The organism is Mesorhizobium metallidurans STM 2683 (assembly GCF_000350085.1).
GTDB classification, from domain to species: domain Bacteria; phylum Pseudomonadota; class Alphaproteobacteria; order Rhizobiales; family Rhizobiaceae; genus Mesorhizobium; species Mesorhizobium metallidurans.
This window is the reverse complement of record NZ_CAUM01000062.1, coordinates 1-42,989: the sequence shown is the minus strand read 5'-3', so window position 1 is coordinate 42,989 and position 42,989 is coordinate 1. Positions and strand designations below refer to the sequence as shown.

The 42,989-nt window shown below is 63.8% G+C and carries 45 protein-coding genes and 2 pseudogenes; 27 read left to right on the top strand and 20 right to left on the bottom strand.

The annotated features are described in order from the left end of the window. Nucleotides 1-79: 79 nt before the first annotated feature. The 3 genes from MESS2_RS11125 (at nucleotide 80) to MESS2_RS11115 (ending at nucleotide 3,145) form a co-directional block, all read left to right on the top strand. Entirely contained in the window at nucleotides 80-1,057 is a 978-nt protein-coding gene (locus MESS2_RS11125) for a tripartite tricarboxylate transporter substrate-binding protein (RefSeq protein WP_008874315.1), read from the top strand. Between the two features lie 108 nt (nucleotides 1,058-1,165). After that, on the top strand, nucleotides 1,166-1,627 hold the full coding sequence (locus tag MESS2_RS11120; protein WP_008874314.1) for a tripartite tricarboxylate transporter TctB family protein: 462 nt from the start codon (nucleotides 1,166-1,168) through the stop codon (nucleotides 1,625-1,627). Nucleotides 1,628-1,636: 9 nt separating this feature from the next. Beyond that, complete coding sequence (locus MESS2_RS11115; RefSeq protein ID WP_008874313.1) at nucleotides 1,637-3,145, top strand: tripartite tricarboxylate transporter permease; 1,509 nt, start codon at nucleotides 1,637-1,639, stop codon at nucleotides 3,143-3,145. Here MESS2_RS11115 and nth read toward each other — a convergent pair. Further along, nucleotides 3,142-3,969 (bottom strand): endonuclease III, encoded by an 828-nt coding sequence (nth, locus tag MESS2_RS11110; RefSeq protein WP_040592692.1) that lies wholly within the window; start codon nucleotides 3,967-3,969, stop codon nucleotides 3,142-3,144. The two genes, MESS2_RS11115 and nth, sit on opposite strands and share 4 nt — an antisense overlap. A 22-nt stretch (nucleotides 3,970-3,991) precedes the next feature. On the opposite strand from nth, the gene MESS2_RS11105 reads away from it, so the two are divergent. Next, nucleotides 3,992-4,486 (top strand): DUF2244 domain-containing protein, encoded by a 495-nt coding sequence (locus MESS2_RS11105; protein ID WP_008874311.1) that lies wholly within the window; start codon nucleotides 3,992-3,994, stop codon nucleotides 4,484-4,486. Between the two features lie 64 nt (nucleotides 4,487-4,550). On the opposite strand, the gene MESS2_RS33250 is transcribed toward MESS2_RS11105, so the two are convergent. Both MESS2_RS33250 and MESS2_RS33245 read right to left on the bottom strand, forming a co-directional pair. Then, nucleotides 4,551-4,913, bottom strand: coding sequence for a Tetracenomycin polyketide synthesis O-methyltransferase tcmP (fragment) (locus MESS2_RS33250; RefSeq protein WP_008874310.1), 363 nt, complete (start codon nucleotides 4,911-4,913; stop codon nucleotides 4,551-4,553). After that, nucleotides 4,892-5,113, bottom strand: coding sequence for a class I SAM-dependent methyltransferase (locus tag MESS2_RS33245; RefSeq protein WP_008874309.1), 222 nt, complete (start codon nucleotides 5,111-5,113; stop codon nucleotides 4,892-4,894). The genes MESS2_RS33250 and MESS2_RS33245 overlap by 22 nt, the downstream gene beginning before the upstream one ends. A gap of 364 nt (nucleotides 5,114-5,477) precedes the next feature. Here MESS2_RS33245 and MESS2_RS11095 point away from each other — a divergent pair, with 364 nt between their 5' ends. The 4 genes from MESS2_RS11095 (at nucleotide 5,478) to MESS2_RS11080 (ending at nucleotide 9,573) form a co-directional block, all read left to right on the top strand. Beyond that, nucleotides 5,478-6,371 carry a methylated-DNA--[protein]-cysteine S-methyltransferase gene (locus MESS2_RS11095; RefSeq protein WP_008874307.1) on the top strand — a complete coding sequence of 298 codons (894 nt, stop codon included), beginning with the start codon at nucleotides 5,478-5,480 and terminating at the stop codon, nucleotides 6,369-6,371. 114 nt (nucleotides 6,372-6,485) lie between these two features. Next, complete coding sequence (locus MESS2_RS11090) at nucleotides 6,486-7,391, top strand: ribokinase (RefSeq protein WP_008874306.1); 906 nt, start codon at nucleotides 6,486-6,488, stop codon at nucleotides 7,389-7,391. Next, nucleotides 7,388-8,848, top strand: a complete 1,461-nt coding sequence (locus tag MESS2_RS11085; protein ID WP_008874305.1) for an amidase — start codon at nucleotides 7,388-7,390, stop codon at nucleotides 8,846-8,848. Before MESS2_RS11090 ends, MESS2_RS11085 begins: the two co-directional genes overlap by 4 nt. A 110-nt stretch (nucleotides 8,849-8,958) precedes the next feature. Beyond that, nucleotides 8,959-9,573: a LysE family translocator gene (locus tag MESS2_RS11080; protein WP_008874304.1), complete on the top strand. Its 615-nt coding sequence runs from the start codon at nucleotides 8,959-8,961 to the stop codon at nucleotides 9,571-9,573. Between the two features lie 160 nt (nucleotides 9,574-9,733). Here MESS2_RS11080 and MESS2_RS11075 read toward each other — a convergent pair whose 3' ends face one another. Then, entirely contained in the window at nucleotides 9,734-10,675 is a 942-nt protein-coding gene (locus tag MESS2_RS11075) for a nucleoside hydrolase (RefSeq protein WP_008874303.1), read from the bottom strand. A 142-nt stretch (nucleotides 10,676-10,817) separates the two neighbouring features. Here MESS2_RS11075 and MESS2_RS11070 point away from each other — a divergent pair, with 142 nt between their 5' ends. Beyond that, the gene (locus tag MESS2_RS11070; protein WP_008874302.1) at nucleotides 10,818-11,243 is read left to right on the top strand and encodes an Hsp20 family protein; all 426 of its coding nucleotides are present in this window, start codon (nucleotides 10,818-10,820) and stop codon (nucleotides 11,241-11,243) included. 120 nt (nucleotides 11,244-11,363) lie between these two features. Further along, nucleotides 11,364-11,621, top strand: a complete 258-nt coding sequence (locus tag MESS2_RS11065; RefSeq protein WP_008874301.1) for a BQ00720 family protein — start codon at nucleotides 11,364-11,366, stop codon at nucleotides 11,619-11,621. Between the two features lie 72 nt (nucleotides 11,622-11,693). On the opposite strand, the gene ptsN is transcribed toward MESS2_RS11065, so the two are convergent. From ptsN to lptC, 6 genes and pseudogenes are all read right to left on the bottom strand, one after another. Continuing rightward, a complete protein-coding gene (ptsN, locus tag MESS2_RS11060; protein WP_006339194.1) occupies nucleotides 11,694-12,158 on the bottom strand; it encodes a PTS IIA-like nitrogen regulatory protein PtsN in 465 nt (154 codons plus the stop codon). 82 nt (nucleotides 12,159-12,240) lie between these two features. Beyond that, the gene (gene hpf, locus MESS2_RS11055; protein ID WP_040592689.1) at nucleotides 12,241-12,825 is read right to left on the bottom strand and encodes a ribosome hibernation-promoting factor, HPF/YfiA family; all 585 of its coding nucleotides are present in this window, start codon (nucleotides 12,823-12,825) and stop codon (nucleotides 12,241-12,243) included. Between the two features lie 269 nt (nucleotides 12,826-13,094). After that, nucleotides 13,095-14,619 (bottom strand): annotated as a pseudogene (gene rpoN, locus MESS2_RS11050) (RNA polymerase factor sigma-54). A 227-nt stretch (nucleotides 14,620-14,846) separates the two neighbouring features. Continuing rightward, nucleotides 14,847-15,665 carry an LPS export ABC transporter ATP-binding protein gene (gene lptB, locus MESS2_RS11045; RefSeq protein ID WP_008874297.1) on the bottom strand — a complete coding sequence of 273 codons (819 nt, stop codon included), beginning with the start codon at nucleotides 15,663-15,665 and terminating at the stop codon, nucleotides 14,847-14,849. After that, entirely contained in the window at nucleotides 15,665-16,264 is a 600-nt protein-coding gene (locus MESS2_RS11040) for an LptA/OstA family protein (protein WP_008874296.1), read from the bottom strand. Before MESS2_RS11040 ends, lptB begins: the two co-directional genes overlap by 1 nt. Further along, on the bottom strand, nucleotides 16,251-16,964 hold the full coding sequence (lptC, locus tag MESS2_RS11035; protein ID WP_008874295.1) for an LPS export ABC transporter periplasmic protein LptC: 714 nt from the start codon (nucleotides 16,962-16,964) through the stop codon (nucleotides 16,251-16,253). The genes MESS2_RS11040 and lptC overlap by 14 nt, the downstream gene beginning before the upstream one ends. Before the next feature lie 329 nt (nucleotides 16,965-17,293). Between lptC and sppA the strand changes: the two genes are divergently transcribed. The 10 genes from sppA (at nucleotide 17,294) to olsB (ending at nucleotide 27,202) form a co-directional block, all read left to right on the top strand. Further along, complete coding sequence (gene sppA, locus MESS2_RS11030) at nucleotides 17,294-18,247, top strand: signal peptide peptidase SppA (RefSeq protein ID WP_008874294.1); 954 nt, start codon at nucleotides 17,294-17,296, stop codon at nucleotides 18,245-18,247. Nucleotides 18,248-18,325: 78 nt separating this feature from the next. Further along, complete coding sequence (locus tag MESS2_RS11025; RefSeq protein WP_008874293.1) at nucleotides 18,326-18,610, top strand: integration host factor subunit beta; 285 nt, start codon at nucleotides 18,326-18,328, stop codon at nucleotides 18,608-18,610. A 54-nt stretch (nucleotides 18,611-18,664) separates the two neighbouring features. Continuing rightward, nucleotides 18,665-19,009, top strand: a complete 345-nt coding sequence (locus tag MESS2_RS11020; protein WP_008874292.1) for a DUF1049 domain-containing protein — start codon at nucleotides 18,665-18,667, stop codon at nucleotides 19,007-19,009. A gap of 37 nt (nucleotides 19,010-19,046) precedes the next feature. After that, on the top strand, nucleotides 19,047-20,021 hold the full coding sequence (lhpI, locus tag MESS2_RS11015; RefSeq protein ID WP_008874291.1) for a bifunctional Delta(1)-pyrroline-2-carboxylate/Delta(1)-piperideine-2-carboxylate reductase: 975 nt from the start codon (nucleotides 19,047-19,049) through the stop codon (nucleotides 20,019-20,021). Nucleotides 20,022-20,142: 121 nt separating this feature from the next. Next, nucleotides 20,143-21,189 carry an RsmD family RNA methyltransferase gene (locus tag MESS2_RS11010; protein WP_008874290.1) on the top strand — a complete coding sequence of 349 codons (1,047 nt, stop codon included), beginning with the start codon at nucleotides 20,143-20,145 and terminating at the stop codon, nucleotides 21,187-21,189. After that, entirely contained in the window at nucleotides 21,190-22,035 is an 846-nt protein-coding gene (locus MESS2_RS11005) for a TrmH family RNA methyltransferase (protein ID WP_008874289.1), read from the top strand. 65 nt (nucleotides 22,036-22,100) lie between these two features. Further along, nucleotides 22,101-22,619 carry a signal peptidase II gene (lspA, locus tag MESS2_RS11000; protein WP_008874288.1) on the top strand — a complete coding sequence of 173 codons (519 nt, stop codon included), beginning with the start codon at nucleotides 22,101-22,103 and terminating at the stop codon, nucleotides 22,617-22,619. Between the two features lie 53 nt (nucleotides 22,620-22,672). After that, the gene (acuI, locus tag MESS2_RS10995) at nucleotides 22,673-23,662 is read left to right on the top strand and encodes an acrylyl-CoA reductase (NADPH) (protein ID WP_008874287.1); all 990 of its coding nucleotides are present in this window, start codon (nucleotides 22,673-22,675) and stop codon (nucleotides 23,660-23,662) included. Between the two features lie 110 nt (nucleotides 23,663-23,772). Next, the gene (locus tag MESS2_RS10990; RefSeq protein ID WP_008874286.1) at nucleotides 23,773-26,061 is read left to right on the top strand and encodes a PAS domain-containing hybrid sensor histidine kinase/response regulator; all 2,289 of its coding nucleotides are present in this window, start codon (nucleotides 23,773-23,775) and stop codon (nucleotides 26,059-26,061) included. A 265-nt stretch (nucleotides 26,062-26,326) separates the two neighbouring features. After that, nucleotides 26,327-27,202, top strand: coding sequence for a l-ornithine N(alpha)-acyltransferase (gene olsB, locus MESS2_RS10985; protein ID WP_040592686.1), 876 nt, complete (start codon nucleotides 26,327-26,329; stop codon nucleotides 27,200-27,202). A 93-nt stretch (nucleotides 27,203-27,295) separates the two neighbouring features. Here the strand turns inward: olsB and MESS2_RS10980 are convergent. Then, nucleotides 27,296-27,929, bottom strand: a pseudogene (locus tag MESS2_RS10980) (trimeric intracellular cation channel family protein). Between the two features lie 111 nt (nucleotides 27,930-28,040). Here MESS2_RS10980 and MESS2_RS30200 point away from each other — a divergent pair. Both MESS2_RS30200 and MESS2_RS10970 read left to right on the top strand, forming a co-directional pair. Continuing rightward, nucleotides 28,041-28,682, top strand: a complete 642-nt coding sequence (locus MESS2_RS30200) for a TetR/AcrR family transcriptional regulator (RefSeq protein ID WP_083918463.1) — start codon at nucleotides 28,041-28,043, stop codon at nucleotides 28,680-28,682. Between the two features lie 24 nt (nucleotides 28,683-28,706). Then, a complete protein-coding gene (locus MESS2_RS10970; protein ID WP_008874282.1) occupies nucleotides 28,707-29,213 on the top strand; it encodes a quercetin 2,3-dioxygenase in 507 nt (168 codons plus the stop codon). Between the two features lie 117 nt (nucleotides 29,214-29,330). On the opposite strand, the gene grpE is transcribed toward MESS2_RS10970, so the two are convergent. Next, nucleotides 29,331-29,966, bottom strand: a complete 636-nt coding sequence (gene grpE, locus MESS2_RS10965) for a nucleotide exchange factor GrpE (RefSeq protein ID WP_008874281.1) — start codon at nucleotides 29,964-29,966, stop codon at nucleotides 29,331-29,333. A 237-nt stretch (nucleotides 29,967-30,203) separates the two neighbouring features. On the opposite strand from grpE, the gene MESS2_RS10960 reads away from it, so the two are divergent. After that, nucleotides 30,204-30,422, top strand: a complete 219-nt coding sequence (locus MESS2_RS10960; RefSeq protein ID WP_008874280.1) for a hypothetical protein — start codon at nucleotides 30,204-30,206, stop codon at nucleotides 30,420-30,422. Between the two features lie 125 nt (nucleotides 30,423-30,547). After that, the gene (locus tag MESS2_RS10955; protein ID WP_008874279.1) at nucleotides 30,548-31,570 is read left to right on the top strand and encodes a fatty acid desaturase; all 1,023 of its coding nucleotides are present in this window, start codon (nucleotides 30,548-30,550) and stop codon (nucleotides 31,568-31,570) included. 49 nt (nucleotides 31,571-31,619) lie between these two features. On the opposite strand, the gene MESS2_RS10950 is transcribed toward MESS2_RS10955, so the two are convergent. From MESS2_RS10950 to cysG, 6 genes are all read right to left on the bottom strand, one after another. After that, on the bottom strand, nucleotides 31,620-32,240 hold the full coding sequence (locus MESS2_RS10950; RefSeq protein ID WP_008874278.1) for a DJ-1/PfpI family protein: 621 nt from the start codon (nucleotides 32,238-32,240) through the stop codon (nucleotides 31,620-31,622). 140 nt (nucleotides 32,241-32,380) lie between these two features. Beyond that, a complete protein-coding gene (locus MESS2_RS10945) occupies nucleotides 32,381-32,911 on the bottom strand; it encodes a DUF934 domain-containing protein (protein ID WP_008874277.1) in 531 nt (176 codons plus the stop codon). A 235-nt stretch (nucleotides 32,912-33,146) separates the two neighbouring features. Further along, nucleotides 33,147-33,911 carry a phosphoadenylyl-sulfate reductase gene (locus tag MESS2_RS10940; protein ID WP_008874276.1) on the bottom strand — a complete coding sequence of 255 codons (765 nt, stop codon included), beginning with the start codon at nucleotides 33,909-33,911 and terminating at the stop codon, nucleotides 33,147-33,149. Further along, entirely contained in the window at nucleotides 33,886-35,556 is a 1,671-nt protein-coding gene (locus tag MESS2_RS10935) for a nitrite/sulfite reductase (protein ID WP_008874275.1), read from the bottom strand. Before MESS2_RS10935 ends, MESS2_RS10940 begins: the two co-directional genes overlap by 26 nt. A gap of 50 nt (nucleotides 35,557-35,606) precedes the next feature. Beyond that, nucleotides 35,607-35,900, bottom strand: a complete 294-nt coding sequence (locus MESS2_RS10930; RefSeq protein WP_008874274.1) for a DUF2849 domain-containing protein — start codon at nucleotides 35,898-35,900, stop codon at nucleotides 35,607-35,609. Next, complete coding sequence (gene cysG, locus MESS2_RS10925; RefSeq protein WP_008874273.1) at nucleotides 35,897-37,348, bottom strand: siroheme synthase CysG; 1,452 nt, start codon at nucleotides 37,346-37,348, stop codon at nucleotides 35,897-35,899. Before cysG ends, MESS2_RS10930 begins: the two co-directional genes overlap by 4 nt. Before the next feature lie 385 nt (nucleotides 37,349-37,733). Between cysG and MESS2_RS10920 the strand changes: the two genes are divergently transcribed. Both MESS2_RS10920 and MESS2_RS10915 read left to right on the top strand, forming a co-directional pair. Then, the gene (locus MESS2_RS10920; protein ID WP_008874272.1) at nucleotides 37,734-38,183 is read left to right on the top strand and encodes a baeRF12 domain-containing protein; all 450 of its coding nucleotides are present in this window, start codon (nucleotides 37,734-37,736) and stop codon (nucleotides 38,181-38,183) included. Nucleotides 38,184-38,421: 238 nt separating this feature from the next. Beyond that, a complete protein-coding gene (locus MESS2_RS10915) occupies nucleotides 38,422-40,194 on the top strand; it encodes a cation:proton antiporter domain-containing protein (RefSeq protein ID WP_008874271.1) in 1,773 nt (590 codons plus the stop codon). A 19-nt stretch (nucleotides 40,195-40,213) separates the two neighbouring features. Here the strand turns inward: MESS2_RS10915 and MESS2_RS10910 are convergent, their stop codons facing one another. Next, entirely contained in the window at nucleotides 40,214-41,023 is an 810-nt protein-coding gene (locus MESS2_RS10910) for an AraC family transcriptional regulator (RefSeq protein WP_008874270.1), read from the bottom strand. Nucleotides 41,024-41,242: 219 nt separating this feature from the next. On the opposite strand from MESS2_RS10910, the gene MESS2_RS10905 reads away from it, so the two are divergent. Beyond that, a complete protein-coding gene (locus MESS2_RS10905; RefSeq protein ID WP_008874269.1) occupies nucleotides 41,243-42,163 on the top strand; it encodes a zinc-binding dehydrogenase in 921 nt (306 codons plus the stop codon). A 20-nt stretch (nucleotides 42,164-42,183) separates the two neighbouring features. On the opposite strand, the gene MESS2_RS10900 is transcribed toward MESS2_RS10905, so the two are convergent. Then, entirely contained in the window at nucleotides 42,184-42,936 is a 753-nt protein-coding gene (locus MESS2_RS10900) for an SDR family NAD(P)-dependent oxidoreductase (RefSeq protein ID WP_008874268.1), read from the bottom strand. Between the last annotated feature and the right edge of the window lie 53 nt (nucleotides 42,937-42,989).

Sequence of the window (42,989 nt, the reverse complement as noted above, 5' to 3'; positions counted from 1 at the left end):
GTTGTTGTTTCATCCGCGGCCGGTGTTGAGAGGAACGCCGCGCAGCGGCTGGAAATTCATATCTTGGGAGGAAAACACGATGAGAAGATTTGTCGCCGCTCTGGCTGCCGCCGCGGCCGTCACGCTTTACCCCTTGGCCGCGGGCGCGCAAACCTATCCTGAACGCACCATCACCGTTGTGGTGCCGTTTTCGGCCGGCGGCCCGACCGACACGGTCACGCGCCTCGTCGCGGAAGCCATGTCGAAGGATCTCGGCCAGCAGGTCATCGTCGAGAATGTCGGCGGCGCCGGCGGCACGCTGGGCGCGGGCCGCGTGGCGAATGCCGAGCCGGACGGCTACACGCTGCTCCTCCATCACATCGGCATGGCGACAAGCGCCACGCTCTACAGAAAGCTCGCCTACGACACGCTGAACGCCTTCGAATATGTCGGCCTCGTCACCGAGGTGCCGATGACCATCGTCGGCCGCAAGGATCTCGAGCCGACCGATCTGAAGGGGCTGGTCGACTACGCCAAGGCCAACAAGGACAGCATCACCGTCGCCAATGCCGGGATCGGTGCGGCCTCGCATCTGTGCGGCATGCTGTTCATGAGCGCCATCGGCACGCCGCTGGTCACCGTGCCCTACAAGGGCACCGGCCCGGCCATGACCGATCTTCTTGGCGGCCAGGTCGACATCATGTGCGACCAGACGACCAACACCACCAAGCAGATCCAGGGCGGCACGATCAAGGGTTATGCCGTCACCTCGCCGGAGCGCCTCGACGTGCTGCCGGACGTGCCGACGACGACGGAGGGCGGCCTTCCCGACGTGCAGGTCGGCATCTGGCACGGCCTCTATGCGCCGAAGGGCACCCCGGCCGAGATCACCGAGCGCCTGTCGAAATCGCTTCAGGTCGCACTGAAGGACCAGAATGTCGTCGCCCGCTTCGCCGAACTCGGCACCAAGCCGTCATCAGAGGCCGACGCGACGCCGACCGCGCTGAAGGCCAAGCTGGAAGGCGAGATCACGCGCTGGAAGCCGATCATCGAAGCCGCCGGCCAGTACGCCGACTGAGGTCTTGAAACGGGGCGCCACCAGCGCCCCGTTTCGCTTCGGCCCCCGTTCCCGCACTGCCCGGTTTTCGCACGGGCGCGCTCGTGGCTGGGGCCTGGGAGGAACGCCATGAAACCTTTCGCCATCGACAGGACCAACGGCCTGTGCGCCGTACTATTCATCTTTTTTGGCGCATTTTTCGCAGCTCAGTCGCTCGGCCTCGAAATCGGCACCACCTTCCGCATGGGACCGGGGTATTTCCCACTGGTCCTGGCGATCGTACTGATCCTGCTTGGCGCCGTCATCCTCGTCCAGGCGGTGCGCTTCGAGAGCGAGCCGATCGGCCACATCGCCTGGCGCGGCATGCTGTTCATCCTGCCCGCTCCGATCTTTTTCGGCCTGACGGTGCGCGGCCTCGGCTTCATCCCGTCGATCTTCCTGACGGCGCTGATCGCATCCTTTGCCAGCGGCCGCATGAAGCCGCTGACCGCGCTCGTGCTGTCGGCCGGCCTGACGCTGTTCGCGTTCCTCGTCTTCAGCTACGCGCTCGGGCTGCCGTTCCGGCGCTTTGGCCCGTGGCTGCCAATTTGAGGCGCTGAGATGGAGCTCCTCGACAATCTCGCGCTCGGCTTTTCCACGGCCACATCGCTGGCAAATCTCGGTTTCTGCCTGATCGGCGTCCTTCTCGGCACGCTGATCGGCGTCCTGCCCGGCATCGGCGCCACCGCAACCATTGCCATGCTCTTGCCGATCACCTTTCAGATCGGCGACCCGGTCTCCTCCCTCATCATGCTCGCCGGCATCTACTACGGCGCGCAATATGGCGGCTCGACCACCGCCATTCTCATCAACATGCCCGGCGAATCCTCGTCGGCCGTGACCGCGATCGACGGCTACCAGATGGCCAGGAACGGTCGTGCCGGGGCAGCCCTCGCGATCGCGGCGATAGGTTCGTTCTTTGCCGGCACGGTGTCGACCTTCCTCGTCGCCATCTTTGCCCCGCCGCTGACGGCGATAGGGCTGAAATTCGGTGCGGCCGAGTATTTCTCGCTGATGATCGTCGGCCTCGTCTCGTCCGTGGCGCTTGCCCACGGCTCGATCGTCAAGGCGTTGGCGATGGTCGTTCTCGGCCTGCTGCTCGGCATTGTCGGCACCGATATCTATACCGGCACGCCGCGCTTCACCCTCGGTATCCGCGAATATGCCGACGGGCTGAATTTCGTCGCGGTGGCGGTCGGCGTCTTCGGCGTCGCCGAGATATTGCGCAATCTCGAAAACGAGCACGAGCGCTCGGTGCTGATCCGCAAGGTCTCCGGCCTCATGCCGACCCGTGACGACTTTAGGCGCATGGCGGCGCCCATCCTGCGCGGAACGATCATCGGTTCGGCACTTGGCATCCTGCCCGGAGGCGGTGCGATCCTGGCGGCCTTTGCCTCCTACACGGTCGAAAAACGCGTATCGAAAAACCCGGAGGAATTCGGCAAGGGCGCCATCGCAGGCGTCGCCGGACCCGAATCGGCCAACAATGCCGGCGCGCAGACATCCTTCATTCCGATGCTGACGCTTGGCATTCCGGCCAACCCGGTCATGGCGCTGATGATCGGCGCGATGATCATCCAGGGCATTGTCCCCGGCCCCAATGTCGCGACCGAACAGCCGGCGCTATTCTGGGGCATTATCGCCTCGATGTGGGTCGGCAATCTGATGCTGATCGTCCTGAACCTGCCGCTGATCGGGCTTTGGGTGAAGCTGCTGACGATACCCTATTACGTGCTCTTCCCGATCATCATGGCGTTTTGCTCGATCGGCGTTTACAGCGTCAACACCAACGTCTACGACCTTTACGCCGTCGCCTTCTTCGGTTTCCTCGGCTATCTCCTGACCAAGCTGCGCTGCGAACCAGCACCCATGCTGCTCGGTTTCGTGCTCGGCCCGCTGCTCGAGGAAAACCTGCGCCGCGCCATGATCCTCTCGCGCGGCGACCCCAGCACCTTCGCGACCAGACCGATCAGCGCCGGCCTGCTCCTCATCGCGCTCGCCGTGCTCGTCATTGTCTTCCTGCCCGCGGTCAAGAAGAAGCGCGAAGAGGTATTTGTCGAGGAGACTTAGGCTATCGAGGCCTCGTCCGCCGGCCCGAGCGGCGCGATCTCGACCAGCGGCGCCGGCACGTCGGTGGTCTTCTCCTCGGCCTTGCAGATATCGGCGATGACGCAGGCCGGACAGTCCGGCTTGCGCGCCTTGCAGATATAGCGCCCATGCAGGATCAGCCAGTGATGCGCGTGGCGCATATATTCGTCCGGAATGATCCGCAACAGCCCTTGCTCGACCTGTTCCGGCGTCTTGCCGGGCGCCAGACCAAGCCGGTTGCCGATGCGGAAGATGTGCGTGTCGACCGCCATCGTATGCCGGCCGAAGGCCATGTTGAGCACGACATTGGCGGTCTTGCGCCCGACGCCCGGCAGCTCGACCAGTTGGTCGCGATCGTCAGGCACCTCGCCGCCATGGTCGGCGATCAGCGCCTGTGACAGGGCAATGACGTTCTTGGCCTTGTTGCGCCAGAGCCCTATCGTCCTGATGTAGTCGGCGACCTTGGCCTCGCCAAGCGCCAGCATCTTTTGCGGCGTGTCGGCCGCCTTGAACAGCGCCCGCGTCGCCTTGTTGACGCCGGCATCGGTCGCTTGCGCCGAAAGCACCACCGCCACCAGAAGCGTGAAGGCGTTGATATGTTCGAGCTCGCCTTTCGGCTCGGGCCTCTGCACGGAAAACCGCCGGAAAATCTCGTGCACTTCAACCGAACTGTAGAGCGAATGGGGCCGTACCGGCCGGGGGCGCGGCTTGGCGTTCGAGCCGTCGCGCCGGCCGGGTGGCAACTCATTTTTGGCCATCGGCAGATTTTTGGGCATCGAGGATTTTTTGGACTTGGGACTCGCCATTCCCTTCCTATAATATCGCGGCATGAGCGACACAAACGCCTCTTTCCAGGCCGACGAGCCCTTCTTCCACGCCTTGCTGACACCGCACCGCTCGCTCGGCCGCACCGGCTTTGCCGTACTGATGGGCGCGCTGCTGTTCTGCTGGGTGGTCACCGGCGCGTTTTTCCTGTCGCGCGGCGCCTGGCCGGTGTTCGGCTTCTTCGGGCTGGACGTGATCGCCGTCTACATCGCCTTCCGCGCCAACTACCGCGCCGCCCGCGCCCGCGAGGAGGTCTCGGTCTCGCGCACCAGCCTCGACATCCGCAAGACCGCACCGTCCGGCAAATCGGAAGCGCATCGCTTCAACCCGTTCTGGGCGCGTTTTTCGATTGCCCGCCATGCCGAGATCGGCATCACCGGGATGGCGGTGGAAGCGCAAGGGCAGAATGTGCCGCTAGGCGGCTTCCTCAACCCCGACGATCGCGAGAGCTTTGCCACTGCTTTTTCAAGGGCGCTGGCAACCGCGAAGGCACGCTGAGCATGATCCCGAAAAGTGGACACCGGTTTTCGGAAAAGATCATGCTCATACAAAAGAAGGCGCTTCAGAAGCGATAGCGCAAAAGCCTGCCGACCTTGCGCAGCGCGGGAATATGTTTCCAAAGCCGAATAAACAATCTCGCGACCCAGCCCATGCGGCGGGCGTTTTCAGGCTTGTAGGCCGGGATGTCCTCGACGAACCGCAGCTTCGGAACGGCTCGCTCCAGTTCGCGCGGATCCTCGATCGCCCATTGAACCTCGGCGCCCGTCGCCTTGACGGCCGGATTGAGGCGAAGCAGCTTCAGACCAAAACGACTGTAGGCGTCAAACATCAGCTCGCCACTGGCAAGGTGCGCGACGAGCCGTGAAAGCATACGTGGTCCCTCTTCGGCGGCGAGATAGGGCGTCAGCCCTTCCGCCACCACCATGGCCGGCGATTGCCAGGCACTTCAGCCGGCCAATCCGGTTCGGTCACCGACGAGGCGACCCGATGGTAGTGGTCACGGGATGGATAAAGTTTGCGCCTGAGCTCGATCACTTCGGGGTAGTCGACGTCGAACCACTCCACCCCTTGTGGCGGATCGACGCGGAATATGCGGGTATCGAGCCCGCAACCAAGATGCAGCACGATGGCGTCGGGATTTCTGACGAGAAAGTCCTGAATGTGGACCCAGCGTCTTTGCCCTGATCGCCAGGCCGACGCCGAGATTGCCGTCGACCTTGAGCCTGGAGAAATCGTAGTCGATCCTGCGCACCGCCTCGTCGGCGAAGTGATCCCTGAGCAGCGAATGGGGCAGCCGGCTCTCCAGCGCCTTACCGTAGAGCGTTATCAGCAAGGTCGCCTTTTCCCAGTAAGATGCACTTTTTCGCCAACCATCAGCTCCTCCTGGGCTCGAAATCCGCGTCTCCCCGGGTATGTGCGGCAGGAAGGCAAGTTTCGGGTGGTGATCGGTGCCCTGAACGACGATATTCAGGGCCAAGGAGATAGTCCCATGAACGCCCAGATGCCTCTCAAGACAACAGCAATCCTTCAGAAAGACATCACCCCCGAAGGCGGTGACTACGAAGTCGTTCGCCGCGCCATCGAGAAGATCAGCCTCGATTACCGTGACCAGCCGTCGCTCGAAATATTGGCAGAGGAAGTCGGCGAGACGCCGACCGGCCTGCAAAAGCTCTTCACCCGCTGGGCCGGCCTGTCGCCCAAGGCCTTTCTGCAGGCGGTCACGCTCGACCATGCGCGCAAGCTGCTCGATTCCGGCATGCCGCTGCTCGAGACGTCGTTCGAAGTCGGCATGTCCGGCCCCGGCCGGTTGCACGATCTCTTCGTCACCCATGAAGCGATGTCGCCGGGCGACTACAAGACGCGTGGCGTGGGCCTCACCATCCGCTACGGCTACCACATCTCGCCATTTGGCGTGGCCCTGATCATGGTCACCGACCGCGGCCTTGCCGGCCTCGCCTTCAACGATGCCGGCGGCGAGCGCGCCGCCTTCGCCGACATGTCCAGCCGCTGGCCGAACGCGACCTATGTCGAGGACATGGCCGCCACCGCGCCCTATGCCGCGCGTATCTTCGATCCGGCGCTGTGGCGCGCCGACCAGCCGTTGCGCGTCGTCATGATCGGCACCGATTTCCAGGTCCGCGTCTGGGAAGCTCTGCTGCGCATCCCGATGGGCAAGGCCTGCACCTATTCCTCGATCGCCGCCCGCATCGGCGCACCGAGCGCGAGCCGGGCGGTGGGTGCGGCGGTGGGCGCCAACCCGATGTCCTTCGTGGTGCCGTGCCACCGGGCGCTCGGCAAGTCCGGCGCGCTCACCGGCTACCATTGGGGCCTGACCCGCAAACGCGCCATCCTCGGCTGGGAAGCGGGACAGGTCGGCTCCTGATGAAACGCCCAAGGAACCAGGGCCTGACATCAGACCGCGTGGGATCATGCAGCGCGGTCTGGCAAGCGGCGAACTTACAGGATAGCTTCCCGCGCATTCAGCAGGAGGCATTTCTTGATCATCGTTGTCGGCTCGATCAATCTCGACCTTATCGCCAATGTCGACCGCTTGCCCACACCCGGCGAGACGGTGCGCGGCTCCGGTTTCGCCACCGCACCCGGTGGCAAGGGCGCCAACCAGGCGCTGGCCGCAGCGCGCGCCGGCGCCAAGGTGCGCATGGTCGGCGCCGTCGGCAAGGATAGTTTCGCCAGTGAAGCGCTGGCGCTGCTCAGGGATGGCAAGATCGACCTGTCCGGCGTCGGCGAGACCTTTGCCTCGACCGGCATAGCCGTGATCATGGTCGGCGACGACGGCGAGAACGTCATCGCCATCGTGCCGGGCGCCAATGATTCGGTTCTGCCGGGCGACCTGTCCAAGGCTTTCCTTGGGAAAGGCGATGTCGTGCTCCTGCAGCAGGAAGTCCCGCTGCAGACCGTCGATGCAGCACTCGACGCGGCACGGGCGGTGGGCGCGGTCACCGTGCTCAACACGGCGCCGTTCCGCGGCGAGGCCGTCCCTTTCCTCGGCAAGGCCGACTACGTCGTCGCCAACGAAACCGAATTCGATCTCTACGGCGAAGCGCTGTCGTTGAATGGCCGCGACCGTCCGGCGCGGATGCGCGACTATGCCGGAAAAACCGGCCGCGCCATTGTCGTCACGCTCGGCGGCGACGGTGTGCTGGCCGCGACATCAGAAGATTTCCTGACCGTGCCGGCGATGAAAATCACCCCTGTCGACACGGTCGGCGCCGGCGACACGTTCTGCGGCTATTTCGCCGCCGGCCTGTCGTCAGGCCTGCCGCTCGAACAGGCCCTCGCCCGCGCCGCCATTGCCGGCTCGCTCGCCTGCCTGAAGCCCGGCGCCCAGCCTGCCATCCCGCTGGCCAGGGATGTCGATGCCGTTTCGCAGCAATCAGCATGACAGGCAACCGCCCTGCCACGAAACACGCCGTGCCGGTTGCCGGCGATATCTGCCGTCTGTCGGCGACAGAGCTTGCCGAAGCGATCAGGCAGCGCCGCCTGTCGGTGCGCGAGGTGGTGACGGCATTCCTCGACCGGATCGAGGCGGTCAACTCGCTGGTCAACGCCATCGTCTCGCTGCGCGACCGTGCCGATATCCTGAATGAGGCCGACAGGGCGGACGCCCATCTGGCGCAAGCAGGAAATGCCGGATCGCTGTTTGGCCTGCCGATCGCGATCAAGGACCTCGCCTTGACCAAGGGGCTGAGGACCACCTTCGGCTCGCCGATCTTCGCCGATTTCGTGCCCGGGGAAGACGACTTCTTCGTCGAGCGCGTCCGCAAGGCCGGCGCCATCATCATCGGCAAAACCAACGTTCCCGAATTCGGTCTGGGCTCCAACACCTACAACAGCGTGTTCGGGCCGACGCTCAATGCCTTCGATCCGGCCTTGACCGCCGGCGGTTCGAGCGGTGGCGCGGCGGTCGCGCTGGCGCTCGACATGCTTCCCGTCGCCGACGGCAGCGACTTTGGCGGCTCGCTGCGCAATCCGGCCGCCTACAACAACGTCTACGGCTTCCGCCCGTCGCAGGGACTTGTCCCGGCCGGGCCGGACCTCGATGTCTTCCACGCCCAGATGGGCGTCGAGGGGCCGATGGGCCGCAACGTGCGCGACATGGCGCTGCTGCTCGACGAGCAGGCCGGCTACCATCCGCGCGCGCCGCTCTCACATCACAAACAGGGCGCTTTCCTGCAGGGACTGCAAGCACCGGCGGCTGGCGGCCGCATCGCCTGGCTCGGCGATCTCGGCGGCCATTTGCCGGTTGAGGCAGGCATCCTGCCGCTTTGCGAGGCCGCTTTCGGCCGCTTCGCGGAAATGTCCTTTCAGACCGAAGCGCTATTGCCGGATGTCGACTTCGAGGCACTTTGGCAGGCCTTTGTGACGCTGCGCCAAGCAAGCAGCGGCTGCGCGCTCAAGGCGCATTACGACGATCCCGTCAAACGCCGGCTGCTGAAGCCGGAAGTCGTGTGGGAAGTGGAGAACGCAATGCGCCTCACGGCGCCGCAGGTCCACGCCGCGACGGTAAGGCGCTCGTCCTGGCATAAAACGCTGCTGCCGCTGTTCGAACGCTTCGACCTTATTGCCCTGCCGACCGCACAGGTCTTTCCCTTCGAGGTGGTTACCCACTGGCCGAGCCAGGTGGCGGAACGCGCCATGGACAGCTACCACCGCTGGATGCAGGTTTCCGCCTTCGCCACGCTTGGCGGTTGCCCGGCGGTCAACGTGCCCGTTGGCTTCGACGGCAGGGGCAGGCCGATGGGCATGCAACTGATCGGCCGGCCGCGCGGCGACATGGCGGTGCTGAGAGCGGCGGCGGCCTATGAGTCCACGCTGACCTGGGCGGCCGGAGCCTGCTGAACTCAATTCCGCTTCGTCGGCAATCTGTCGTGCCGGCTTGCACCGCCGTCGTCGCCATGCATTGATCCTGGTCAGCCGCGTTTCAAGCGGCACTCTACCGAGGAAAACCCATGTCGCTGGAACTCTACGCCACCTATCTCGTCGCTTGCCTCGTCATCATCCTGGTGCCTGGACCGACGGTGACGCTGATCATCGGCAACAGCATTCGCCATGGCTCGCGGGCCGGCCTCGCCAATGTCGCCGGCACGCAGGCCGGTCTCGCCATCATGATCGCCATTGTCGGCATCGGCCTGACGTCGCTGATCGCGGGCATGGGCCACTGGTTCGAATGGGTCAGGCTGATCGGCGCCGTCTATCTGATCTGGATGGGCGTGCAGATGTTCCGCTCCAAGGGCAGACTGAATGCCGACGGATCGGCGAAAAAGCCGCGTGGCGGCTTCTTCCTGCAGGGCCTGCTGGTGGCAGTGAGCAACCCCAAGACGCTGGTGTTCTTCGGCGCTTTCTTTCCGCAGTTCATTTCTCCCGAGGGCAACTACGCGCTGCAGATCATGGTCATGGGCCTCACCGCCATGATCTTCGCCGCCGTCTCCGATTCGACTTACGCGCTCGCCGCCGGCCGCGCCGGCCGCCTGCTGTCGGCCAGCCGCATCAAGCTCGTGTCCAGGATCAGCGGCAGCTTCCTGGTCGGCGGCGGCCTGTGGCTGGCGTTTTCCAAGGCGAAGTAAGGCGCCTTTCCTTCTCCCATTGTGGGAGAAGGTGGCCGAGCGAAGCTCGGTCGGATGGGGTGCTGGACCGATTGCGGCGCTGGAGTTTCTTCCAACACCCCTTCCGTCTTGGCACTAACGCGCCAATCCACCTTCCCCCGCAAGGAGGAAGGAAGAGGCCCTAAAGCCGCCCCAGCCGCTCCACCAGCAGCGCGAAGAAGGCATCATGGTCGATGTCGCGCATCACCATGGCGTTCTTCGGCCGCTTGGTCACGCCCCACCAGTCGATGACGGTCATGCCCATGGTGAGCTCCGAGGCGGTTTCCACGGTGACGTTGCAGGTGCGGCCCTTGAACAGTTCCGGCTTCAACAGATACGCGATGACGCAAGGGTCGTGCAGCGGTCCGCCGTCGGTGCCGTATTTTTCCTCGTCGAAGCGCTCGAAGAATTCCAGCATCTCGGCCGTGGCCGTTCCAACCCTGGTGCCGAGCTTGCGGAAGGCCTGGGTGCGCGTGGCGGTGGTCAGCGCCTTATGGGTGACGTCGAGCGGCATCATGACGATCGGAATACCGGCTTTGAACACGACATCGGCGGCTTGCGGGTCGACATAGATGTTGAACTCGGCTGTCGGCGTGACATTGCCGCCCTCGAAGAAACCGCCGCCCATCAGCACGATCTCCTTGATGCGCGGCGCGATCTTCGGCTCGCGGATCAGCGCCAGCGCGACATTGGTGAGCGGCCCGAGCGCGCAAAGCGTGATCGTGCCGCTTTGTTCCTTCATCAGCGTCTCGACGATGAAATCGACCGCGTATTGATTCTGCAGCTTCATCCTTGGCTCGGGCAAATCAGGCCCGTTGAGGCCGGTCTTGCCGTGTACTTCCTCGGCGGTGACCAGTTCGCGCACCAGCGGCCGGATGGCGCCGGCATAGACCTTGATGTCGGGCCTGCCGGCCAGTTCGCAAATCTTGCGGGCATTCTTTTCGGTGAGCTTCAGCGGCACGTTGCCGGCGACTGCGGTGATGCCGACGATCTCCAGCTCGGCGCTGCCGAGCGCCAGCAATATGGCGACGGCATCATCCTGGCCGGGATCCGTGTCGATGATGATCTTGCGGGATTGGGGCATTTCAATTCCTTGTCCGGGGAGTCTTTTTGGGCGGGTTTTTGATGGCTTGAACTTGATGGCGGGGCGGACCATATCAAGACCATCGGGAAAAATGCCATCCGGGTTTTTCCACTTTATGTCGCTCTCGAGAGGACACTGTAACATGAGCCGAATGACGCCCTTCTCCAGCCCGCTTCTCCTGGGTTTCGACGCTATGGAAAAGACCCTGGAGCGTCTGGCGAAGTCGGGTGACAGCTACCCTCCCTACAACATCGAGCGCCTCAGCGGCGCCGACGGCAAGACCGAAAGGTTGCGCATCACGCTCGCCGTCGCCGGTTTCGCCGAAAGCGATCTCGATGTCACCACGGAGGAAAACCAGCTGGTCGTGCGCGGTCGTCAGAACGACGAAACCGAACGCGAATTCCTTCATCGCGGCATCGCCGCGCGCCAGTTCCAGCGCTGTTTCGTGCTTGCCGACGGCATGCGGGTGATCGCGGCCGAATTGAAGAACGGCCTTTTGTCGATCGATCTCGATCGGCCCGAGTCCGAACGGCTGGTACGGAAAATAAACATATCGGTGAAAGACTGATCTTTACCACTGCATCGGCCGGAAAACCGGAACCGATTTTCCGAAAGCACGATGCAGCAAATTGAATGGCTCTCATGCGAGGCGGCCTTGAGCGGCGTCCTCGCGCCAAGGAGGCTTGAAATGACCAGAACTGACGAAAATATCACCATGACCAGCGGTGAATTCGCCCATCTCGGCGAAGGCTCGGTCGCCTATCTCAGGAAAGTGTCGAGCGACGATTTGCGCGGCCGCTTCCCGGGCCTCGGCGAAATCGCGCCGGGCCTGGAATTGTGGGCACTGTTTGCCGCCAACGGCCAGCCGATCCTGCTTTCTGACGCCCGCGACCGGGCGCTGGCAGGCGCCCTGGAAAACGATTTGACCACCGTCGCCATCCACTAACAAACAAGGCGATCGGGTTGGAAACGGACAGGGCCGCCCGCGGCGGCCCCTGAACCGTTAAATCGAATAGCGTCAGGCCGCGTGCGAAGCCTGTGTATCCGACAAAAGCGCATGGATTGCGACGGCGTCGCGCGTGCCCCTGATCTTGGCCACCGTGTCGGCATCGCGCAGCACCCGCGCAATGCGCGACAGCGCCTTGAGGTGATCGGCGCCGGCGCCTTCGGGCGCGAGCAGCAGGAACACCAGATCGACCGGCTGGTCGTCCAGCGCCTCGAAATCGACCGGCGTCTCCAATCGCGCGAATACCCCGGCGATCCGCTTCACTCCGGCCAGCTTGCCGTGCGGAATGGCGATGCCATTGCCGACGCCGGTCGAGCCCAGCCGCTCGCGTTGCAGGATGGTGTCGAACACCTCCCGCTCCGCAATGCCGGAAATCGCCGCCGCTCTTTCCGACAGCAACTGCAGAAGCTGCTTTTTGGAGTTCGCCTTCAACGCCGGCATGATCGCCGGAACGTTGATAAGATCGCTCAGATCCATGCTTGAAATCCCTTGTTCGCCTGCCGTCGCCAGTCCTCGCCCCTCGCGCGGCCGGCTCCTTATCTCTATGCGGCCTTGGCCGTCATCCCTGTGCGACTTTGGTCGTGGATGGGTCGATCCAGCCGATATTCCCGTCCGGCCGGCGATAGACGATGTTGAGATGCTCGTTTCCGGCATTGCGGAAGACGAAGACCGGGCTCTCCTTGGTGTCGAGCTCGATGACGGCCGACGCCACCGACATCGTTTGCAGCGTCATGGTCGATTCGGCGACGATGGCCGGCGCGAAATTCTCCGGTATCTCCTCGTCGTCGTCAGCAAGCGGCGCCATCACCGTATAGGCGATATCGGTGGGCGCACCATTGGAACTGCCTGAATTGTGCGATTTCAGACGCCTTTTGTAGCGCCTGAGGCGGGTTTCGAGCCGATCCGCCGCAGCCTCGAAAGCCAGCGTCGGATCCTGCGCATCGCCGGTCGCTTGCAGCGAAGCGCCGGAATCCAGCCGAATCATGCAGTCGGCCGAATAGCGCGATCCCGATTTGATGACGGTGACATGTCCTGAAAAGCCGCGGTCGAAATATTTGCCGATCGCCTCGCCGACACGGTCGTTGATGCGCGTACGGAACGCATCGCCGATATCCATGTGTTTTCCCGATACGCGCAGTTTCATCTGAAAACTGACCTTCCCTGCTCAGGCTTCAAACTGTCCCGAGTTTATACTCGTGGTCTGTGCGCACAAGCTTTGCGGCGTCACTTGCGCCGATTTTAAATCCGAACTTTCCGATTGATCACAAGCCGCCTTCTTGGCCGTCCCGTGGCCTACGTCGTGACGGACCATTCGCTTGCGGGCATCAAGCCCGCCTCATGCGGGCGGGCTTCTAGCCACTTCATTGCAGCTTGTCAATGAAGCGCGAAAACTGTGGAAATCCGGCTGTGATACTAACGCCCGGCGCTGGCCAGCGCGCGTTTTTCGCGCCGCCGTTGCACCGACGAGGGAATGTTCATGCCTTCCCGGTACTTGGCGACCGTGCGCCTGGCGATATCGACGCCGCTTTCCCGCAACATGTCCACAATCGCATCGTCGGAAAGCACGTCGACGGGTTTCTCCTCGTCGATCAGCTGCTTGATGCGATCGCGCACCGCTTCCGACGAATGCGCATCGCCGCCGCCCGACGACGCGATCGAGGCGGTGAAGAAATAGCGCAGTTCGAACACGCCACGCGGCGTCAGCATGTATTTGTTCGCCGTGACCCGGCTGACGGTCGATTCGTGCATGCCGATGGCGTCGGCCACCGTGCGCAAATTGAGCGGCTTCAGATGCCGCACGCCATGCACGAGGAAAGCGTCCTGCTGGCGCACGATCTCGGAAGCAACCTTGAGGATGGTCTTTGCCCGCTGGTCGAGGCTGCGCGTCAGCCAATTGGCGTTCTGCAGGCACTCGGCCAGGAAATCCTTTTCCGTCTGGTTTTTTGGCATGCGGCGAAACCTGCGCGAAATAGATATGGTCGACCAGCACGCGCGGCAGCGTCTCGGCATTGAGTTCGACCGTCCAGCTCCCGTCATTGGCCGCCCGCACCTCGACATCGGCGACGATTGCGTCGCTGGCGCCGCCCGAAAACGCCATCCCCGGACGCGGATCGAGCGCCCGGATCTCGGCCAACATGTCGAGCAGATCCTCCTCGTCGACCCCGCAGATCCGCTTCAGCGTCTGGAAATCGCGCCGCGCCAACAGTTCGAGATTGGCGATCAGGGCCTTCATCGCAGGATCCAGCCGATCGCGAACGGCAAGCTGCAGCGCCAGGCACTCGGCGAGGTCGCGCGCGAAGATGCCGGCCGGCTCGAAGGCCTGGCAGACCGCCAACACCTTGGCCACCGCGGCTTCGTTCGTGCCGAGGCGGACGGCGATCTCGGCCATGTCGGCGCGCATGTAGCCGGCCTCGTCGAGGCCATCGGCAAGCTCGCCGGCGATCAGGCGTGCCGCCGGATCGCCGAAGGCCAGCGCGACCTGTTCGCCAACGTGATCGCGCAGCGTGATCGCGGCGGCAGCGATGTCAGCCGCATCGAAGCCTTCGGACGACGAGGAGCTGGAGCCGTTGCCGGACGCCGACTTCCACTGCGCCGTCAGGTCGGGGCCAAGCCGCTCGCTCGTGCCGGGATCGTCGGGGAACAGGTTTTCCAGCGAGGTATCGAGCTTTTCCGAGATCGCCTCGGCGCTCCATGCCGTGTCTGTTTCGAACCAGTCGCCGGCCGCCTCCGGCGCGGCGTCGACCTTCTGCGCCTGGTCGCTCGCGGCATCGTCCTGCGGTTCGGCACGTTCGAGCAGCGGGTTGCGCTCGATCTCGTCATCGATGAAGCGTTCGAGCTCGACATGGGTGAACTGCAGCAACCGGATCGATTGCATGAGCTGCGGCGTCATCACCAACGACTGGGACTGTCGTAGCTGTAGTTTTGCCGCCAACGCCATGGTTCGGTCTCAAACGCCCCTACTACGCATTCGGATTCTACGCATCCGGAATTTACGCGTCCGGACTGTCGGAAAAGAATTTTCCCGGACGGACATGAAACTGGCCCGGCTTTTGCTTGTCAAGGCGATGACGAGCAAAACCGGCTCAGACGAGTGTTATCTCCGAGAAAACTGAACAAACTGATCGAGGATTACCCGAAAAGTCACACCGACACAGGATTTCGCGCTCAGAGCGTAAATCCCTCGCCGAGGTAAAGCCTGCGCACATCCGGATTGGCGACCACTTCGTCGGCCCGGCCATGAGTCAGCACCTGGCCGGCATGGATGATGTAGGCGCGGTCGATCAGGCCGAGCGTTTCGCGGACATTGTGATCGGTGATGAGCACGCCGATGCCGCGTGCCGTCAAATGACGCACGAGCTGCTGGATATCGGCGACGGCGATCGGATCGATACCGGCGAAAGGCTCGTCGAGCAGCATGTAGGCGGGGCGCGTCGCCAGTGCGCGCGCGATCTCGAGCCGCCGCCGTTCGCCGCCCGACAGCGACAGCGACGGGGCCTTGCGCAGATGGCTGATATGAAATTCGTCGAGCAACTCGTCGAGGCTGCGCTCCCGCTCCTTGCGGCTGTTTTCGACCACTTCAAGCACGGCTCGGATGTTTTGCTCGACGCTTAGGCCGCGAAAGATCGACGCTTCCTGCGGCAGATAGCCGATGCCGAGGCGAGCGCGGCGGTACATTGGCATCGAGGTGACGTCGAAGCCATCGATCTCGATCGTGCCTTCGTCGACCGGCACCAGGCCGGTGACCATGTAGAAGCAGGTCGTCTTGCCGGCCCCGTTGGGACCGAGCAGCCCGACCGCCTCGCCGGCACGCACGCCTATCGTCACGCCGCTGACGACCATGCGGCCCTTGTAGCTCTTGGTCAGGCCCTTGGCGATCAAGGTGCCCTTGAACTTTGCCGCCTCGACGGTGACCGTGGCCGGGGCCGCGAGTTTGCTGGCGGCGCGTCCTGGAAGACGCGCCAACAGCGATGACAGGCCGGCCATCAGTTCTTCGCCGCTCCCGACTTCGCGGGCGGCGTGATCGACATCATGACGCGCCCGCCGCAGGCGTCGACCTGTGCCAGGCCGCTCTTCATCTGCACGGTGAGCTTGCAGCCGACCAGCACATTGTCGCCTTGCGAAAGCACGACCTTGCTGCCTGAAAGCACCAGCACTTCGCTCTTCATGTCGAACGTGCCGCGGTCGCCGGTGGCGACCTGGTCGTCCGATTTGATGTAGACCTTGTTGTCGACCTCCAGATGGTCGATGTTGGCCGAGCCGGTCATCGCGGCGCCCGCGGCTTCCGCACCCTTGGCGGCAGTGCCGGCGTCCTTGACGTAGTAGACCGTCATCTTGCCGGCCTTGAGCACGGTCGGACCCTGGACGACGCTTACATTGCCCGTGAACACGGCGACGCTGTCCGCCTGCCGGACCTCGAGCTTGTCGCTTTCGATCTGGATGGGCTTGTCGCCGGACAATTTGAGGCCCGACAATTGGCTGGTGGCCTTGGACTGCGCCAGCGACGGCGCCGTTCCCAGGACCAGTGCCAGGATCGGCAATGCCGAAGCCGCGGCCACGAACCGTGCCGAACTAGTGAGCCGCATTGGTTTCTCCGCTCTCTGCCTCTGCCGCCTTCAAGCTGGCGGGATCGATGTTGACACGCACCTTGTTCTCGAAAACCACGATCTTGCCATTATCCTGAATCGACATCGAATCTGCGGTGATCCGCGACCCGCCACGGCTGACATCGACGGGGTCGTTCGTCTTCATAGTGCCTTTGCCCATGTCGAGAAAGACCGATTTGAACTTTGCCTCCATGCCATCAGTGGTGGTTATGGTGACATCGCTGGTCAGGTTCATCGTGTTGCCGTCGCGATTATAGGTGCCGTGCGAGGCATTGATGGCCGCCACGTTGTCGGTCGAGACCGGCAGTTTGGCGTTGATACCCTCCAGATCGATGATGCCTTGCTTGCTTACGTCCTGTATGGCGCGCAAGGCCGTCATCGAATAGGGCAGCTTCTCTTTGGTGAACCCGTTAAGCTTTGGATTGGCCATCACCAGCTTGCCATTGGCAAAGGCGCTGCCGTCGGCCTGGACTGTAAACGACACAGGTGCCGCGAGATAGGAATAGACCGGGAAAGCGACCGCGATCACCGCCGCGACCAGAGGCACCGCCAGTTTCAGGACGCGCACGCGGCGCGAATGGCGGCGGGCGATGTCGAAGGCATCGCCCCGCGTCGGGCCTACGGCCGGGGGCGCCAACTCCGCCTCGGTGTTGGTCGGTTCGATCGGTCTGGCTAACATGACTGTTTCTTCTAAACCCCTGCCCGCAAGCACCCTATAGGTGGGATGCCGACGCCCCCAAGCAAGCACAAGCCGAGGAAAACCGCAAAAATGTGACGGTTTTGCTATGCAAACGAAAATGAACCCGGCACAATCTGCACGTCATACCAGATACGGACGCAATGCGTTAGAGCCTGTGGACAGGCCTGATATCCCATGACATTCCGGCTTACAAATGTCGAAGGCTTTGTCTTTGGCCCAAGCGCGTCAGGAAGGCGCGTCAGGAAACGGTAGCCGGGCGCGGACGGTTGCTTTAAAAGCATCTTTTCCCATCGACTGCGAGGCTGACCATGGCACTGAGAGCCGACGACCTGATCGACCGCCGCCGCTTGCGCCGCAAGCTGACATTCTGGCGCGTTGCCGCGCTTGTTGTCGCGGCAGCCGGGCTGGTCGCCCTTTCGACCTGGATCTACGGTGACGACTTCACCGGCACGGCGGTCGACCATATCGCCAAGGTCAAGATCGAAGGCACCATCACCGAGGACGAGGAGCTGATCAAACGGCTGGAGACCATCCGCCAGTCCTCGAGAGTGAAAGCTGTGATCCTGTCGATCGATTCGCCGGGCGGCACCACCGTCGGCGGTGAATCGATCTACGAGGAAGTGCGCAAGCTGGCCGCCGACAAGCCTGTCGTGGCGGAGGTCGGCACGCTCGCCGCATCGGCGGGTTACATGATCGCAACCGCGGCCGATCATATCGTCGCGCGCAAATCCTCGATTGTCGGCTCGATCGGCGTGCTGATCCAGTATCCTGATGTCAGCGGTCTCATGGACAAGCTCGGCATCAAGCTGGAGGAGGTGAAATCCTCGCCATTGAAGGCCTCGCCCTCGCCCTTCAAGCCAACCAATGATGACGAGCGCGCCATGGTGCGCAAGCTCATCCTCGACAGCTACGACTGGTTCGTCGGCATCGTCGCCGAACGCCGCAACATGACCAAGCCGGAGGCGCTGGCGCTCGCCGACGGGTCGATCTTCACCGGCCGGCAGGCTGTCGCCAACAAATTGATCGACGCGGTCGGCGGCGAGACCGAGGCGATCGACTGGCTCGCAACCAAGGGCGTCGACGCCAAGCTCAAGGTGGTGGAGTGGAAGAACACGGAAAGTCGTGGCGGCTTCCTGTTCTCCAGGGCGATGGCGAAAACCGTCGCCAGCGCGCTCGGCCTGCCTGACGCCGGCGACGTCATTCACGAAATCGGAGCCGACCGCTTGTTTCTTGACGGTCTCGTTTCCGTCTGGCACCCTTGAGGAGCCGGGACGAGTGAAAAAAGCAAATAAAATCATCCTCATAATTTTGACCGCACCGCTTTCACGGGGACCCTTCCGATGATCAAATCCGAACTTGTGCAGATTATCGCCACGCGCAACCCACATCTTTTCCTGCGCGACGTCGAAAACATTGTCGGCGCGATTTTCGACGAGATCACCGACGCCCTTGCTGAAGGCAATCGGGTCGAACTGCGTGGTTTTGGTGCTTTTTCGGTGAAAAACCGCCCCGCCCGTACCGGCCGCAATCCGCGCACCGGCGAATCCGTCGAGGTCGAGGAGAAATGGGTGCCGTTCTTCAAGACCGGCAAGGAATTGCGTGAAAGGCTGAACGGCGCCAAATAGGCGCCGCCTCAGCGGCAATCCAGCCTGTCGACAAGTTCTTCCGACGGAAAAAACATGTTCAATCGCTTCATGCTTATCGTGGTCTTCGTGCCGCTGGCCGTCATCCTGATTGCGCTGGCCGTCGCCAACCGCGAACTGGTGGCCTTCACGCTCGACCCGTTCAATCCCGGCAATCCGGCGCTGACGCTGACGCTGCCGCTGTTCATCTTCCTCTTCCTGGCTCTCGCCGTCGGCATGATCGTCGGCAGCCTGGCGACCTGGGTCAAGCAGGGCCGCTACCGCAAGCTGGCGCGTCAGCGCGGCGTCGAAGCCGAGAACCTGCGGCAGGCAGTGGGCCGTGCGCCGTCTGTGCCGCAAGGCCCGACCCAGGGGTCAGCCTTGCCGAAGCCAACAAACTGAAAATCGGTTTGGCGATTTTCTCTCCACGGAGCTTTTGATGCTGACCATTTCGGCCGCCGAGGTCGATCATGCGCTGACCTTTTCCGGGCTGGTCGAGACGCTGCGCGCCGCCTTTCGCGATGGAGCGGTGCAACCGGTCAGGCATCACCACACGGTCGAACGGCCCGGCGGCGCGGCTTCGACGCTGTTGCTGATGCCGGCCTGGACCGATTTCAACGCCGCCGGAACCTCGGCGGGCGGCCATATCGGCGTCAAGATCGTCACCGTCTCGCCCGACAACAATGCCCTCGGCAAGCCCGCCGTGATGGGGCTTTACCTTCTGCTCGACGGCGCGACCGGCGAGCCCGAAGCCATGATTGACGGCCAGCGGCTGACGCAGTGGCGCACGGCCTGTGCCTCGGCACTGGCCGCCTCCTATCTCGCCCGCGAGGACGCTTCGCGGTTGCTGGTGGTCGGCGCCGGCGCGCTGTCGCCGTTCCTCGCCAAGGCGCATTCGGCGGTGCGGCCGATCAAGGCCATCCGCATCTGGAACCGCACGCCGGCCAATGCCGAAAAGGTTGCAGCGCAATTGCGCGCCGAAGGTCTTGCGGCCAGCGCCGCAAGCGATCTAGACGCCGAACTTGGCCAGGCCGATATCGTCTCGTCGGCGACCATCACGACCGCGCCGCTGATCAGGGGCGCGCTGCTGCGGCCGGGAACCCATGTCGACCTGGTTGGTGGCTTCACGCCCGATATGCGCGAAAGCGACGACGACGCGATTGCACGCGCCCGCGTCTATGTCGACACCCGCGCCGGCGCCACCAAGGAAGCCGGCGACATCGTCCAGCCGCTGGCCTCCGGCGTGCTGAAGCCTGAAGCGATCGTCGCCGACCTGCATGAACTGGCGCGCGGTGAGAAAAAAGGCCGCCAGAGCCCCGATGAGATCACGTTGTTCAAATCGGTCGGTGCGGCCCTCGAGGACCTCGCCGCCGGCATCGCCGTCTACAAAGGGAGCAGGGCAGTAGGACAGTAGGGCAGCCCTACCTACTCCTTTACTCCCATGCTGCCCTATTGCTGGACCGGCATATCGGACCATTTGGTTGCGAAGCCAATGGCCCTATGTCAAAAGCGGCCTGCCGTTCCGGAGACAGTTCTTGAAATCCTTTCGCGACCGAAACCGCGACAACAGTCCGCGCCAGCCCGTGAAAGCCAGTGCCGACCAGCCGCTGCGCGGGACCAGCACCGCACCGGACAACCGGCCGGAACCCAAATCCGCGCCGCGCGCGCTTGCCCGCCGCGACGGCGCCCTGCCCGCCGAACGTCTTCCGGTAATCCTCGAAGTGGCGCCAAACGCCGACTATGCGCTGCTCGACAGCGGCGCCGGGCAAAAGCTCGAACAATACGGCCCCTACCGCATCGTGCGGCCCGAGGGCCAGGCGATCTGGCAAAAGGCGTTGCCGGCGAGGGACTGGGAGCGTGCCGACGCCATTTTCACCGGCGATACCGACGAGGAAGGCATCGGCCGCTGGCGCTTCCCAAGGACGCCGCTCGGCGAGACCTGGCCGATGAAGCACGACGGCATCGACTATCTCGGCCGTTTCACCTCGTTTCGCCATGTCGGCGTCTTTCCCGAACAGGCCTCGCATTGGGACCACATGGCCGGGCTGATCGCGGCGGCGAAACGGCCCGTCAAGGTGCTTAACCTGTTCGGCTATACCGGACTTGCCTCGCTGGTGGCGGCCCGCGCCGGCGCCGAGGTCACCCATGTCGATGCGTCCAAGAAGGCTATCGGCTGGGCCCGCGAGAACCAGGAGATGGCCGGCCTGTCGCGAAAGCCGATCCGCTGGATCGTTGACGACGCTGTGAAATTCGCCGAACGCGAGGAACGCCGCGGCAGCCGCTACGACATCGTCCTGTTCGACCCGCCGGCCTATGGCCGCGGCCCCAAGGGCGAGGTCTGGCAGCTGTTCGAGGATCTTCCTGCTTTGACCGACCTTTGCCGCTCGATCCTGACGCCAAGGCCGCTGGCCGTGGTGCTGACCGCCTATTCGATCCGCGCCTCCTTCTTCGCCATCCATGCCCTGATGCGCGACACTTTCGCCGGCATGGGCGGTACAGTCGAATCCGGCGAACTGATCATCCGCGAACAATCCGCCGGCCGGGCGCTGTCGACCTCGCTGTTCTCGCGCTGGGTGGCTTGAATGAGCGAGCGGCACGCAGGCGCGCCAGGCCAGGTGAAAGAGGTCACCAGCCTCGCCAACCCGCTGATCAAGGACATCAAGGCGCTGGCGCTCAAGAAATTCCGCGACCAGCAAAATGCCTTCATGGCCGAGGGCTTGAAGCTGGTCATCGATGCGCTCGATCTCGGCTGGCAGATCAGGACGCTGGTTTTCGCCAAGGCCGGACGCGGCAATGCGGCGGTCGAAAAGGCAGCGGCACGCACTGTTGCCGCCGGCGGCACCGTGCTCGAAGTTTCGGAAAAGGTGCTTGTCGCCATCACCCGCCGCGACAACCCGCAGATGGTGGTCGGCGTCTTCTCACAAAAGATCCTGCCGCTGAAGGAGATCCGCGCCAGGGATGGCGATGTCTGGGTGGCGCTCGACCGGGTGCGCGACCCCGGCAATCTTGGCACCGTCATCCGCACCGTCGATGCGGTCGGCGCCAGGGGCGTTATCCTGGTCGGCGAAACCACCGACCCTTTTTCGGTCGAGACAGTGCGCGCCACCATGGGCTCGATCTTCGCCGTGCCGGTCGCCAAGGCCACGCCGGACGCCTTCCTCGCCTGGCGAAAGGGCTTTCAGGGTCTCGTCGCCGGCACGCATCTGCAGGGCGCGGTCGACTACCGCTCGGTCGATTTTTCCAAAGGTCCGGTGCTGCTGGTGATGGGCAACGAGCAGCAGGGCCTGCCAGAAAACCTCGCCGAAAGCTGCGACAGGCTGCTCAGGATCCCGCAGGCCGGCCGCGCCGATTCGCTCAACCTCGCGGTGGCGACCGGCGTGATGCTGTTCGAGATCCGGCGCGGCGCGCTGAAGCTGGAGCCGGACTAGACCATGATCCCGAAAAGCGTCCGGTTTTCGAACAAGATCATGGTCAAGCAAGAGGGCACAAAATCGTGAAATCCCTGTGGGTCAGCTCATGGTCCCCCTATGCGCTGCTGGTCATTGCGGCAGTAGCAACTGACCAGTGGGTGAAGCATCTGGTCGAGACTGGCCTGCCCTTTCAGGAAAAGCTCGATCTTGTGCCGTTCCTGGCGCTTTACCGCACCTACAACACCGGCATCGCCTTCTCGATGCTCTCGTCGTTCGGCGACACCGGCCTCGTCGTTATCGCCGTTCTGGTCGTTGGTTTCGTGCTTTATCTAGCCGCGCGCACGCCGCCAGGTCATTCGCTTGCCCGCATCGGCTTTGCGCTGATCATCGGCGGCGCGCTCGGCAATCTGCTCGACCGCGCCGTCCAGGGCCATGTCATCGACTACTTATTGTTCCACACGCCGGTCTGGTCCTTCGCCGTCTTCAACCTTGCCGATGTCTTCATCTCGACGGGTGCGGTTTTGGTCGTCTTCGACGAACTCGTCGGCTGGCGACGCGAAGCCCGGCCTCGAGACCCGGACGCCCAAGATCCTGACACCTAGACGGTTGACCTCACCCACCTGCCGCCACACATTCGAAAGCCCGAGGAGAAAAAATGTCCGAAACCTTCAAAGCCATCCTCGTCTCGCGCGACGCCGAAAAGAAACAATCGGTCGCCGTGACCGACCTGACCGAAGCGGACCTGATGGAAGGCGATGTCACCGTCGCCGTCGAGGCGACGACGGTGAACTACAAGGATGGGCTTGCCATAACCGGCAAGGCGCCGGTGATCCGCCGCTGGCCGCTAGTGCCGGGCATCGACTTTGCCGGCACCGTCATCTCGTCTTCCCATGCCGGCTGGCGCAAGGGTGACAAGGTCATATTGAACGGCTGGGGCGTCGGCGAAACGCATTTCGGCGCCTATGCCGGGCGCGCCCGCGTCAAGGGCAACTGGCTGGTGCCGTTGCCCGACGGCATGAGCCCGCATGATGCCATGGCGGTAGGCACCGCCGGCTATACGGCCATGCTCTGCGTCATCGCGCTGGAGCGGCACGGCATCGTGCCCGATCGCGGCCCGGTGGTGGTGACGGGGGCCGCCGGCGGTGTCGGCTCGGTCGCCGTCTCGATCCTGTCCAGTCTTGGCTATCACGTCATTGCCTCGACCGGCCGCAACGCCGAAAGCCCCTATCTGATCGACCTCGGCGCCGCGGAGGTGATTTCGCGCGACGAGCTTGCCCAGCCGGCAAAACCGCTCGCCAAGGAACGCTGGGCCGGCGGCGTCGACGCGGTCGGCAGCCATACGCTGGCCAACGTTCTTTCGATGACCTCCTATGGTGGCGCGATCGCCGCCTGCGGCCTGGCCGGCGGCATGGACCTGCCGGCAAGCGTCGCCCCGTTCATCCTGCGCGGCGTTTGCCTGCTCGGCATCGATTCGGTGATGGCGCCAAAGGCGGTCCGCATGGAAGCGTGGCGCCGCATCGGTACGGATCTCGACCATCAAAAGCTTGCCAGCCTCTCCTCGACCATCGGTTTCGACGACATCGTCGGCGCCGCGCATGACATTGTCGAGGGCAAGATCCGTGGCCGCGTGGTGGTGGATATGTGACCTCTTTTCGCCTCATATCCTTAGCCGAGGCGAAGCAAAAACGGCGCGACCGCTAAAATTCGAACGATCCGCCACAATTTTCCATAATCTCTATCTGGCAAAGGTTTCGCATGATCGCGGAACCCGGCATCAAAGAGACGGAGAGTGCCGAGAGCGTCAATGGGATCGGCCCCGAGGCGCCAAGGCGGCCGATCGTCGCCGCGCCGCCGCTGGCGCCGGAGCTGCCCGGGGCCAGCCGCGAAGGCCTGCCGTTCCTGACGCTCGTCGCCATCGTCGTGATGGCAGGGCTTGCCCATCTGACGGGGGCGCCGATCTTCGTCACCGTTGGCCTCCTGGCGACCGGCATTGCCGGCATTGCCATGCATCTGCGCGCCAAACGCACCCAGCGCCGCACGGTCGCCCTGCTCGACGAGACGACGGCTCGCAGCCGCGCCGAGATCGAAACGCTGGCCGACCGCATGTGGGAGATGCAGGAGAGCGAGGAACGCTTTCGCGGGTTGATCGACGCGCTCGGCGATCTCGTCGTCCACCGCGACCGTGACGCCCACATCGTCTATGCCAACAAGGTCTTCGCCGATCTTGTCGAAACCGACCAGCGCGAGCTTGCCGGCAAGACGCTGGCCGAACTCGGCATCGATGTCGGCATCGTCCCCGATGCCGCCTTTTCCGATCACGAATGCCTGAGTTCCACCGACGTCGCCATCCGCACGCCGGGTGGTTCGCGCTGGTTCTCGTGGATCGAACTGTCGGTGCGCGACAAGGATAGCGGTGCCGTGTCGCATCGCGCCATCGCCCGCGACATCACCGCCCGCAAGCGCGCTGAATCATCGCTCATCACCGCCCGCGAGCGGGCCGAATATGCAAGCCAGGCCAAATCGCGCTTCCTCGCCACCGTCAGCCATGAGATCCGCACGCCGATGAACGGCATCATGGGCATGGCGAAGCTCTTGGCGGACACCAATCTCTCGCCCGAACAGCGGACCTATGTTGGCGCCGTCTCCACCTCGGCCAGCGCCCTGCTGGCTCTGATCGAGGACCTGCTCGACTATTCAAAGATCGAGGCCGGCCGCTTCGATCCAGAACCACAGCCAATGTCCGTGCGCGAGATTGCCGACAACATCATCGAACTCCTGGCTGCGCGGGCCTTCGCCAGGAATATCGGCCTTGGCTGCCATGTCGAACCCGACGTGCCGCAGATGATCTCAGCCGATCCGGGAAGGGTCCGGCAGGTGCTGCTCAATCTCATCGGCAACGCCATCAAGTTCACCGACAGCGGCGGCGTGCTGGTGACCGTCGCCCGCACCCGCACCGAAACCACCGACCGCATACGCTTCACCATAACCGACACCGGTCCCGGCCTGCACGAGGACGACCTGGAGCGCATCTTCGAGGAATTCGAACAGGCTGATGGCACCTCGACTCGCGCGCATGGCGGCGCGGGCCTCGGCCTTGCCATCTCCAAGCGCCTTGTGACCGCCATGGGCGGCGCGATTTCGGTGTCGAGCCAGCTCGGCCAGGGCTCGGAATTCATCTTTGAAATCCCCGCGGTATCGGCCACCGAGGCGCCTCAGAACCGCCAGGATGCGCTGTCGGGCCGGCGCGCGGTGATCCTGTCGAAGAATGCCATCGAGGCCGATGCCATCGCCCGCACCATCCGCGCCAATGGCGGCAAGGTCGATCTGGCCGCGACCGCTGCCCAGGCCGCAGCCTTCGCCGGCAGCTGCGACGTGCTGCTGGTCGACGCGGCCATGGAAGAAAGTGACGGCAGGCTGCTCAAGCGTCTTCGCCAGAGCGGCTTTGTCGATTGCGAGGCGATCACGCTGATCGCGCCGACGGACCGCGGCATGCTTGGCGAGTTCCGCGCCAACGGCTACGCCACCTTCCTGGCACGGCCGGTGCGCGGCGAGACGCTGCTGCGCGTGCTTTTGACCAGCCACGCGCCGGCGTTCGCCCAGCCGGAGGCGGAAAAGCGTGGCGCGCCATCGGTGCGCACCCTCGGCAGCCGCCAGCACGGCCTGTCCGTGCTGATCGCGGAGGACAACGACATCAATGCCATGCTTGCCCGCGCCACGCTTTTGAAGGCCGGGCATCGGGTGAAAGTGGTCGGCAACGGCAAGGCGGCCGTCGAGGCCGTCATCGGCACCGGCCACAAGCATCGCTTCGACGTGGTGCTGATGGACCTGCACATGCCCGTCATGGATGGGCTGGACGCCATCGCCGCCATCCGCCGCCATGAGGAGGAAACCGCCGCGCCGCCGGTTCCGATCATGGTGCTGTCGGCGGACAGTCAGGAAAAAACCCGCCACGCCGTGCTTGCCCATGGCGCCAGCGGCTTCGTCACCAAGCCGCTCGATCCCGACGCGCTCGTCCATGCCGTCGAGGGCCAGGTGGCCGCCTGACCTCTCCGGAGCGCAGTGCGCCCCTCCCCCTCAGCCGGTTGAGAGCATTGGAGCGTAGCACGTCTATTGGACGCGCCAAGACCGTGACTTTTTCAAATGATCCTTTCCCCGGAAACCGATTTCGGCTTCCCGGTCGTGCGATAGCCAGCCGACGAAGTATTGCCCGCGCCCCCGTATCACGGTACTGTCACAATCCTGTTGCACCTACACCGTATCCCCGTGCCAAGAGGGATGGCTCGAAGGAGAATCACTCGTGCATACAGTTATGCCGGAATGTGACACTCGGCCGAACGCCAGCAGCGCCATGCTTGTCGGGCGGAACGTCGATGCCGTCATTAAAGGCGCATCTCTCGGCCGCATCGGCGACCTCGAAGTGCGGCTCGCCCGCAACGAGGCTGAGATCGCCGCGGCCCAGGAGGTGCGCTACCGGGTATTCTATGACGAACTCGGCGCCAGGAAGGACCTGTTCCAGGTGCAGGACCGGCGCGATGCCGACCGCTTCGACCCGCTCTGCGACCATCTGCTCGTCTTCGACACCTCGCGGTCCGGTCCCGAGCACCGCCGCATCGTCGGCACCTACCGCTTGCTGCGCCAGGAGATCGCGGCCGCCGCCGGTGGCTTCTATTCCGAGGGCGAATTCGAGCTGACCAAGCTCATCGCCCGCCATCCCGGCCAGCGCTTCCTCGAACTCGGCCGCTCCTGCGTTTTGCCGGAATACCGCTCGAAGCGCACCATCGAGGCGCTGTGGCAAGGCATCTGGGCCTATATCAACCACTATGGGATCGGCGTGATGACCGGTTGCGCCTCGTTCCACGGCACCGTGCCGGCGGCGCATGCCGAAGCGCTGACCTATCTCGCCCATCACTGCCGGACGAACTCGGCCTGGGACGTGCGCGCGGTCGCCGGGCGCTACTGCTCCATGGATTTGATGCCGATCGAGGCGGTCAACGCCAAGGCCGCGATCGCGGCGATGCCGCCGCTGGTCAAGGGCTATCTGCGCGTCGGCGCGCGCATCGGCGACGGCTGCGTCATCGACCGCGAATTCTCGACGGTCGACGTCTTCGTGGTGATGCCGGTCAAGGAGATCGGCGCCCGCTACGTCAACTACTATGGCGGGGAAGCGCAGCGTTTCGCCGCGTGAGATTCCAGCGAATAGGGAGTAGCGGGTAGCGGGAGTTCCGCCAACTCGCTGCGGATTGTTGCTCCTATTCGCTATTCGCTACTCGCTCTCATTTCACGGAATGTCTTCCGGCCGCCGGCCAGGGCGGCTTTTGTAGGATGGAAAGGCCCAGCCGAATTTGAGTGCGCCGCCACGCACCAGGAATGCCGCGGCGAAGCCCGCCAGGCCCGATGCGAGCGGCGGCAGTCCGGCGAGATCGCCTGTTGTAAACAGGGTGGCGCCCGCGAGGGCGGCGGTGACATAGATTTCTGGTCTCAGGAGCAACCGACGGCTCGCCGGCCAGCATGTCGCGCAATATCCCGCCGAACGTTGCGGTGAGCACGCCGGTGACGACGGCGACCACCGGCGAGCCGGTGATGGCCAGGCCCTTGGCGGCGCCCATCACCGAAAACGCGGCAAGGCCGACGGCGTCGAGCCAGAGCAGTAATTTCCAGCGGGATTCGAGACGGTGCGCCGCGAAGAAGACAAACATCGCCACCACCGCGCAGATCATCACATAGCCGGAGTTGGCGATCCAGAAGACCGGCAGATTGAGGATGATGTCACGAAACGTGCCGCCGCCGATACCGGTGACGCTGGCCAGGAACAGAAAACCGATGATATCGAGCTGCTTGCGCGAGGCGGCAAGCGCCCCCGTCGCCGCGAAGACGGTGACGCCGGCATAGTCGAGAAGCTCGATCGGGTTCATGGGGTGAATAATGAAATAGCGCGTCGGGAATAGCGAGTGGCTCCCCGCGAAACTGGATTGACTTCATGTCAATTAAATGATTGAATAGTTCATTCAATTTAATGGACGAATATGTCCCCTCGCCGCTACAACATGGATTCCCGGACTGCCACCTTCGCCAAGACGAGGCAGCGCATTCTCGACGCGACGATCAAGCTGCACGCCCGGAACGGCATCTTCGGCACGACTTGGAAGGACATCGCTACGGAAGCCGATGTCGCCGTTGGCACCGTCTACAAGCATTTTCCTACGCTGGACCAGCTAGTGCCCGCGTGCGGCGAATTGCTGATGGAGCGCCTGCGGCCGCCATCGCCCGAATCAGTGACGGAGATAATCGGCGGGGCGAGGGATTCTGAAGAACGGTTGCGCCGGGTCGCGAACGAGTTGTTCGCCTTCTACCACCGTGGCGGACGGCATCTCGAAAGTGACCTGCGCGAGCGGGAGCTTCCGGCCATGCGGGAATGGGAAGACTACCTGCGGAACATGGTGGCCGGATTCGTGCGAGAGGCGTTGGTGGAGGACGATCCCGGCGATGATGCCGCGCAGGCAATCAGCTTCCTGTTCGACTTTCCGACGTTCAACGCGATGCGGATACGCGGGATGACAATGGATCTAGCCGCCGAAACGGCAACGGGAATGGCGCTATGCTGGCTTAAGGAAAGGCCGGCGGAGCACGTACTGACGAACACAATACCGGAGGCAGACAAAGGCTAAGGCCAGATAGCGAAGGAGGAAGTCATGAACACGAATATCGTTGAACTCACTGGTGGTGAAGCTGGGGCAACCCCCCGCGCCTTTTGCAGTCACGCCTTGGAAGGAGAGGCGCGCTGGTGGCTTGGTTCGCTGGCGGTGATCAAGGCTTCAGCAACCCAGACGGCGGGCCGGTTCACGCTAGTCGAAGTGATCGAGAACGAAGGCGAGGCGCCGCTGCACGTCCATCATCGCGAGGACGAGTCATTCCTGGTGATGGAAGGCGAGATCGAGTTCGAGATCGGCGGCAGGACGATCATGGCTGGACCCGGTTCGTTTCTCTTTGGGCCACGCGATGTGCCGCACCGCTATACGGTCAAGCGTGGACCGGCCCGGATGCTGTTCCTCTTCACGCCCGGTGGGTTCGAAGAGCTTTTGAGGGCGACCAGTGTGCCTGCCGACGACAGGCGCATCCCTCCGGACGGCGAAGGAATGCCGGACATGGAGACATTTCCCGACGTGGTCAGGCACTATGGTTGTGAACTGCTTGGCTGAGGACATGCACTGCAAGTGGCAGCGTACTATCGGTCGTCCCTGACGCCGGACAGGTTTCGGGAACGATCATGCCTTAGCCTTTGGTGGTGCCTGCCGGATGGCGCACTACTCCCCTGATCACGCATCCTTCTCAGCCTGCTCATTGACCGGGCCGGGCTCGACCGGGGCTTCACCAGCCACATGCTTGGGACCGCCCTTGGCGACGCCGACCATGGCCGGCCGCAGCACCCGCTCGCCGATCGAATAGCCGGGCTGCACGACCTGGACCACGGTGTTGGCCGGCACTGCCGGATTGGGCACCTCGAACATCGCCTGGTGGAAATTCGGGTCGAACTTCTCGCCTTCCGGCTCGAGCTTCTTCACCCCGTGCCGCTCCAGCGCCGACAGCATGGCGCGCTCGGTGATCTCGACGCCCTCGATCAGCGCCTTGAAGCCGGCATCGCCAGACGCCGCCGCCTCGGCCGGAATGGCATCCAGCGCCCGGCGCAGATTGTCCGACACCGACAGCATGTCGCGGGCGAAATTGGCCACCGCGTAGGCACGGGCGTCGTGGACGTCGCGTGCGGTGCGGCGGCGAAGATTCTCCATCTCGGCCGCGGCGCGGAGCGCGCGGTCCTTCAAATCTTCATTTTCCTTCATCAGCCGCAGAAGCGCTTCATAGTCCCCGTCGACGCTGCCTTCCGTGCGCTCGGCGGCGGCCTCGATCGCCTCGATATCCTCGGGCGCGCGTTCGTCTTTTGCCTGGTCGCTCATCGCCGTTTCCCGTCATCTCGAATGGTATGGATTTTGTGCCCGATATCGAGGTTTGGCGGCCAAAAATCAAGGGGCAAGCGATACTGTACGCCGCCGGCAGCAATTTGTCCGCAAGCAGCACGGACTTTCGATTTAATTCAAATTTTACTCTAACCGGCGGATTTGCTTGCGACGATGCTGCGATACGGGAACCATTCCCGTGCCGGGGGAGTTTCGAAGCCGACACAGGATTTTGAGATGACGACCCGCAACAACGCCGCCCGCAACAAGAGCGAAAGACGCGAGGGGCTCGACGCCGATATCAGACGCCAGTTCGGTACGGAGGCCACGACGCGCTTTCTGCGAACCCTGCCGGCATTCCGCACCGAGCTCGACATTCCCGATCGTTTCAAGGAGCTGCTTGACCGCCTGGACGGCATCGAAAGCAGCGTGACCGTCAGCCGACGCCCTCGGTAGATGCCATAGGTGTTGCGGCGCTTTCAGCCTCGCAACCGGTCTGTGGGCGTCGCGCGACAATTACGCACAGTAATTTTGCGTGATCTGTGTCTTGCGGCAGCGTCACGTGCCGCCTATGCTTTCTGATGAACATGATTTCCCCCGAAGCTGTGGCCAACAGCAAGCGTGCCTGGTTGAAGATTCTGGCGCGCTACAAGAAGCCCGACAGGCGGCGCAGCGCCGTTGAACTTGCCATCACCCTGATCCCCTTCGCCACGCTATGGGCACTGTCCTCGGCTGCCTATTCCTATGGCCATTGGTGGGGTCTGATCCTCATCCTTCCGGCGGCCGGCTTTCTGGTGCGGATCTTCATGATCCAGCACGATTGCGGCCACGGCTCCTTCTTCGCCAATCGCTACGCCGACGACTGGATCGGCCGCGGCCTCGGCGTGTTGACGCTGACCCCTTATGACTGCTGGCGGCGCGCCCACGCAACCCATCACGCCACAGCCGGCAATCTCGACGAGCGCGGCATGGGCGACATCAAGACGCTGACCGTGGCCGAATACCGACAGATGTCCTGGCGGGGCCGGTTTTCCTATCGTCTCTATCGCCACCCGCTGGTCATGTTCGGCCTCGGCCCGATTTGGCTTTTCATCTTCGAGCAGAGGCTGCCGGTCGGCATGATGCGCAGCGGACTGACACCGTGGGTGTCATCCATGGCCACCAACGCCGCTATCGCGTTCATCGCCGCCGTCCTCATCTGGTTCGTCGGCCTCGGCGCCTTCCTGGTGGTGCATCTGCCGATCGTCATCCTCGCCGGCTCGGCCGGCATCTGGCTGTTCTACGTCCAGCACCAGTTCGAGGAGACGGAGTGGGCAAAGGATTCCGAATGGGAATTCCAGCATGCGGCGCTGCACGGCTCGTCCTATTATGACCTGCCGCCGGTGCTGAACTGGTTCACCGGAAATATCGGCGTCCATCACGTCCATCACCTCTCCGCCAAAGTGCCATGCTACCGGCTTCCGGAGGTTCTCAGGGACTATCCGGAACTGCGCGAAATCGGCCGCGTCACGCTTCTCGACAGCCTGCGCTGCGTGAAGCTCGCGCTGTGGGACGAGAGCCGCAGGAAACTGGTGTCGTTCCGCGAAGCGCGCATGGCTGCGTAGAGCAGCAATAGCCGCCACACCAGGGTGCGACGGCTTTTCCAAACCTTGCTCAGGCCGCCTTGCGCTCGTCGCGCATCAGCGCCTTGCCGTCGCGGATTTCGGTGCCGAGAACCTTCAGGCATTCGCGCATGAATGCCGCCAGGCCCGGCCAGCCCTTGGCCGACACCAGATTGCCGTCGACATGGGCGCCGGTCGGCGCGACGTCGATATAGATGCCGCCGGCCAGCGTGACTTCCGGCTCGCAATACTGGAGCGCCGCGACCTCGCGGCCGCGGACCACGCCGTCCACCGCGATCAATATCTGCACACCGTGGCAGATGGTGAAGATCGGCTTGCCGGTCTCGTGGAAATGCCGCACCAGCGCCTGCACGCGCTTGTCGATGCGGATATATTCCGGACCACGTCCACCGGCTGCATAGACGGCGTCGTAGTCGGCCGGGTTCACCTCGGCAAAAGTCTTGTTGAGGATGTAGTCGTGGCCGAGCTTTTCCGTATAGGTCTGGTGACCCTCGAAGTCGTGCAGCGACGTCTTCAGTATGTCGCCCGCCTTCTTGTCGGGACAAACGACATGGACCGTATGGCCGACCGCATGCATGGCCTGCTCAAAGACGAAAATCTCGTATTCCTCGCTGAACTCGCCAACGAGCATCAATATCTTCTTCCCAGCCATTCCCGGTTCCTCCCTTGGTGGCCACATTTATTTCGGAGCACGAAATAATAGGCCTATCCTACGGCGCGGATATGGAAAATAAAAGACTGAATCTGCGAATTGGTCCGACCAGATCAGGCGAAATCGTGGGCGGGGTCCGATCAGCCGGCGCGCTCCCGCCGCCAGGAATATTTGGGACCTCTGGCCTCTGGCTTCGCGGTCGGCTGGTAGTACAGCGAAAGTCCGCCGGTGCGGCCTTGCTCGAGCCGTTTCAACAGCACCGGGTTGGATACTTCGAATTCGTCAAAGCCAAGGCGCAGCATGTGCGGCAGCTGGTCGACCAATACCTGCCCGGTGGCGCGGACCGCGCCCTCGAAATGGTAGCGGTTGCGCAGCAGTTCTCCCTTGGAGAACGAACGGCCGTCATTGAACGCCGGGAAGGCCAGCGCCACCAGCGAGAGCTGGTCGAGCAGGCCGGCAATCTTTTCGAGCTGATCGCCAGGTTGGAGCTCGACGCCGAGGCGCTCCTTCGCCGAGAGGCGCACCTCCGGGTCCAGCCCAAGGAACGCCTGCAGCGGCAGGATGAAACGGCCGTTGCCGGCGAGCGCGTCCGCACTTTCGGCATGGATCCACTCGTCTTCCCGGAAACCTTGCGGGGTCCAAAGGCGGGTCTCCGGTGTCGGTTCGGTCATCAAAAATTCCTAAAGCCCAGAAGAATCCTAGGGTGCGTTGAGATTCAGGTCAGGCCGAGCCGAGAATGGTGGCTTCAGAGAACCGAAGCAGAGCGTACTATAGTACGTGAGCACCGGCCTATGCCGACCGTAGCCTTAACTCCTTCGTCACTATCATGAATGCTTCGGCCGGCGAAGGCCGGAAGCACAGGAAGCCGCCGTCTGCAGGCCGGCATCGCCTGAATATCAGCATACCCTAGAGAGATGCGTCGGTCAGCGACTTTTCCAGCCCCGACAGATGGATGCCGCACTCGGTCTTGGCATGCCCGGCCCAGCGGCCGCTGCGCGCGTCCTCGCCCGGCTGTACCGGCTGCGTGCACGGGAAGCATCCGATCGACAGATAGCCATAGGCGACCAGCGGGTTTTCGCGCAGCGCATGCGCGCGCATGTAGGCGGCCTGGTCCGACGTCGTCCAGTGCGCCAGCGGGTTGATGCGGATGCGCGAGCCGACCGCCTCGAACACCGGAAGCGCTGCCCGCGTCGAGGCCTGGAAGCGCTTGCGTCCGGTGAACCAGGCACGGAACGGCTCGACGCCCCGCGCCAGCGGCTCGACCTTGCGCACATCGCAGCAGGCGTCGGTGTCGGTCTCGTTCAGATTGCCGGTCGGATCGATGCGTCCCAGTGCCGCTTCATCGGGCGTGATTACCCTGATATCGGTCAGCCCGAAATCGGCGGCCAAAGCGTCGCGATAGCCGAGCGTTTCCTCGAAATGCTTGCCGGTATCGAGGAAGATGACCGGCAAGGTGCGGTCGATCTCGGCGATCATGTGCAGCAGCACGGCCGAATCGGCGCCGAAGGACGAAACGGCGGCGATTTCGCCATGAAAGAGTTCCCTCGCCGACCGCTCGATGATCTTGAGCGGGTTCAGGTGACCGTAGAGCGCGTCGAACCCCGCCGCCTCGGCGGCGACACCGGCCTCGACTTCGACGATACGGTCAAGCGGCCTTGGCTTCGCCAGCATAGAGCGCCTCCTTGAACGGCGCGGGACCGACACGGCGGTAGGCGTCGATGAATTTTTCCTGCGGATCGAGCCGAAGGCCGAGATAGGTCTCGACGATCTGCTCGATGGCGTCGGTGATCTCTTCCGAACTGAAGCCGCGGCCGATGATCTCGCCGACCGAGGTGTTCTCGTCGGCCGAGCCGCCAAGCGTGACCTGATAGAGCTCGGCGCCTTTCTTCTCGACGCCGAGAATGCCGATATGGCCGACATGGTGATGGCCGCAGGCATTGATGCAGCCGGATATCTTCAGCTTCAACTCGCCGATTTCGCGCTGCCGCTCCAGCGAGGCGAAGCGGCGCGAGATTTCCTGCGCTATCGGAATCGAGCGCGCCGTTGCCAGCGCGCAATAGTCGAGGCCGGGGCACGAGATGATGTCTGATATCAGGTTGGAATTGGCCGTCGCCAGGCCGATATCGACCAGCGCATCATAGACCGCCTTGAGGTCGGCGCGCGCGACATGCGGCAGAATCAGGTTCTGCTCATGGCTGACGCGCAGCTCGTCGAAAGCGTATTTCTCGGCGATGTCGGCGACCGCTTCCATCTGGCTGTCCGACGCGTCGCCTGGCACCTCGCCGATGCCCTTGAGCGAAATCGTCATCGCGGCATAGTCGGGATGGCGATGGGTCACCACATTCTGGTCGAGCCAATCCGAAAAGCGCTTCGAATCGAGCCGGGCGAGCTTGACCGTCTCGTCGCCTTCCGGCCGATCGCTGAGCTGAGGCGGCGCGAAATAGGCATCGATCGCGCGGATATCGGCTTCCGGCAGCTTCAGCTCGGCGTCCTTCAACTCCTGCCATTCGGCCTCGACCTGGCGCGTGATCTCCTCGACGCCGGTCTCGTGGACGAGGATCTTGATGCGCGCCTTGTATTTGTTGTCGCGGCGGCCATAGAGGTTGTAAACGCGCAGGATCGCCGTGCAGTAGGACAACAGGTCCGCCTCGGGCAGGAAGTCGCGGATCTTCTTGGCCACCATCGGCGTACGGCCCTGGCCGCCGCCGATATAGACGGCAAAGCCGAGCTCGCCCGCCGCGTTCCTCTTCAAATGCAGGCCGATGTCATGCGTCTGGATAGCGGCGCGGTCGCGCTCCGCACCGGTTACCGCGATCTTGAATTTGCGCGGCAGGAACGAGAATTCCGGATGCACGGACGACCATTGCCGCAGGATCTCGGCATAGGGGCGCGGATCGGCGACCTCATCCGCGGCGGCACCGGCGAAATGATCGGCGGTGACATTGCGGATGCAGTTGCCGCTGGTCTGGATGGCGTGCATCTCGACGCTGGCCAGATCGGCCAGGATCGCCGGAATGTCCGACAGCGCCGGCCAGTTGAACTGGATGTTCTGGCGCGTGGTGAAATGGCCGTAGCCCTTGTCGTACTTGCGGGCGATATGGCCGAGCATGCGCAGCTGCTTGCTGTTCAGCGTGCCATAAGGCACCGCGATGCGCAGCATATAGGCATGCAGCTGCAGGTAGACGCCGTTCATCAGCCTCAGCGGCCGGAACTGGTCCTCGGTGATCTCGCCGGCCAGCCGGCGCTGGACCTGGTCGCTGAACTCGGCGACGCGGGCCTGGACGAAGTCATGATCGAACTCATCGTAACGGTACATAGTCTGGTCTTTCCGGGCGCGTCCGCCCGTGTTCCATCTGTCTTGTTGCTTTAAGCCGCGCGGGCAGCCTGCTTGCCCAGATCGTGGCGGATGGTGGGGCCAGCGGCGCGGATCTTCTCGCGCAGCCGCACCGGCTCGACGACGCCATCGACGACGCTCACGTCGATCAGGTTGACGTCGACCACTTCGTTGCCGGCATAGGCCGCCGCGCCGATCGCCTCCAGCCGGTCCTCGGTCGCCTTGTCATGCGCGATCTCGGCATTGTCGACAATGTCGGCCCAGCCGCCATCGGCATACCAGACGGCGATGCCGTCGGTGAGGCGGTTTGCAGTCAGAACCTTCACTGTTCAACTCCCTCGGCGGCAGCTTGAGCAGCGCCTTCATGCCTGTGTGCCGCAAGCGGCTCGGAACGTTCAAAATTGGCGCCGGCGACCGCATCGCCAATAATGGTCATCACCGGTCCTGAGAGGTCGGCGCGCGCCTCCAGCGAAGGCAGATCGGCGAGCGTGCCGTGGAAGCGGCGGCGGTTGGCAAGGCTGGCATTCTCGACCACGGCGACCGCCGTGTCCGGCGACAGGCCGGCCTCGATCAGCCGGCCGGCAACCTCGGCCGCGACCGAGCGGCCCATATAGACGGCGACCGTGGCGCCGGAAATCGCAAGCTTGGCCCAGTCGGGCAGCGAATTGCCCTTGAGGTCGTGGCCAGTCGTGAACACCATCGACGACGACACGCCGCGCAGCGTCAGCGGCAGTTCGAAATCGGCGGCGGCGGCAAACGCCGCGGTAACACCGGGAACGACCTCATAGGCGATGCCTGCATCGCGAAGTGCCGCCATTTCCTCGCCCGCCCGGCCGAACACCAGCGGATCGCCGGATTTCAGCCGCACGACGCGTTTGCCGTCGCGGCCGAGTTCGATCAGCAGCGCGTTGATCTCGGCCTGGCTCTTGGTGTGGCAACCCTTGCGCTTGCCCACCGGCAGGCGCTCGGCGTCGCGCCGGCCCATGGCGACGATCGCCTCCGGCACCAGCGCGTCATGGACGATGAAGTCGGCTTCCATCAGCAGACGATGGGCACGCAGCGTGAGAAGATCTTCAGCGCCGGGGCCAGCCCCAACCAAGGCGATATGGCCGGAGACCGGTGCGTTCGAGGCAAGCAGGTCGACGGCGGCATCATGCGCCTGCGCAGGCTCGCCTGCCTCCATGGCACGGGCCGGCGCGCCGCCGAAGAAATCGCTCCAGAAGCGGCGGCGGGCATTGCCCTTCGGCAGCAGTTTCTCAGCGGCGCCACGGAAGGAAGCGGCAAGTGCGGCAAGCGGGCCGAGCGACGGCGACAGCATGCGGTCGATGCGGCCGCGCAGCATCTGGGCAAGCACCGGGCCCGCGCCTTCGGTGCCGATGGCGATGGCGACCGGCGCGCGGTTGACCAGCGCCGGGGTGAAGAAATCGCACAATTCCGGCCGGTCGACGGCATTGACCGGAATGCCCAGCCGGCGGGCATCCTCGGCAACGCGGCGGTCGAGCGCCTCGTTACCGCTGGCGGCAAACACCATCACCGCGCCTTCGAGATGCACGGCATCATAAGCAGCGGCGATGTGGGTCGCGCCAGTGGTAATGATGAAGGACAGCAACTCGGCCTCGGGGGCGTCGGCGACGATACGCAGTGCTGCGCTCGACTGGCCGATCAGCCGCGCCTTGGCCAGCGCCTGCTCGCCGCCGCCAATGATGGCCACGGCTTCGCCCTCGACCCGCAGGAAGACCGGGAAGGCATTGAGCTTGGGCGTGGCTTGCGGCATTGCGGACAAAATCCTGAATACGCGGTCAGTTCTACGCGCGAGCGCGAAAAAGCAGAAGGAACGCTCTCGCGCATCGCTTTGCGCGAGGCAATCGCTTTTCCGCAAGCGTAGCAGCCAGGAGAAAAATATTCCACATCGCCATTCCTGGCGGATTGAAGCCGCTGGCGCGGGCCTTGATCTGCGGCTCTTTTAGCGGCAAGCGGCGCGCGCCACAAAACAGATTTTTCTAAATTCTATCAATCTAGTAGATTAAAGTCGCCGCCGGAACATTACCGCCTCGGCGTGCGTTTTCCTTGCGAACCCCGAGCTTGGCCGTTTGACTGCCGCAATGGCCCCAGCGATGAGCCTGGAAGCCGGGAATGAAACCAGCAAAAAGGAGCGCTCCATGGACAATCTCAAGCTGAAACATGGTCTGTGGATCGTGGTGGCCGATGGCGAGAAAGCGCTGTTTCTTCGCAACGAGGGCGACACGCTCTATCCGAACCTCCAGGTGGTACAGGAAATGGAGCAGGACAATCCCGCCAGCCGCGATCAAGGCAGCGACCGGCCCGGTCGCTACAATGACGGGCCTTCCGTCCACCGCAGCGCGGTCGAGGACACGGATTGGCACCGTCTCGGCAAGGAACGTTTCGCCGATGAGATTGCAGAGCGGCTCTACAAGCTCGCCCATCGCGGCACGTTCAAGGAGATCGTGCTGATCGCGCCGCCGCAGGTGCTGGGCGAGATGCGCAGGAAACTGCACAAGGAGGTTGCCGAAAAGATAGCAGCGGAAATACCGAAAACCCTGACCAACCACACCATAGTCGACATCGAGGCCCTGCTGCAGGCAGCCTGACTGGTTATCCAGCAGCGCGACCGTCTTTTCCGCATCGACCCGCCAACAGCCCGGCGCACGCTGCCACAGTGGCCGAGCGCGAGCTAATGCTCTCGGCTCTCCGTCTTCCGCCGTCCCTGCCGTCGATTTCATGGCGTTGCGGGTTGCCTCATGGCGGGCCCTGCCCCCATATTGCAAAGGCGGCGGCTTCGGGCGGCGCATATCCGACATCGCGATTTCTGAAAGGCGCTCCATAGACATGCCGCAAGACACGCCCCTTATCGCCACCATCGTCGCCGGTCTGGGGCTGGCATTCGTCTTCGGCGCTCTCGCCAACCGCTTCCGCATCCCGCCGCTGGTCGGCTACCTCGTCGCCGGCGTTCTGGTCGGGCCGAACACGCCGGGCTTCGTCGCCGATGCCGGCCTGGCCAACGAACTGGCCGAGATCGGCGTCATCCTCCTGATGTTTGGCGTCGGCCTGCATTTCTCGCTGAAGGACCTGTTGTCGGTCCGCGCCATCGCCGTACCCGGCGCCATCGTGCAGATCGGCTTCGCGACGGCGCTTGGCGCCGGCCTCGCCTGGCTGCTCGGCTGGTCGATGGGCGCCGGACTGGTCTTCGGCCTGGCCCTTTCAGTCGCCTCGACCGTGGTGCTGTTGCGCGCCTTGCAGGAGCGGCGGGTGATCGAGACCGAACGCGGCCGCATCGCCGTCGGCTGGCTGATCGTCGAGGATCTGGCCATGGTGCTGGCGCTGGTGCTTTTGCCGGCGCTGGCCGGCGTGCTTGGCGGTCAGCAGCAGGTCGACACCCACTCGAGCCTGCTGTCGCTGCCGGCGAGTTACGGCATATGGGGCGTCGTCGGGATCACGCTGGCCAAGGTCATCGCTTTCGTCGCGGTCATGCTGGTGGTCGGCCGCCGGCTCATTCCCTGGATCCTGCACTACGTCGCCCATACCGGGTCGCGCGAACTGTTCCGGCTGGCGGTGCTGGCGATCGCGCTTGGCGTCGCCTTCGGCGCCGCCAAGCTGTTCGGCGTGTCGCTGGCGCTGGGCGCTTTCTTCGCCGGCATGATCATGAGCGAGTCCGAACTCAGCCACCGGGCGGCCGAGGAATCGCTGCCGCTGCGCGACGCCTTCTCCGTGCTGTTCTTCGTCTCGGTCGGCATGCTGTTCGACCCGTTCAGCCTGATCGACAACGGTTTGCCGATCCTGGCGACGCTGGCCATCATCGTCATTGGCAAATCGCTGGCCGCCTTCGTCATCGTCGTTGCCTTCCGCTATCCGCTCGCCACGGCGCTGATGATCTCGGCCAGCCTCGCCCAGATCGGCGAATTCTCCTTCATCCTGGTCGAGCTCGGCGTCGGCCTGAAGCTGTTGCCCGAACAGGGCCGCGACCTCATTCTGGCCGGCGCCATCCTGTCGATCCTCCTCAACCCGCTGATGTTCCTCGCCCTCGACTGGATGAAGCCATGGCTGGAGGCGCGCTCTGCCAAGGCATCGCCACCAGTCGAGGCAAAGCCGATCGGCCCGGCGACGCAGCCCGGCCAGGTGGCTTCGGTGCCGGAGACGGAGGATGGTCCGCCGCCCAGGACAGCGCTCGCCGGCCACGCCATCCTGATCGGCTATGGCCGGGTCGGCAGCCTCGTCGGCGCAGCGCTCAAGGAGGCCGCCCTGCCCTTCCTCGTCATCGAGGATGCCGACAAGACGCTGGCCAGGCTCAAGGCGGACGGCATTGAAACCGTCGCCGGCAATGCAGCCAATGCCAGCGTCTTCGCCGCCGCCAATCCGGAGGCCGCCAAGCGGCTGATCCTGGCCATCCCCAATGCCTTCGAGGCCGGACAGATCGTGCTGCGCGCACGAGCCGCCAACCCCGGCATCAGCGTCATCGCGCGCGCCCATTCCGATGCCGAGATCGAGCATCTCAAGGGGCTTGGCGCCGATACGGTGATCATGGGCGAGCGCGAGATCGCGCGTGGCATTGTGGAAGAGGTGCTTGGCCAGAAGCCGGAGGCTGCTGAACCATCCACTGCCTGAGCCGATACTGCATGATTGATCACGCCACGAATGCAGAGCCGCCATTTTGAGTGATACTGCCAAGGTATTTTGCCGGCGGCTTCCCAAGCGCCTTCTTGAACATGGTGATGAAGGCCGTGACCGAACCATAGCCGAGATCGCCCGAGACCTGCTGGACGCTGGCACCGGAGGCCAGTTCTCGAATTGCGACGATCAAGTGCAATTGCTGGCGCCAGCGCCCGAAGCTCAGCCCTGTCTCCTTTACCACGAGGCGGGCGAGGCTGCTCTCGCTGAGCGCAACGCGATTGGCCCACTCCGCCAGTGTGCTGCGGTCGGCAGGGTCTTGCGCCAACGCTTCGGCGATCCTCCTCAAGCGTGGCTCGACTGAAATCGGCAGATGCAGCCGCTGGACAGGCATGCGAGGCAGTTCGGTGAGCAGCGTCCTGATCAAAAGCCCGTCCCTCGCCTCATCATCCTGCTCGCCGTCGGACAGCTCGATGATCAGTTCGCGCAGCAGCGGCGAGATCGAAAGTGTGCAGCATCGGCACGGCAGATCGGCGGCACCCGGCTCAACGTAGACGAAGAAAATCCGGGCATTGGCGGTCGCAACATTGCTGTGCTCCATGTCGCCGGGAATCCAGACCCCACAATGAGGCGGTACCATCCACAGGCCGCTTGGGACGCGGCATGTGACGCCGCCTCCCAGCGCGAAGACGAGTTGGCCTTTGCGGTGCCGATGGGCGGGTACCTCCGCTCTGGTCTCGGGGACGTCAACGCGCACGGCAATCGCCGGCGCGGAAGGATCATCCACATCGAGATTGAACCAGGGGTAACGGAGCGGCTGTCTCATGATTGACCGTTTTTAGCGATCGAATGCTTTAATATCTAGATTATTCGAAGAGGAAAATCGATAGGTTCCGCTTGTGAATGAGCAACTCTGGAGCGTGCGGAGCTGGCGAGCTTTTCTTCGGCCAGCGGCCGCCGACGCTCCACAGTCGAACCGGCAAGATCCGGGCACACAACTGCCCGAAGAGCTGTGCGTCCACCGCGCGGCAGTGAGGTATGAACCATGCTCGCCCTCGTCATCTCTTCCGATAGCGCGGCCGGACTGAGGATCGCGGAACTCGCCGAGCCTCAAGCGGCCCCGAACGAAGCGCTTGTTTCGGTCCACGCAACCTCGTTGAACCGCGGCGAACTGCGCCTGCTCACCATACGTCCGAACGGCTGGATACCCGGCCAGGACATCGTCGGGGTTGTCGAACGGGCAGCCGCCGATGGCTCCGGGCCCGCCGTGGGCGCCCGGGTTGTGGCTTTGGTCGACCAGGCCGGCTGGGCCGAACGTGTCGCCGTTTCAACCGACCGTTTCGCCGCCCTGCCGGATGACGTGAGCTTCGTTTCCGCAGCCACGCTTCCGGTCGCGGGCACGACGGCGCTAAGGACTTTGCGCCATGGCGGCGACCTGGCCGGCCAGCAGGTCCTGATCACCGGCGCAAGCGGTGCGGTCGGCCGGTTCCAGGTCCAGATCGCCCGCCAGCAGGGCGCGTCGGTGACCGCGATCGCCGCCGCCCGGCATGCCGAGGATCTCCGCGGCCTGGGAGCCGAGCAAGTCGTCGAGTCGATGGAGCTGGCCGAGGGGCCGTTTTCGCTGATCACCGAGTCAGTCGGCGGCCAAAGCCTCGCACACGCGATCGAACGGGTCGCACCTGGCGGCACCGTCGTCATGTTCGGCTCGAGCAGCGGCGAACTCACATCAGTTGGATTCCGCCAGTTCGTTCCGGGTCACGAGGGGGCGAGGCTTCAGACTTTCGCTTACTATGCCTCTGGGCCGAGCATTGGCGCGGACATCGCGGCGCTGCTCGCTCTGGTCGCGGCTGGCCGGCTGGAAACCCGCGTGGCCCTGACCGTGCCGTGGACGGACATCAACCAAGCCCTGGACGCACTGCGAGGGCGCAGCATCAGCGGCAAGGCTGTTCTCACCATGACCGGGTGAGCAAACCTTAGCCGGAAGTCTCACACGTGCTGGCCGCCATTGATGTGGATTTCCGAGCCCGTCACGTAGGATGCCTGCTGCGAGCACAGGAAGAAGATGATGTCGGCGACCTCCGCCGTGGTGCCAAGCCGTCGCAGCGGAATCGTCTCGACGATCTTGTCCGTTCCTGGCGACAGGATCGCCGTGTCGATCTCGCCCGGCGCGATCGCATTGACGCGGATGCCGTGCGGGCCGAAATCATGCGCCATTTCGCGGGTCAGCGAGCCAAGTGCCGCCTTCGATGTCGCATAGGCCGTGCCGGCAAACGGGTGCACGCGGGTGCCGGCGATCGAGGTGACGTTGACGATCGAACCCTTGGCCGCCGCCAATTCCTTGAACAGCCCGCGCGCCAGCATGATCGGCGCGAAGAAATTGACCTGGAACACGTCGCGCCAGACATGCATCGGCGTGTCGATCGAGTTCATACGGCTGTTGCCGTCCTTGAGCTTGGGCGAGATGCCGGCATTGTTGACCAGCGCATGCAACTGACCGCCATGCGCCTCCAGGCGGTGGCGAATTTCCGAGATCGCGATGCCGACATCTTCCTGGTCGGCGAGATCAACCTTGATATGGTCTTCCGGGCCGGCCGGCCACGGGCAATCCTCGGCGAATGCCTGGCGTGAGCAGGTGATGACACGCCAGCCTTCGCGTGAAAAGCGCTTGACCGTGGCATGGCCGATGCCGCGGCTGGCGCCGGTCAGCACGATCGTCTTTCTGGTGTCGGTCTCGGCCATGTCGCTATCTCTCTAGAGCGACGTGCATCCGCTTGGACGCACAAAGCATGCTC

Coding starts and splice junctions, on each gene's coding strand:
- MESS2_RS10950 (WP_008874278.1), bottom strand. CDS start 32,240: ATGGCTGGGAAGAAGATATTGATGCTCGTTGGCGAGTTCAGCGAGGAA.
- MESS2_RS11115 (WP_008874313.1), top strand. CDS start 1,637: ATGGAGCTCCTCGACAATCTCGCGCTCGGCTTTTCCACGGCCACATCG.
- MESS2_RS11065 (WP_008874301.1), top strand. CDS start 11,364: ATGACCAGAACTGACGAAAATATCACCATGACCAGCGGTGAATTCGCC.
- MESS2_RS11080 (WP_008874304.1), top strand. CDS start 8,959: ATGTCGCTGGAACTCTACGCCACCTATCTCGTCGCTTGCCTCGTCATC.
- MESS2_RS10935 (WP_008874275.1), bottom strand. CDS start 35,556: ATGTACCGTTACGATGAGTTCGATCATGACTTCGTCCAGGCCCGCGTC.
- MESS2_RS10970 (WP_008874282.1), top strand. CDS start 28,707: ATGAACACGAATATCGTTGAACTCACTGGTGGTGAAGCTGGGGCAACC.
- MESS2_RS30200 (WP_083918463.1), top strand. CDS start 28,041: ATGTCCCCTCGCCGCTACAACATGGATTCCCGGACTGCCACCTTCGCC.
- MESS2_RS11085 (WP_008874305.1), top strand. CDS start 7,388: ATGACAGGCAACCGCCCTGCCACGAAACACGCCGTGCCGGTTGCCGGC.
- MESS2_RS11020 (WP_008874292.1), top strand. CDS start 18,665: ATGTTCAATCGCTTCATGCTTATCGTGGTCTTCGTGCCGCTGGCCGTC.
- MESS2_RS10900 (WP_008874268.1), bottom strand. CDS start 42,936: ATGGCCGAGACCGACACCAGAAAGACGATCGTGCTGACCGGCGCCAGC.
- MESS2_RS11120 (WP_008874314.1), top strand. CDS start 1,166: ATGAAACCTTTCGCCATCGACAGGACCAACGGCCTGTGCGCCGTACTA.
- lptC (WP_008874295.1), bottom strand. CDS start 16,964: ATGTTAGCCAGACCGATCGAACCGACCAACACCGAGGCGGAGTTGGCG.
- olsB (WP_040592686.1), top strand. CDS start 26,327: ATGCCGGAATGTGACACTCGGCCGAACGCCAGCAGCGCCATGCTTGTC.
- lhpI (WP_008874291.1), top strand. CDS start 19,047: ATGCTGACCATTTCGGCCGCCGAGGTCGATCATGCGCTGACCTTTTCC.
- MESS2_RS10955 (WP_008874279.1), top strand. CDS start 30,548: ATGAACATGATTTCCCCCGAAGCTGTGGCCAACAGCAAGCGTGCCTGG.
- MESS2_RS10920 (WP_008874272.1), top strand. CDS start 37,734: ATGGACAATCTCAAGCTGAAACATGGTCTGTGGATCGTGGTGGCCGAT.
- MESS2_RS11070 (WP_008874302.1), top strand. CDS start 10,818: ATGAGCCGAATGACGCCCTTCTCCAGCCCGCTTCTCCTGGGTTTCGAC.
- MESS2_RS10940 (WP_008874276.1), bottom strand. CDS start 33,911: ATGCTGGCGAAGCCAAGGCCGCTTGACCGTATCGTCGAAGTCGAGGCC.
- MESS2_RS10945 (WP_008874277.1), bottom strand. CDS start 32,911: ATGACCGAACCGACACCGGAGACCCGCCTTTGGACCCCGCAAGGTTTC.
- MESS2_RS11025 (WP_008874293.1), top strand. CDS start 18,326: ATGATCAAATCCGAACTTGTGCAGATTATCGCCACGCGCAACCCACAT.
- MESS2_RS11040 (WP_008874296.1), bottom strand. CDS start 16,264: ATGCGGCTCACTAGTTCGGCACGGTTCGTGGCCGCGGCTTCGGCATTG.
- acuI (WP_008874287.1), top strand. CDS start 22,673: ATGTCCGAAACCTTCAAAGCCATCCTCGTCTCGCGCGACGCCGAAAAG.
- ptsN (WP_006339194.1), bottom strand. CDS start 12,158: ATGGATCTGAGCGATCTTATCAACGTTCCGGCGATCATGCCGGCGTTG.
- MESS2_RS10905 (WP_008874269.1), top strand. CDS start 41,243: ATGCTCGCCCTCGTCATCTCTTCCGATAGCGCGGCCGGACTGAGGATC.
- cysG (WP_008874273.1), bottom strand. CDS start 37,348: ATGCCGCAAGCCACGCCCAAGCTCAATGCCTTCCCGGTCTTCCTGCGG.
- MESS2_RS10960 (WP_008874280.1), top strand. CDS start 30,204: ATGACGACCCGCAACAACGCCGCCCGCAACAAGAGCGAAAGACGCGAG.
- MESS2_RS10915 (WP_008874271.1), top strand. CDS start 38,422: ATGCCGCAAGACACGCCCCTTATCGCCACCATCGTCGCCGGTCTGGGG.
- hpf (WP_040592689.1), bottom strand. CDS start 12,825: ATGAAACTGCGCGTATCGGGAAAACACATGGATATCGGCGATGCGTTC.
- grpE (WP_008874281.1), bottom strand. CDS start 29,966: ATGAGCGACCAGGCAAAAGACGAACGCGCGCCCGAGGATATCGAGGCG.
- MESS2_RS11095 (WP_008874307.1), top strand. CDS start 5,478: ATGAACGCCCAGATGCCTCTCAAGACAACAGCAATCCTTCAGAAAGAC.
- MESS2_RS10910 (WP_008874270.1), bottom strand. CDS start 41,023: ATGAGACAGCCGCTCCGTTACCCCTGGTTCAATCTCGATGTGGATGAT.
- MESS2_RS10990 (WP_008874286.1), top strand. CDS start 23,773: ATGATCGCGGAACCCGGCATCAAAGAGACGGAGAGTGCCGAGAGCGTC.
- MESS2_RS33250 (WP_008874310.1), bottom strand. CDS start 4,913: ATGGTGGTGGCGGAAGGGCTGACGCCCTATCTCGCCGCCGAAGAGGGA.
- MESS2_RS11125 (WP_008874315.1), top strand. CDS start 80: ATGAGAAGATTTGTCGCCGCTCTGGCTGCCGCCGCGGCCGTCACGCTT.
- sppA (WP_008874294.1), top strand. CDS start 17,294: ATGGCACTGAGAGCCGACGACCTGATCGACCGCCGCCGCTTGCGCCGC.
- MESS2_RS11105 (WP_008874311.1), top strand. CDS start 3,992: ATGAGCGACACAAACGCCTCTTTCCAGGCCGACGAGCCCTTCTTCCAC.
- MESS2_RS11005 (WP_008874289.1), top strand. CDS start 21,190: ATGAGCGAGCGGCACGCAGGCGCGCCAGGCCAGGTGAAAGAGGTCACC.
- nth (WP_040592692.1), bottom strand. CDS start 3,969: ATGGCGAGTCCCAAGTCCAAAAAATCCTCGATGCCCAAAAATCTGCCG.
- lptB (WP_008874297.1), bottom strand. CDS start 15,665: ATGGCCGGCCTGTCATCGCTGTTGGCGCGTCTTCCAGGACGCGCCGCC.
- MESS2_RS11075 (WP_008874303.1), bottom strand. CDS start 10,675: ATGCCCCAATCCCGCAAGATCATCATCGACACGGATCCCGGCCAGGAT.